Annotated in this window: 52 protein-coding genes and 4 tRNA genes; 22 read left to right on the top strand and 34 right to left on the bottom strand. The window is 59.7% G+C overall.

The window, feature by feature from the left end; translation table 11 throughout:
- Positions 1-248 precede the first annotated feature (248 nt).
- The gene (locus tag VC35_RS02630; RefSeq protein ID WP_007898912.1) at positions 249-473 is read right to left on the bottom strand and encodes a hypothetical protein; all 225 of its coding nucleotides are present in this window, start codon (positions 471-473) and stop codon (positions 249-251) included.
- Positions 474-1481: 1008 nt separating this feature from the next.
- Here VC35_RS02630 and VC35_RS02620 point away from each other — a divergent pair.
- Positions 1482-1805 (top strand): SEL1-like repeat protein, encoded by a 324-nt coding sequence (locus tag VC35_RS02620; RefSeq protein WP_080925238.1) that lies wholly within the window; start codon positions 1482-1484, stop codon positions 1803-1805.
- 175 nt (positions 1806-1980) lie between these two features.
- Complete coding sequence (locus VC35_RS02615) at positions 1981-3345, top strand: DNA recombination protein RmuC (RefSeq protein ID WP_162252406.1); 1365 nt, start codon at positions 1981-1983, stop codon at positions 3343-3345.
- 52 nt (positions 3346-3397) lie between these two features.
- Here the strand turns inward: VC35_RS02615 and VC35_RS02610 are convergent, their stop codons facing one another.
- Positions 3398-6868 carry a hybrid sensor histidine kinase/response regulator gene (locus tag VC35_RS02610; RefSeq protein WP_046037612.1) on the bottom strand — a complete coding sequence of 1157 codons (3471 nt, stop codon included), beginning with the start codon at positions 6866-6868 and terminating at the stop codon, positions 3398-3400.
- Between the two features lie 230 nt (positions 6869-7098).
- Positions 7099-7635, bottom strand: a complete 537-nt coding sequence (locus VC35_RS02605; protein ID WP_046037611.1) for a TetR/AcrR family transcriptional regulator — start codon at positions 7633-7635, stop codon at positions 7099-7101.
- Between the two features lie 148 nt (positions 7636-7783).
- Here VC35_RS02605 and VC35_RS02600 point away from each other — a divergent pair, with 148 nt between their 5' ends.
- The 4 genes from VC35_RS02600 (at position 7784) to VC35_RS02585 (ending at position 12561) form a co-directional block, all read left to right on the top strand.
- Positions 7784-8974: an MFS transporter gene (locus VC35_RS02600; protein ID WP_046037610.1), complete on the top strand. Its 1191-nt coding sequence runs from the start codon at positions 7784-7786 to the stop codon at positions 8972-8974.
- Between the two features lie 47 nt (positions 8975-9021).
- Positions 9022-9333 (top strand): cupin domain-containing protein, encoded by a 312-nt coding sequence (locus VC35_RS02595; protein WP_046037609.1) that lies wholly within the window; start codon positions 9022-9024, stop codon positions 9331-9333.
- A gap of 105 nt (positions 9334-9438) precedes the next feature.
- Complete coding sequence (locus tag VC35_RS02590; RefSeq protein ID WP_046037608.1) at positions 9439-10590, top strand: TDT family transporter; 1152 nt, start codon at positions 9439-9441, stop codon at positions 10588-10590.
- A 96-nt stretch (positions 10591-10686) separates the two neighbouring features.
- Positions 10687-12561 carry an MFS transporter gene (locus VC35_RS02585; protein ID WP_046037607.1) on the top strand — a complete coding sequence of 625 codons (1875 nt, stop codon included), beginning with the start codon at positions 10687-10689 and terminating at the stop codon, positions 12559-12561.
- A 137-nt stretch (positions 12562-12698) separates the two neighbouring features.
- Here VC35_RS02585 and sugE read toward each other — a convergent pair whose 3' ends face one another.
- From sugE to rdgC, 3 genes are all read right to left on the bottom strand, one after another.
- Positions 12699-13013: a quaternary ammonium compound efflux SMR transporter SugE gene (gene sugE, locus VC35_RS02580; protein ID WP_007977599.1), complete on the bottom strand. Its 315-nt coding sequence runs from the start codon at positions 13011-13013 to the stop codon at positions 12699-12701.
- A gap of 157 nt (positions 13014-13170) precedes the next feature.
- On the bottom strand, positions 13171-14136 hold the full coding sequence (locus VC35_RS02575) for a bile acid:sodium symporter family protein (RefSeq protein ID WP_046037606.1): 966 nt from the start codon (positions 14134-14136) through the stop codon (positions 13171-13173).
- 144 nt (positions 14137-14280) lie between these two features.
- On the bottom strand, positions 14281-15201 hold the full coding sequence (gene rdgC, locus VC35_RS02570) for a recombination-associated protein RdgC (RefSeq protein ID WP_007969735.1): 921 nt from the start codon (positions 15199-15201) through the stop codon (positions 14281-14283).
- 159 nt (positions 15202-15360) lie between these two features.
- Here rdgC and VC35_RS02565 point away from each other — a divergent pair.
- From VC35_RS02565 to VC35_RS02550, 4 genes are all read left to right on the top strand, one after another.
- Positions 15361-15436, top strand: a tRNA-Val gene (locus VC35_RS02565).
- Between the two features lie 19 nt (positions 15437-15455).
- Positions 15456-15532: transfer RNA gene (locus VC35_RS02560), tRNA-Asp, on the top strand.
- A 199-nt stretch (positions 15533-15731) separates the two neighbouring features.
- Positions 15732-15807 (top strand) — tRNA-Val (locus tag VC35_RS02555).
- Between the two features lie 19 nt (positions 15808-15826).
- Positions 15827-15903, top strand: a tRNA-Asp gene (locus VC35_RS02550).
- 128 nt (positions 15904-16031) lie between these two features.
- Here the strand turns inward: VC35_RS02550 and VC35_RS02545 are convergent.
- Positions 16032-17168 carry a catalase family protein gene (locus VC35_RS02545; RefSeq protein WP_046037605.1) on the bottom strand — a complete coding sequence of 379 codons (1137 nt, stop codon included), beginning with the start codon at positions 17166-17168 and terminating at the stop codon, positions 16032-16034.
- A 28-nt stretch (positions 17169-17196) separates the two neighbouring features.
- Positions 17197-18999, bottom strand: coding sequence for a di-heme-cytochrome C peroxidase (locus tag VC35_RS02540; RefSeq protein ID WP_046037604.1), 1803 nt, complete (start codon positions 18997-18999; stop codon positions 17197-17199).
- A gap of 268 nt (positions 19000-19267) precedes the next feature.
- Here VC35_RS02540 and VC35_RS02535 point away from each other — a divergent pair, with 268 nt between their 5' ends.
- The 5 genes from VC35_RS02535 (at position 19268) to VC35_RS02515 (ending at position 21965) form a co-directional block, all read left to right on the top strand.
- Entirely contained in the window at positions 19268-19984 is a 717-nt protein-coding gene (locus VC35_RS02535) for a BamJ family beta-barrel-assembly machinery protein (protein ID WP_046037603.1), read from the top strand.
- A gap of 293 nt (positions 19985-20277) precedes the next feature.
- The gene (locus VC35_RS02530; RefSeq protein WP_046037602.1) at positions 20278-20733 is read left to right on the top strand and encodes a YkvA family protein; all 456 of its coding nucleotides are present in this window, start codon (positions 20278-20280) and stop codon (positions 20731-20733) included.
- 114 nt (positions 20734-20847) lie between these two features.
- Entirely contained in the window at positions 20848-21189 is a 342-nt protein-coding gene (locus VC35_RS02525) for a helix-turn-helix domain-containing protein (protein WP_046037760.1), read from the top strand.
- Positions 21186-21557, top strand: coding sequence for a hypothetical protein (locus tag VC35_RS02520; protein ID WP_007898892.1), 372 nt, complete (start codon positions 21186-21188; stop codon positions 21555-21557). The genes VC35_RS02525 and VC35_RS02520 overlap by 4 nt, the downstream gene beginning before the upstream one ends.
- On the top strand, positions 21558-21965 hold the full coding sequence (locus VC35_RS02515; protein WP_046037601.1) for an SEL1-like repeat protein: 408 nt from the start codon (positions 21558-21560) through the stop codon (positions 21963-21965).
- A gap of 24 nt (positions 21966-21989) precedes the next feature.
- Here the strand turns inward: VC35_RS02515 and VC35_RS02510 are convergent, their stop codons facing one another.
- Positions 21990-23780, bottom strand: coding sequence for a bifunctional diguanylate cyclase/phosphodiesterase (locus tag VC35_RS02510; RefSeq protein ID WP_046037600.1), 1791 nt, complete (start codon positions 23778-23780; stop codon positions 21990-21992).
- A 145-nt stretch (positions 23781-23925) separates the two neighbouring features.
- On the bottom strand, positions 23926-26007 hold the full coding sequence (locus VC35_RS02505) for a carboxy terminal-processing peptidase (RefSeq protein WP_185754729.1): 2082 nt from the start codon (positions 26005-26007) through the stop codon (positions 23926-23928).
- Positions 26008-26145: 138 nt separating this feature from the next.
- Between VC35_RS02505 and VC35_RS02500 the strand changes: the two genes are divergently transcribed.
- Positions 26146-27108 (top strand): zinc-binding dehydrogenase, encoded by a 963-nt coding sequence (locus tag VC35_RS02500; RefSeq protein WP_046037598.1) that lies wholly within the window; start codon positions 26146-26148, stop codon positions 27106-27108.
- Between the two features lie 170 nt (positions 27109-27278).
- On the opposite strand, the gene VC35_RS02495 is transcribed toward VC35_RS02500, so the two are convergent.
- The 6 genes from VC35_RS02495 to VC35_RS02470 all read right to left on the bottom strand — a co-directional run bounded on the left by VC35_RS02495 (position 27279) and on the right by VC35_RS02470 (position 32710).
- Positions 27279-27932, bottom strand: a complete 654-nt coding sequence (locus VC35_RS02495; RefSeq protein WP_046037597.1) for an HAD family hydrolase — start codon at positions 27930-27932, stop codon at positions 27279-27281.
- A 112-nt stretch (positions 27933-28044) separates the two neighbouring features.
- Positions 28045-29034: an ABC transporter ATP-binding protein gene (locus tag VC35_RS02490; RefSeq protein WP_046037596.1), complete on the bottom strand. Its 990-nt coding sequence runs from the start codon at positions 29032-29034 to the stop codon at positions 28045-28047.
- Positions 29031-29831 carry an ABC transporter permease gene (locus VC35_RS02485; protein ID WP_046037595.1) on the bottom strand — a complete coding sequence of 267 codons (801 nt, stop codon included), beginning with the start codon at positions 29829-29831 and terminating at the stop codon, positions 29031-29033. Before VC35_RS02485 ends, VC35_RS02490 begins: the two co-directional genes overlap by 4 nt.
- Complete coding sequence (locus tag VC35_RS02480; RefSeq protein ID WP_046037594.1) at positions 29818-30663, bottom strand: ABC transporter permease; 846 nt, start codon at positions 30661-30663, stop codon at positions 29818-29820. The genes VC35_RS02485 and VC35_RS02480 overlap by 14 nt, the downstream gene beginning before the upstream one ends.
- The gene (locus VC35_RS02475) at positions 30660-31466 is read right to left on the bottom strand and encodes an alkaline phosphatase family protein (protein ID WP_046037593.1); all 807 of its coding nucleotides are present in this window, start codon (positions 31464-31466) and stop codon (positions 30660-30662) included. Before VC35_RS02475 ends, VC35_RS02480 begins: the two co-directional genes overlap by 4 nt.
- Positions 31467-31645: 179 nt before the next feature.
- A complete protein-coding gene (locus VC35_RS02470) occupies positions 31646-32710 on the bottom strand; it encodes an ABC transporter substrate-binding protein (protein WP_046037592.1) in 1065 nt (354 codons plus the stop codon).
- Positions 32711-33072: 362 nt separating this feature from the next.
- Here VC35_RS02470 and VC35_RS02465 point away from each other — a divergent pair, with 362 nt between their 5' ends.
- Both VC35_RS02465 and VC35_RS02460 read left to right on the top strand, forming a co-directional pair.
- Positions 33073-33786, top strand: coding sequence for a UTRA domain-containing protein (locus tag VC35_RS02465; RefSeq protein ID WP_046037591.1), 714 nt, complete (start codon positions 33073-33075; stop codon positions 33784-33786).
- A gap of 203 nt (positions 33787-33989) precedes the next feature.
- Entirely contained in the window at positions 33990-34532 is a 543-nt protein-coding gene (locus VC35_RS02460) for a hypothetical protein (RefSeq protein ID WP_046037590.1), read from the top strand.
- 45 nt (positions 34533-34577) lie between these two features.
- Here the strand turns inward: VC35_RS02460 and VC35_RS02455 are convergent, their stop codons facing one another.
- The 7 genes from VC35_RS02455 to minC form a co-directional block, all read right to left on the bottom strand.
- Positions 34578-36692 (bottom strand): mechanosensitive ion channel family protein, encoded by a 2115-nt coding sequence (locus VC35_RS02455; protein WP_259674419.1) that lies wholly within the window; start codon positions 36690-36692, stop codon positions 34578-34580.
- A gap of 126 nt (positions 36693-36818) precedes the next feature.
- Complete coding sequence (locus VC35_RS29415; RefSeq protein WP_008048365.1) at positions 36819-36995, bottom strand: hypothetical protein; 177 nt, start codon at positions 36993-36995, stop codon at positions 36819-36821.
- A 267-nt stretch (positions 36996-37262) separates the two neighbouring features.
- Positions 37263-38552: a M18 family aminopeptidase gene (locus tag VC35_RS02450; protein WP_008048366.1), complete on the bottom strand. Its 1290-nt coding sequence runs from the start codon at positions 38550-38552 to the stop codon at positions 37263-37265.
- Positions 38553-38738: 186 nt separating this feature from the next.
- On the bottom strand, positions 38739-39374 hold the full coding sequence (locus tag VC35_RS02445) for an RluA family pseudouridine synthase (protein WP_046037585.1): 636 nt from the start codon (positions 39372-39374) through the stop codon (positions 38739-38741).
- Between the two features lie 91 nt (positions 39375-39465).
- On the bottom strand, positions 39466-39720 hold the full coding sequence (gene minE / locus VC35_RS02440; RefSeq protein WP_007974947.1) for a cell division topological specificity factor MinE: 255 nt from the start codon (positions 39718-39720) through the stop codon (positions 39466-39468).
- Between the two features lie 3 nt (positions 39721-39723).
- The gene (gene minD, locus VC35_RS02435) at positions 39724-40536 is read right to left on the bottom strand and encodes a septum site-determining protein MinD (protein WP_007974946.1); all 813 of its coding nucleotides are present in this window, start codon (positions 40534-40536) and stop codon (positions 39724-39726) included.
- A gap of 202 nt (positions 40537-40738) precedes the next feature.
- Entirely contained in the window at positions 40739-41476 is a 738-nt protein-coding gene (gene minC, locus VC35_RS02430) for a septum site-determining protein MinC (protein ID WP_046037759.1), read from the bottom strand.
- 118 nt (positions 41477-41594) lie between these two features.
- On the opposite strand from minC, the gene VC35_RS02425 reads away from it, so the two are divergent.
- Both VC35_RS02425 and VC35_RS02420 read left to right on the top strand, forming a co-directional pair.
- Positions 41595-42527 (top strand): lipid A biosynthesis lauroyl acyltransferase, encoded by a 933-nt coding sequence (locus VC35_RS02425; protein WP_046037580.1) that lies wholly within the window; start codon positions 41595-41597, stop codon positions 42525-42527.
- Positions 42528-42561: 34 nt separating this feature from the next.
- On the top strand, positions 42562-43734 hold the full coding sequence (locus VC35_RS02420) for a patatin-like phospholipase family protein (protein ID WP_046037578.1): 1173 nt from the start codon (positions 42562-42564) through the stop codon (positions 43732-43734).
- A gap of 118 nt (positions 43735-43852) precedes the next feature.
- Here VC35_RS02420 and VC35_RS02415 read toward each other — a convergent pair whose 3' ends face one another.
- The 8 genes from VC35_RS02415 to puuE all read right to left on the bottom strand — a co-directional run bounded on the left by VC35_RS02415 (position 43853) and on the right by puuE (position 51932).
- Positions 43853-44638: an outer membrane protein OmpK gene (locus tag VC35_RS02415; RefSeq protein ID WP_046037576.1), complete on the bottom strand. Its 786-nt coding sequence runs from the start codon at positions 44636-44638 to the stop codon at positions 43853-43855.
- Between the two features lie 377 nt (positions 44639-45015).
- A complete protein-coding gene (locus tag VC35_RS02410; RefSeq protein WP_046037573.1) occupies positions 45016-45801 on the bottom strand; it encodes an outer membrane protein OmpK in 786 nt (261 codons plus the stop codon).
- 87 nt (positions 45802-45888) lie between these two features.
- Entirely contained in the window at positions 45889-47247 is a 1359-nt protein-coding gene (locus VC35_RS02405) for a nucleobase:cation symporter-2 family protein (protein WP_046037571.1), read from the bottom strand.
- Positions 47248-47411: 164 nt separating this feature from the next.
- Positions 47412-48713 (bottom strand): urate hydroxylase PuuD, encoded by a 1302-nt coding sequence (locus tag VC35_RS02400; RefSeq protein WP_046037569.1) that lies wholly within the window; start codon positions 48711-48713, stop codon positions 47412-47414.
- Positions 48714-48763: 50 nt separating this feature from the next.
- Complete coding sequence (locus tag VC35_RS02395) at positions 48764-49267, bottom strand: ureidoglycolate lyase (protein ID WP_007993087.1); 504 nt, start codon at positions 49265-49267, stop codon at positions 48764-48766.
- A gap of 142 nt (positions 49268-49409) precedes the next feature.
- Positions 49410-50405: an allantoicase gene (gene alc, locus VC35_RS02390; protein ID WP_046037564.1), complete on the bottom strand. Its 996-nt coding sequence runs from the start codon at positions 50403-50405 to the stop codon at positions 49410-49412.
- An 88-nt stretch (positions 50406-50493) separates the two neighbouring features.
- Complete coding sequence (gene uraD, locus VC35_RS02385) at positions 50494-51009, bottom strand: 2-oxo-4-hydroxy-4-carboxy-5-ureidoimidazoline decarboxylase (protein WP_046037561.1); 516 nt, start codon at positions 51007-51009, stop codon at positions 50494-50496.
- Positions 51006-51932, bottom strand: a complete 927-nt coding sequence (gene puuE / locus VC35_RS02380; protein WP_046037559.1) for an allantoinase PuuE — start codon at positions 51930-51932, stop codon at positions 51006-51008. The genes uraD and puuE overlap by 4 nt, the downstream gene beginning before the upstream one ends.
- 434 nt (positions 51933-52366) lie before the next feature.
- On the opposite strand from puuE, the gene uraH reads away from it, so the two are divergent.
- Entirely contained in the window at positions 52367-52720 is a 354-nt protein-coding gene (gene uraH / locus VC35_RS02375) for a hydroxyisourate hydrolase (RefSeq protein WP_007974925.1), read from the top strand.
- 192 nt (positions 52721-52912) lie between these two features.
- Here the strand turns inward: uraH and VC35_RS02370 are convergent, their stop codons facing one another.
- The 3 genes from VC35_RS02370 to VC35_RS02360 form a co-directional block, all read right to left on the bottom strand.
- Positions 52913-53539 carry a LysE family translocator gene (locus tag VC35_RS02370; RefSeq protein WP_046037555.1) on the bottom strand — a complete coding sequence of 209 codons (627 nt, stop codon included), beginning with the start codon at positions 53537-53539 and terminating at the stop codon, positions 52913-52915.
- A gap of 72 nt (positions 53540-53611) precedes the next feature.
- Complete coding sequence (locus VC35_RS02365; RefSeq protein ID WP_008048392.1) at positions 53612-54961, bottom strand: NCS2 family permease; 1350 nt, start codon at positions 54959-54961, stop codon at positions 53612-53614.
- Between the two features lie 345 nt (positions 54962-55306).
- Positions 55307-55753, bottom strand: a complete 447-nt coding sequence (locus VC35_RS02360) for a MarR family winged helix-turn-helix transcriptional regulator (protein ID WP_046037543.1) — start codon at positions 55751-55753, stop codon at positions 55307-55309.
- An 82-nt stretch (positions 55754-55835) separates the two neighbouring features.
- Here VC35_RS02360 and VC35_RS02355 point away from each other — a divergent pair, with 82 nt between their 5' ends.
- Positions 55836-57002 (top strand): aminotransferase-like domain-containing protein, encoded by a 1167-nt coding sequence (locus VC35_RS02355; protein ID WP_046037541.1) that lies wholly within the window; start codon positions 55836-55838, stop codon positions 57000-57002.
- The last annotated feature ends 43 nt before the right edge of the window (positions 57003-57045 follow it).

Here is a 57045-nt window from a genome sequence, read left to right as displayed (position 1 = left end):
GATACCTGAAAGGGGGCTTGGCAGCAGTGAATCGACTCAGGCTCGCCGCAAGCGGGTCAAGCCGCTTGAGTTGAAGTGTAGTGTCATATTCGCGCTGTAAAGGCCTGTTTTTAAAATATTTCCAGCGACCAGTTATAACCGTTATATCGGATCGTGCTTAGTCGTGATTCGAGGGGAAGGAAATATCGGGCAATAAAAAGCCCCGCTTTTCGGGCAGGGCTTTTGGGTTTTTCAGCCTTTCTGGCGTTTCAGGCAACCAGTGCCTGACGGGTACGCTCGATCACGGCCTGCAGCGGCTCGGCGCTGGAGTATTGATCGGGGTACAGGCGTTCGCTGTGACGAGCGATACCGTGTTCGTTGACCAGGGTGAAGCTGAAGCAGCCTTTGCGAGCGGCCATGATCAGACAGTTCATTGGTGCAAAAGCGTTGGTTAGGGTGCGAATGGCATCCTGAGTGTGGATTTGAGTAGACATTATTGGGTGTTCCTACAAATGACACGGATAAGAACCGTGCAACGTTAAAACGTTCCAGTAACGTCGATCACCATTGATCGAACGAAGAACCCGACTGGAACAAAGCAGCCAGTTTGAAGCGCTGATAAGTTGGCGCGCTTGGGCTGGCAGGTAGGTACTTAGGAGGGCAGGCAACACATCAAGGGCAAAGGTTCTGGGCCCGGGGTGAAGATCCTGATCAATTTGCAGGTTGGTTCGAGCAGAGTAGACAGGCGGAGCAACACCCTTTGCTTTCGATTCAAAGGTTGTGTTGGCGCAAGATTTACCTGGAAACCATCGAGGTGGTCGATCCCGCTTGTTCGGTGGAGGCTTCCGTTGGGAAGGCTGACCGGGGGGATTTGTTCGACCAGAATTGACTTTCAGCTTGGTACTAACGCCGCGGATACTAACGGATTGAACTGGCCAATGGAAGTGTGTTAGCGAAAAGAATTTCCCGGCAGGTGCCTGATCGGGCTGTTTTTCCTTCGTAGAGGTGCGTACAAAGCTACGCGGCCCTGGATTGATACGCCCTGTTTCGGGACACAAACCGACCACTGGTCATCGAAGTTTGTAGCAACGCAGCCGTCCAGGCACCGGGTTTGCCAAGGCTTATCCCCAGGCACGACAAAAATATGCGCCGAAAAAGGGCGTTGATATAACCATCGCAAAGGCACTTGTGCACATTAGTTGCGCGGTCTGTCACCCTGCTGTCATCTCACGTTCAAGCGTAATGGCTGCCTGTAACCAAAATTTAAGTCAATGAAAAACATCGCTTTTTTTTACTGGTGAAAAAATCGTCAGTTTGACTGCGAGCCCCATTCCACAGGGCTTTGAGCGGGTTCGAAGGCGGTTGTCCACTGAGTTATCCACAGCTTCTGTGGATTGTCCCGAGCGCTTGCTCTAGGACGGGCGTGCCGGGATATTTTCAGCTTTACCTGTAAGAAAAAGAGAGTAAAGTTGCGCGCCTTCTGATCTGCCCCACAGTGCTTTATGAAGTTTCGCTCAGCCTCTGTTTCCTCTTCCTCCACACCGCCCTCTGTTGCCCCTACCAAGCGCTTTTCCATGCGCGTGGCGGAGTGGCTGTTGGACAGTCCGCATCTGGGCGAAAACCGTAACGTCAAACACATCGCCGGACGTCTGCTCAAGCAACCGGCCCGTGAAGGCGTGGTGGCTGCGCAAAGCCGTCTTGGCCAGTTGATGTGCCGCGAATGCGGGAATGCCCGGGACCGCCGGATCGGTCAGGACCTGTTGCGTCAGGCCGCTCGGGCAGGAGATCACCGCGCTCAACAGGAACTGGGGCTGATCGAAGACTGAGCTGTCCAAGACCGGACCTCTTGGTTAACCTTCAGGCTTTATCCGAATGGCAGGAATGGCTATGGCAATGGACTTGACCAGCGTATTGCTGGGTCTGGCAGGGGCAGCGTTGCCGTTGCTGGTATTGGCCTGGCAGCTGCAGCGTCGGGCCAGCACCACGCAAGCGGATGTCGCGCTGCTGCAAGAACGCCTGGCCATGGCGCAACTGGCGCAGGACGGCTTGAATGCCCAGCTCGAATCCAGCCGCGATGAAGCGGCTGACCTGACCCAGGCCAACGCTGCCAAACAGGCTGATCTGGCTGCGCTGCGTCGTGAAGTCGAATTGCTGCAGATCGAGCGCGACGACGCCCGGGATGCGGCCCATGCATGGAATATCGAACGCGCCGGCAAAGAAGCCGAATTGCGCCGCCTGGATGCCCAGGCCGCGTCGCTCAACGCCGAATTGCGCGAGCAACAGGACAGTCATCAGCAGCGCCTCAACGACCTGCAAGGTTCGCGGGACGAGTTGCGCGCGCAGTTCGCCGAGCTGGCGGGGAAGATTTTCGATGAGCGCGAGCAGCGCTTTGCCGAAACCAGCCAACAGCGCCTGGGGCAGTTGCTCGATCCGCTCAAGGAACGTATCCAGTCCTTCGAAAAACGAGTCGAGGAAAGCTATCAGAACGAGGCCCGTGAGCGGTTCTCCCTGGCCAAGGAGCTGGAGCGCCTGCAACAGCTGAATTTGCGCCTGAGCGACGAAGCCACCAACCTGACCCGCGCCTTGAAAGGGCAGAAGACCCAGGGCAACTGGGGCGAGCTGATTCTTGAGCGCGTGCTCGAGCATGCGGGGCTGGAGAAAGGCCGCGAGTACCAGACCCAGGTCAATCTCAAGGGACCGGACGGCGAGCGTTTCCAGCCGGACGTGATCATTTATCTGCCGGGTGACAAGCAGGTGGTGGTCGATTCCAAGGTCAGCCTGACGGCCTATCAGCAATACGTCGCGGCTGAGGACGAGGCCATCGGCCAGATCGCCATCAAGCAGCACGTGCTGTCGTTGCGTAATCACGTCAAAGGCCTGGCCGGCAAGGACTACAAGCGCCTCGATGGCCTGCACAGCCTGGATTTCGTGTTGCTCTTCGTGCCGATCGAGGCGGCGTTTTCGGCCGCGTTGCAGGCTGAGCCGACGCTGTTCCAGGAGGCATTCGATCGCAACATCGTGATCGTCAGTCCCACCACCTTGCTGGCGACCCTGCGTGTGATCGACAGCCTGTGGAAGCAGGAGCGCCAGAGTCAGAATGCCCGGGAAATCGCCGAGCGGGCCGGGTGGCTGTACGACAAGTTCGTGCTGTTCATTCAGGATCTGGACGAAGTCGGCAATCGCCTGCAGCAACTGGACAAGGCCTACAGTTCGGCACGCAACAAGCTGACAGAGGGGCGCGGCAACCTGGTCAGTCGCAGTGAACAACTCAAGCTGCTGGGCGCGCGGGCGAGCAAGAGCCTGCCGGCGGACTTGCTGGAGCGGGCGATGACTGATGTGGATGGGTTGGTCGAGTTGCCGGAATAGCCCCGGTCGACTGCTGATTACTGTGGCGAGGGGGCAAGCGTTAGCTGCCGCGCTACAACGGTATGTACCGGCTCAACAACGCCCGCAACGCCGCCGGTTTCACCGGTTTGGCCAGGTAATCCAGCCCCGCGGCATGCACCAGGTCGACCGTCTCTGGCCGGCCATCGGCGCTGATCACCACCCCCGGAACCGGCTCGCCCATTTGCGTGCGCAACCACGCCATCAAATCGGTTCCGGTCTCGCCGTGATCGAGGTGGTAATCCACCAGCGCCAATTGCGGGCGCATGCCTTCGTCAAGCAACGCGGCGCATTCCTCGCGATTGCGCGCGGTCCAGACCTGGCAACCCCAGCGGCTGAGCAGGCTGTTCATGCCGATCAGGATGCTGTCTTCATTGTCGATACACAGCACCTGTGCGCCATTGAGCAATTTGCCATTGAGTTCGGCGACCTTGACCGGCGCAGCGGTCTGCGCCCGGGCCAGCGGCACGCTGACGCTGAACACGCTACCGCGTCCCGGCCAGGAGCGTACGCGCAAGGTATGACCGAGCACGCGACATAGCCCGTCGGCAATCGCCAGCCCCAGGCCGAGGCCTTTTTCGGCTCGTGTCTGGTGGCTGTCGAGGCGCTTGAACTCTTCGAAAATCACCTGCAGTTTATCTTCCGGAATACCTGGCCCACGGTCCCAGACTTCCAGGCACAGTTGGTCCTGGTGTCGGCGAACCCCCAGCAGCACCGGCCCTTTGCCGTAGCGGAAAGCGTTGGTCAGGAAGTTCTGCAGGATCCGCCGCAACAGTTTGATGTCGCTGTCGACCCGCAACGTGCTTGCGCGAACCCGGAACTCCAGTTTTTGTTCTCGCGCCAACACCTTGAACTCTGTACCGAGGGTGTCGAACAGTTCGTTGAGGGCGAATGGCTGGCGATTAGGGTTGATCTTGCCGTTTTCCAGGCGGGAAATGTCCAGCAGGTCGCTGATCAAGTCCTCGGCCGAGCGCAGCGAGCTGTCCAGGTGCCCGACCAGTTTCTGCGCTTCGCCGGACAACCCATCGTCTTGATGGGAGAGGGCGGCGGAGAACAGCCGTGCCGCATTCAACGGTTGCATCAAGTCATGGCTGACGGCTGCGAGGAAACGGGTCTTCGACTGGTTGGCCGCCTCGGCGGTGCCCTTGGCTTCGGTCAGGGCAACGTTGAGCTGCGACAATTCGTGGGTCCGTTCGGTGACCCGTCGCTCCAGGCCTTCGTTGGCTTCGGTCAGCGCCTGCTCTGCTTCGCGGAACGCGGTGATGTCGGTGAAACTCATGACGAAGCCGCCGCCCGGCATCGGGTTGCCGATCAGCTCGATCACCCGACCATTGGGGAACAGGCGCTCGGAGGTATGCGCGCGGCCCTGACGCATCCAGTGCAGGCGACGCGCGACGTGCACTTCGGCTTCGCCGGGGCCACACAGTCCGCGCTCGGCATTGTGGCGAATAATGTCGGCGATGGGCCGGCCGACGCTGATCAGGCCGTCCGGGTAGTTGAACAGCTCCAGGTATCGGCGGTTCCAGGCCACCAGCTTCAGCGACTGGTCGACGACGCTGATGCCCTGGGTGATGTTCTCGATGGCGCCTTGCAGCAAGGCACGGTTGAATTGCAGTACCTCCGAGGCTTCGTCGGCGATGCGCACGACGTCCTCCAGTTGCATCTCCCGGCCTTCAATGGCGGCCTTTACCACCGCGCGGGTCGAGGAAGCACCGAGCACGCCGGCCAGCAAGCGTTCGGTATGGGCGATCCATTCACTGTCGGCGTTCTGGTTCGGGTTGAAGCCCTTGCCCTGGCGATAGGCAAAGCGGATAAAGCTTTGACGGGCACGTTCTTCGCCGACGAAGCGTGCCGCCAGTTGCAGCAGGTCGTCGATCTGCACTGAAAGCATCGAGCGTGCGCTGGGGCGAGCGCTGATTTCCTGGCCGATGAAGCGGCCCGCCTGCCAGTGCTCGGAAACCCGGGTGCGCGACAGCACCGAGACCCAGGCGAACAGCGTGAAGTTGCCTGCCAGCGACAGCACCACGCCCTGGGTCAGCGGGGTGATCGGCAGGTTCAGTGGATTGCTGTGCAGCCAGGCCAGCCCCGGGAACGTGCTCAAGGACACACCGAGGCTAAGGGCGGCAATCGGCAGGATCAAGGTGTAGAACCACAGGAAGGTGCCTGCGGCGAGGCCAGCGAAAACACCGCGGCGGTTGGCCTGTTTCCAGTACAGCGCACCGAGCATGGCGGGGGCCAACTGGGTTACGGCGGCGAAGGCGATCTGGCCAATGGTCGCCAGGCTGGCGGTCGAGCCCAGCAGGCGATAACTGACGTAGGCCAGCAGCAGAATGACCACGATACTGACGCGGCGCACCGACAGCATCCACTGGCGGAACACTTCGAACGGGCGCTCGGCGTTGTTGCGACGCAGCAGCCAGGGCAGCAGCATATCGTTGGACACCATGGTCGACAGCGCCACGCTGGCCACGATCACCATGCCGGTGGCCGCCGATGCGCCACCGATAAATGCCAGCAGGGCCAACGCCGGATGCGCCTGGGCCAGGGGCAGGCTGATGACGAACGAGTCCGGCAACACCGAGCTGGGCAGCATCATCTGGCCGGCCAGGGCGATCGGCACGACAAACAAAGCGGCGAGGGCGAGGTAGGCCGGGAATACCCACTTGGCCAGGCGCAGATCCTGAGGGTCGATGTTCTCGACAACGGTCACGTGGAACTGCCGTGGCAGGCAAATGATCGCCATCATCGCCACACCGGTCTGCACCACCATCGACGGCCAGTTGATGGTTTCCTTCCAGTACTGTTCGAGTCGCGGCGCCAACATGGCCTGGTCAAAGAGGTCGTCGAAACCGTCGTACAGGCCGTAGGTCACGAAGGCGCCGACGGCGAGAAACGCGAACAGCTTCACCAATGATTCGAAGGCGATGGCCAGCACCATGCCGCGGTGGTGCTCCGTGGCGTCGAGGTTGCGGGTACCGAAGACTATGGTGAACAGCGCCAGCACCAGCGACACGATCAGCGCGGTGTCCTGGGCACGGGTGCCCATGGCGTCGGCGCCGGCACCGATCAGCAGGTTCACACCGAGCACGATGCCTTTGAGCTGCAGCGCAATGTATGGCAACACACCAACCAGGCAAATCAGCGCCACTACCACCGCCAGCGACTGGGATTTGCCATAGCGCGCGGCGATGAAGTCGGCGATCGAGGTGATGTTTTCCTGTTTGCTGATCATCACCATTTTTTGCAGGACCCACGGCGCGCCGACCAGCAACAGGATCGGCCCGAGGTAGATCGGCAGGAACGACCAGAGCTGTTCGGCGGCCTGGCCCACCGCGCCGAAAAAGGTCCAGCTGGTGCAATAGACCGCCAGCGACAGGCTGTACACCCAGGCCCGCACACGCGGCGGCAAGGGCGCGCTGCGACGGTCGCCATAGAAGGCGATGGCGAACATGATGGCCATATAGGCCAGGGCGACGACGGCAATCAGCCCGGTGGACAGCGACATGGGGACTCCAGACAAAAGGCTCCCGGGCCTCCCGCCCGGACAAACAGTCTCGCACGACCGCCAGCGTTAGTCAGTGTCGACCAAGGTCGTGGCGTGGTGGGGTGTCGCAGGAGGATTTGCAGTGCCTGAACCGGCCCCATCGCGAGCAAGCTCGCTCCCACATTTGCCCTTTGTTCGCCGTCCCCTGTGGGAGCGAGCTTGGTCCGGGCGGCGTTCCGACGATGGGGGCCTCACTGACTGAATGCGATCTCGATCAACCGATGCAACTCTTCGACCTCAAGCGGTGCCTCGGAAAACAGGATGCGAAACACCGTTGGCGCGGCGATCAGATTGATCAGGTGATCGACACCGGGCTTGGGCTCATTTGGATAGCGATCCAGAATCGTCTGAAGTTGCCCGCCAATAATGGTCGCGCAATAACTCGGCTTCAGCGCCGCCTGCACGTCGCACAGCATGTTGCGGCCGGGCTCGGAGCTCATCTCGTCCAGGTACTGCTCGGCCCACGCCCGCACGTCACCGTGAAGGCTGCCGGTATTGGCCGGCTCGTTGTCGGGCTGCATGCGGGCGAGGGCGACGTCGGCCAGCAGCGCCGACACATCGCCCCAGCGTCGATAGATGGTGGACGGGGTGACACCCGCGCGCGCCGCAATTTGCGGCACCGTCACGCTGGCGCGGTCCTGTTCCTCGAGGAGTTGGCGCACGGCCGAATGAATCGACTCTTGTACCCGGGCGCTACGGCCACCGGGGCGTAATGTGGGAGCTGTCATCTTGTGTTTCCTGTATTGCACCGGGTCTTGCGGCTGGCACCCGGTCCTGAAAGTCATGTTTCGGACCTTAACACAAAGAATTTGCTTTAAGAGGGATCCAGTAGCACACTCCGCAAAAGCGAAAAGTTAGCTTTTGCGGAGTGTGCCCATGTCCAGTTCTCATTCAAACCGAGCCAGCCTGTGGTTTCTGGCCGTTACCTTGCTCAGTTTCCTGGCGGCCTCCACTGCGCCGACGCCGCTGTATCACCTGTATCAGGAACAGATGCAGTTTTCGGCAGCGACCCTGACCCTGATTTTCGGCGTGTACGCCCTCAGCCTGTTGGCGGCGTTGCTGACGGTCGGCTCGCTGTCGGATTACCTGGGGCGCAAACCGGTGATCTTTACGGCGGTGCTGCTGAACATCCTGGCGATGTTGCTGTTTATCTACGCCGACAGCGTTGCGTGGCTGATCAGTGCCCGGGTCCTGCAAGGGTTTGCCACCGGCATGGCAACCGCCGTGTTGAGTGCAACCTTGCTGGACACCGATCGCCAGCAAGGCCCACTGGTCAATAGCGTCGCGCCCTTGCTCGGCATGGCCCTGGGTGGAATGGGCTGCGGTTTGCTGGCCGAGTTTGCCCCGGCGCCGTTGCACCTGACCTATTGGCTGTTACTTGTTCTGTTCGCGATGCAGGCCGTATTTGTCTGGCGTTTGCCGGAGAGCGTCACGCGCCAGTCCGGAGCTTGGGCATCATTGCGACCCACCCTGCATGTGCCTGTCCAGGCGCGCGCAACGTTGTGGCGGGTGTTGCCGCTCAACACGGCGACCTGGGCGCTGGGCGGATTCTACGCGTCGCTGGCACCTTCACTGGTGCGTACGGCGACCGGTTCAACCTCGAACCTGATTGGCGGGGCGACCGTCGCCGCATTGACGGTGACCGGCGCCCTGATGATTTACACCCTGCGCAATCAGGCGGCGACCAAGGCGCTGCAACTGGGCGCCAGTTCGTTGCCGGCGGGAGTTGTCCTGATTCTACTGGGTGTGCACAGCGCCAGCTTGCCGCTGTTTTTCCTCGGCACGCTGGTCGCCGGTTGTGGCTTCGGCGCCGGTTTCCTCGGGGCGGTACGCAGTCTGGTGCCGCTGGCCTTGCCCCATGAGCGCGCCGGGTTGATGTCGGCGTATTACGCGCTGAGTTATCTGGCGTTCTGCCTGCCGGCGCTGCTGGCCGGCAACCTGGCGCGGACCTTTGGTCTGGTGGCAACGACCGATGGTTATTGTGCGGTGCTGATGGTGCTGGCCCTCAGTGCAATGGCGGGTTTACTGCGATCACGTTCGGTCAGGGCCTGCGAGGCCAACCGGTAAAATTGAGTTAGCCTTGGCCCCTCTCAGCTCACTCGAAGGATCGGACCATGAAAATCATCCGCAGCAAATCGTTCACTGGCGAGCGTGCCTGGGCCGCGCTGGACATCGCCAGCATGAACGGCATCACCACGCGGCTGCACTGGACCGATCAGCCCTACAAGTGGCACGTCAACGATGGCGAGGAAGTGTTCGTGGTGCTCGATGGCCAGGTGCAGATGCGTTATCGCGAAGATGGGGTGGAGCGGGAAGCTTTGCTGGAGGTCGGTGACATTTTTTATGCCTCGGTTGGCACTGAGCATGTGGCGCATCCGGTAGGGCCGGCTCGGATATTGGTGGTCGAATCGGAAGGAAGTGTCTGATCGCATATAGGTAATATCGATAAGATATAGAGATATTACCCGTTATATAGATATTCTATTCAGATCTAACATGGGCTCTACCTCACGAGAGGACAGGAGTTCGCCATGACATGCGCCAATAGCATCAAGCCCGGAATCAAACCTTTCAGTCACTTGCAACATCCCCGCGAGGTGATCCGCCAGTTCACCCCCAACTGGTTCGCGGCCACCATGGGCACCGGCGTGCTGGCGTTGGCACTGGCGCAATTGCCGGTCGCCATGCCTGCCTTGCACGCCTTTGCCGAAGCCCTCTGGCTGTTCAATATCGCTCTGTTCCTGCTGTTTACGGCGGTATACACGGCGCGTTGGGTACTGTTTTTCGACGAAGCGCGGCGGATTTTCGGCCACTCCACGGTTTCGATGTTTTTCGGCACCATCCCCATGGGCCTGGCGACCATCATCAATGGCTTCCTGGTGTTTGGCCTGCCGCGCTGGGGCGAAGGTGTGATTCACGTCGCCGAGGTGCTGTGGTGGCTGGATGTGGCCATGTCGCTGGCCTGCGGCGTGCTGATTCCCTACATGATGTTCACCCGTCAGGAGCACAGCATCGACCAGATGACAGCGGTCTGGCTGTTGCCGGTGGTCGCGGCAGAAGTGGCGGCCGCCAGCGGGGGGCTGTTGGCGCCGCACTTGGCCGACGCTCATTCGCAACTGGTGGTGCTGGTGACCAGCTACGTGCTCTGGGCGTTTTCCCTGCCGGTGGCCTTCAGCATCCTGACCATTCTGTTGCTGCGCATGGCTCTGCATAAGTTGCCTCACGAAAACATGGCCGCCTCGAGCTGGCTGGCCCTTGGCCCGATCGGCACCGGTGCGTTGGGCATGCTGGTACTGGGCGGCGATGCACCGCTGATTTTCGCGGCCAACGGTATGCCGGGAGTCGGAGAGATTGCTGCAGGACTGGGTCTGGTAGCCGGCATCACCCTGTGGGGTTTCGGCTTGTGGTGGATGCTGATGGCGTTGCTGATCACTGCGCGCTACCTGCGTGCCGGCATTCCCTTCAATCTCGGCTGGTGGGGCTTCACTTTCCCGCTGGGCGTCTATTCTCTGGCGACGTTGAAGCTGGCCAGTACCTTGAACCTGACGTTCTTCAGTGTGTTTGGCTGCGTGCTGGTGGCGTTGCTGGTGGTGATGTGGCTGATCGTCGGCAAGCGCACGGTGCTGGGCGCCTGGCGCGGTGAGCTGTTTGTCTCGCCGTGCATTGCCGGATTGAAGAAATAACCGGCAAAGATTAGGTAAGGTGTGGCCTGGATCGACTTTTGATAATCCAATAAGAATCCAGGCCACTTGCTACCTAACATCAGGGACACATGGAAGATGAGTCACCCCTCACAGTTCACCTTGCTGCGCACCCGGCGCTTCCTGCCGTTCTTCGTCACCCAGTCCCTCGGGGCGTTCAACGACAACGTGTTCAAACAGTCGTTGATCCTCGCCATTTTGTACAAGCTGACCATCGAAGGTGACCGCTCGATCTGGGTCAACCTGTGTGCGCTGCTGTTTATCCTGCCGTTTTTCCTGTTCTCGGCCCTGGCCGGGCAATTCGGGGAAAAGTTCGCCAAGGACGCGTTGATCCGCCTGATCAAGCTTGGGGAAATTGCCATCATGGCGGTCGGCGCGGTCGGCTTCATGTTCGATCACTTGTCGTTGATGCTGGTGGCGTTGTTCGCCATGGGCACCCACTCGGCGCTGTTCGGGCCGGTGAAGTACTCGATCCTGCCACAAGCCCTGCATGAAGATGAGCTGGTAGGCGGCAACGGCCTGGTGGAAATGGGCACCTTCCTGGCGATCCTTGCCGGCACCATTGGCGCCGGGGTCATGATGTCTTCGGCGCATTACGCGCCGGTGGTGTCCATGGCGATCATCGGCACTGCCGTGCTCGGCTACCTGGCCAGTCGCAGCATTCCCCGTGCGGCGGCCGCCACGCCGCAAATGCGCCTGAACTGGAACATCTTCAGCCAGTCCTGGGCCACGTTGAAACTGGGCCTGGGGCAAACGCCGGCAGTGTCACGCTCGATTGTCGGTAACTCGTGGTTCTGGTTTGTCGGGGCGATTTACCTGACGCAGATCCCGGCCTATGCCAAGGAATGGATGCACGGCGACGAAACCGTGGTGACGCTGATTCTGACGGTGTTCTCGGTCGGTATCGCATTGGGTTCGCTGCTGTGCGAGAAGCTCTCGGGGCGCAAAGTAGAGATTGGCCTGGTGCCGTTCGGATCGTTCGGCCTGACCGTTTTCGGTCTGCTGCTGTGGTGGCATTCTGGTGGAATCCCGGACAGCGCCACCGGCCATGGCTGGATCGAGATCCTCGGTTTTGGCCACGCCTGGCTGGTGTTGTTCGATATCCTCGGCCTGGGCGTCTTCGGCGGTTTCTACATCGTGCCGCTGTACGCGCTGATCCAGTCTCGTACCGCGGAGAACGAACGGGCGCGGGTGATTGCCGCCAACAACATCCTCAATGCGTTGTTCATGGTGGTGTCGGCGATTGTCTCGATCGTCTTGCTGAGTGTGGCCAAGCTGTCGATCCCGCAGCTGTTCCTGGTGGTGTCGTTGCTGAACATCGGCGTCAACGCCTACATCTTCAAGATCGTCCCCGAGTTCACCATGCGTTTCATGATCTGGCTGCTCAGCCACTCCATGTACCGCGTCGAGCATCGCAATCTGGATTTGATCCCCGATGAAGGCGCGGCGTTGCTGGTGTGCAATCACGTGTCATTCGTCGACGCCTTGCTGATTGGCGGCGCGGTACGTCGGCCGATTCGCTTTGTCATGTACTACAAAATCTACAACCTGCCGGTGCTGAACTTCATCTTCCGTACCGCGGGGACGATTCCGATAGCTGGGCGCCAGGAAGATATCCAGATATATGAACAAGCCTTCACGCGAATTGCCCGGTATCTGAAGGACGGTGAGCTGGTGTGCATCTTCCCCGAGGGTAAATTGACCGCCGATGGCGAGATCAATGAGTTCAGGGGCGGGTTGACGCGGATTCTCGAAGAGACGCCGGTGCCGGTGATTCCGCTGGCCTTGCAGGGGTTGTGGGGGAGTTTCTTCAGCCGCGATCCGGGTAAGGGGCTGTTTCATCGCCTGTGGTCGCGGGTGACATTGGTTGCAGGGCCGGCGGTGGCGGTTGAAGTGGCGGAGCCGGCGAAGTTGCAGGCGTTGGTGGGGGAGTTGCGCGGGGCTGTCAGATAGCGGTTGTTTGCGCGAGCCGCTTCGCGAGCAGGCTCGCTCCTACAGGTTTTGTGTTGTGCCACACAGTAGGCACGCCTTCAATCCCTGTGGGAGCGAGCTTGTCTCCGGGCGGCGATCCGACGATGGCGGTCTGAAAGTTAAGCGCTGACCTTCAGGCCAACAAGCCCGGAAATGATCAACGCCACACTCGCCAACCGCACCAGCGCCATGGATTCGCCAAACAGGATGATCCCGGCGATCACCGTGCCAACGGCGCCGACCCCGGTCCAGATCGCATAGGCCGTACCCAGCGGCAATTCCTTCATTGCAAGGCCGAGCAAGCCAAGGCTGATAGCCATGGCTGCAACGGTCAACACAGTGGGGAGCGGGCGGGTGAAGCCGTCGGTGTACTTGAGGCCGACGGCCCAGCCGACTTCGAACAGGCCGGCGAAAAACAGAATGATCCAGGACATGAATACCTCCATCGTCTGACGGGGTCGTCCCCTGATTAATGACTCGATCGAGCCGCGAGGTCGTCCTCGCGTTGCGCAATATAGTGCCCAGCATTAACCCAGGGATCAAGTTTTCAGATCAAGATCGCGGATCAAGATCGCGGATCAAGATCGCGAGTCAGTCACTGACCTGTTGCGCCGCCATTTCCCGATCCTGTTTCTCGCTCATGCGGCGGAAATACGTGGAGAGCAATGCTCCGGAAATGTTGTGCCAGACACTGAACAACGCACTTGGCACCGCCGCCAGCGGCGAGAAGTGCGCACTCGCCAACGCGGCACCCAATCCGGAGTTCTGCATGCCGACTTCCAGGGCCAGGGACTTGCGCTGGGCCAGTGGCAGCTTGAACAGGCGCCCGGTGAAGTATCCCAGCAGGTAGCCGAAGCTGTTGTGCAGCATGACCACGGCCATGATCAACAGGCCGGACTCGGCAATCTTCGCCTGGCTGGCGGCGACGACTGCCGTGACGATGATCACGATGCTGACCACCGACACCAGCGGCAACACGTCCACGGCGTGGCGAACCTTGTCGCCGAACACCCGTTGGGCAACCACCCCCAGCACGATTGGCAACAGCACTACTTGCAGGATCGACCAGAACAACTCCATGAACGACACCGGCAACCAGGCCGAGGCCAGCAGCCAGATCAGGGCTGGAGTCAGCAGCGGGGCGAGGAGGGTGGTGACGGCGGCGATGGCCACCGACAGCGCCAGGTCGCCACGGGCCAGCCAGGTCATCACGTTCGACGAGGTGCCGCTCGGGCAGCAGCCGACCAGAATCACGCCGACGGCGATTTCCGGCGGCAAGTGGAACGCTTGGCAGAGCAACCACGCCACGCCGGGCATGATCACGAAATGTGCAACCACGCCCAGGGCCACGCGCCATGGATGGCGAGCGACTTCGGCGAAGTCTTCGAGTTTGAGGGTCAGGCCCATGCCGAACATCACCAGCCCCAGCAGGGGCACGATGGCGCCTTTGAGGCCGAGGAACCATGCGGGCTGCAGAAACGCCACGACAGCGAAAATCAGTACCCAGTAAGCGAAGGTATTGCCGACAAAACGACTCAATGCAGCCAGTGCGCGCATGGTCCGATCCTTGTTTTTAGACACGCTACATAAAACTGTGGGAGCGAGCTTGCTCGCAATGAGGGACTACCATTCAACAGGGATGTTGACTGACATTCCGCTATCGCGAGCAAGCTCGCTCCCACAGGGTATTCATCGACTGATTCAGATCCCCTGCGGAGTCTCTTCGCCACCCAGCGCTTCAACCAGCGCCGGCAGGAAGTCGCCAAAGGTCAGCATCATCAGGGTGAAGCTGGCGTCCAGCTGGCCCAGGGCTTCGTCGCCGCCGTCCTGTTCCGCCTGGTCTTGCAGCAGGTCTTCGAACTTCAGGCGCTTGACCACCATTTTGTCGTCGAGGACGAACGACAGTTTGTCCTGCCAGGCCAGGGACAGTTGAGTGACCACTTTGCCGGTGCTCAGGTGCAACTGGATTTCTTCGCTGGTCAGGTCCTGGCGCTTGCAACGCACGATGCCGCCGTCTTCGTGGGTGTCGCGCAGTTCGCATTCGTCCAATACAAAGAAATCGTCCGCGGCTTTCTGGGTGGTGACCCACTCGGTCATGGTCGCGGTCGGGGACATCTTCACGGTCAGTGGACGCACCGGCAGGGTGCCGATCACTTCACGCAATGTGGACAGCAAGTCTTCGGCGCGTTTCGGGCTGGCCGAGTTGACCAGGATCAGGCCCTGTTTCGGCGCGATGGCGGCGAAGGTCGACGAGCGGCGAATAAAGGCGCGGGGCAGGAAGGCCTGGATGATTTCATCCTTGATCTGATCGCGTTCCTTCTTATAGACCTTGCGCATTTGCTCGGCTTCGATCTCTTCGACCTTTTCCTTGACCGCGTCACGCACGACGCTGCCCGGCAAAATACGTTCTTCCTTGCGCGCGGACACCAGCAGGAAGTCACCGCTGACGTGCACCAGTGGCGCATCTTCGCCTTTGCCGAACGGCGCGACGAAACCGTAGGTGGTCAACTCCTGGCTTGCACATGGGCGCGCCAGTTTGGTGGCCAGTGCAGTTTCCAACGCCTCGGCATCAACAGGCAGATCTTGGGTCAGGCGATAGATAAGCAGGTTTTTGAACCACATGGGGTGAGTCTCTCCTTTATACAAAGGGGGGCATTATTGTCTTCGCCGTGCCATAGGCCAACCTTTCTCTAAGCCTTTGGAAGGGCTGAGAAAATTATTTTAAAAAGTGCTTGCCAGAGGTTGGGTCGCTCCGTAGAATGCGCGCCACACCGAAGCGAAGGGTGATTAGCTCAGCTGGGAGAGCGTCTGCCTTACAAGCAGAATGTCGGCGGTTCGATCCCGTCATCACCCACCATTCGTTTTCAGTGTTACGCGCAGCGGTAGTTCAGTCGGTTAGAATACCGGCCTGTCACGCCGGGGGTCGCGGGTTCGAGTCCCGTCCGCTGCGCCATATTCGGTAACCTGGAACACTGAACGCCAGGTCACCACGGAAAAGCCCGCTTAGGCGGGTTTTTTTCTGCCTCAAGTTTGACTGTTGTTCCTGTGGGTTGCATCGTTTCACCGGTTTTTAGATTTTTTTGAAAAAAACTTCAAATAAATCAACACTTTATAAAAACCTGTGGCATAATGTGCCCCGCAACGAAGGTAAAGGGTGATTAGCTCAGCTGGGAGAGCGTCTGCCTTACAAGCAGAATGTCGGCGGTTCGATCCCGTCATCACCCACCACTTACTTTCAACGCTACGCGCAGCGGTAGTTCAGTCGGTTAGAATACCGGCCTGTCACGCCGGGGGTCGCGGGTTCGAGTCCCGTCCGCTGCGCCATATTCGGTAACCTGGAACACTGAACGCCAGGTCACCACAGAAAGCCCGCCTAGTGCGGGCTTTTTGCTGTCTGGCGTTTGGCCAGTCCATAAAGCGATCCGAGGATCGCTTTTTTTGTGCCTGCCCGATTATTGCTCGGCGTTGCGCCTGTGGCGGTAGTCGCTGACGGCTTCATACACTGCCTTGCGCAGGCGATTGATCCCGCCGATGGGGCGGTGCGCCTCGATGCCGAACCAGGGATTGAACGACTGGTTGTCGCATTGCAGGTTCAGCGCCGGTGTATCGAAGTCCTGCGCCGGCACATTGATCCGCGCCACCGTCTCGAAGGGCGCATCGCTCTCGCGCCACTCAATGCTGGTGTCTTCGATCGGCATGTACTTGTTGGCGTCCTGTCGCTGGATCTGCAAGGCGAAACACGCAGGCACCCGGTCGGTCGACAGCTGTTGGTTCAGCGCATTGCGCAGAAAGTTCGGCAGCTTGCGATTCTGTTCCGGCAGGTTGTAGGCCGGGCAGCTCTCCGGATCAGGCATGACCCGGAACTTCGCATTGGCTTCACCGAATTTGTAGGGTGAAACCGAAAAGTACGTCGTCTGGGTCGGGCTCGACGGGGCAGGGGCCAGTGTCGCCAGGGCAATGAACAGGTGGCGAACCTGCCAGGCGCGTGGATCCCAACCAGGGAAGAAGGCCATTACCTTTTTACCGTCGGCCTGGGCGGCGACGTTCTGACGATACTCGGCGACATTACTGACAAAGAAATTCGGGTGGCTGAACATCACAAAGTCCTGTTCGCCTCGCCCCTGCTGGTCGCTCAACAGTTGCTTGCCCGGTACATCGAACAGTTTGATCGCCATGCCCCGGGCGTCACGGATGCTGTCGAACTGCGGGTAGGCATTGCCGTTGGACAGGCGCATCGTCGCTTGCCAGGTTTTGCCCGGTTCACTGAATACGCCCTGGCGCAGTTCGTCTGGCAGTTCCGGCAGCACCTGAACCTCGGCCTTCACACAGCCGTGGGCCTTGGCATGGGCGTCGCGCAGGTAGCGGGTGCTTTCACGGTGCTGATCGACGATGCGCACAGCGGTCTGGATGATGTCCCGGGTCATCGCGGCTTCGTCGTCCGCAATCAACTCCTGCGCCGAGACCGGCCCGCGATGCTGCCAGGCAAACCAGGCGCTGGCCAGGGCCCAGCCCAGCACGCCGAGACCCAGTAGCCACAGCAACAGCCTGGCGAGAAAGGCGCCCAGGCGCAGCCAGAGTGTTATCAGCATGGAAAAGTCCCCCTGACTGAAGCTGTAATCATGGCAATTGTGCTTCCAGCGGGCCGCCCAGCACTTTCAGGTATTCCAGCAGTGCCCAGCGCTCTTGCGGCTGTAACCCGCGGCCGATCACGCCATTGCCGAGTTTGCCGGCGCGGAATTCATGGCCACTGTTGTGGTTGCCGGTGATTCGCGTGTCGAACAGAAAACCGTTGGTAAAGGCTTCGGTGCGGTAACCCAAGTGTCCCGGGTCATATTCGAAGGTGCCTTTATAGAAGGTGGTCGCACGCTCATCCTGAGGCGACAGCAATTGATAAATGCTCGGGATCGAACCGTTGTGCAGGAACGGCGCTGTCGCCCATACACCCGCCAATGGCCTGGCCTTGTAGGAACGTAATTCGCGCACACCGATCGGCAGGCCGAAACCGTCCATTTCAGGACGCTCGGCAGGGGTGACGTTGGCGTCTTGATACGCGCGGTCCCGGACAAATGCGGTGACGTAGGCCAGCCCCTTGGCCACGGACATCTTGCTCAGGTCCATCGGTTCTTCGGGTTTTGGCTCGACATCGAGTTTTTCCAGTTCCGCCTGCTTCCATTGCAGCGCTGTCAGGTCGAAGCGATGGTCGGCGATGTTGTTGGCCGCGCCGGGATCGGTGCCGATGTAATCCACCGGGAGCATTTTCAGGTGCTGGACGTATCGCCCTTCGCCCTGGCTGGTGCGCGGTACATGACAACCGGCGCAGTTTTCGGCGAACAAGGCGCGGCCCTTGGCTGCCAGGGGCTTGTCGACCGCGCCCAACAGGTCTTCCGGCCAGGCCGGAGGCGAAAGTCGTTGCAGGGTTTGTTCGATCAGGTGCAGATCGCGCACGCGGACACTGGAGGGATAGCGGGCATCACCCGTCAGCGGCTGGCCGTTCTTGTCGAAGAAGTTCAGCGTGGCGCCGACGCCCAACGCCTCGCCGATGTTGCGGGCCATGGGTTGCTTCGCCGAGCCGTTCCACTGCACCCATTCGAAGGTCCACATGTCCCACAACTGCGGATAATCGACCGGGGCATTGGCCACGCGGTAGTTGTCGGGGGAAATCGCATCACCGAAGCTGGCGTTGGCGATGCGCCCGAAGGCGTCTGTGCGCCCCGGGCCTTCCTCGGTCGGATAGAGCCCGCGATGGGTGTCGTTCCAGGCCACTTTGAGGAAGGTATCCAGTGAAGATTTGAAATCTATGCGCAACTGATGGTGGCGCGTCTCGTAGTCCTGGCCGAGCACATTGCGTGCAAAGCGCTCGAATTTCCACGGGTTGTAGTAAGTGGAGGCGAGGCTGGCCACCAGAGCCTGTCCGAAACTGCCCCCTTTGAGCGTAGGAACACTGGACGGCAGCACATGCTGTGCCGAGCCGCCGTCGATACGCACGGCCTGACCGTTGAAACGCAGTTCACCGGTGTGGCAGGCCGCGCAGGTGATATCCAGAAACACATCCGGGCTCCCCGCATTCTGGTGTCGGGTAAAGCCTGCGGGGAGGTTGCCGGGGTTGTTCGGTGTCGGCTTCTGGCCGGGGTCCACCAGGAAACCGAAGCGGGCGAGGTATTCGGGGGCGGCGAAGCGTTGTTGCGAGAAGGGCAGTTCGAGGGTGGTGAACCAGTCGTAGTGCAAGCCTTTGACCTGAGTGCCCTGGGGTGTGAAGTAATAGGTCTCGCGATCGGCGGCGCTCCATTGCTCCAGGTAATGCACCTGTTGCGCAGGCGACCAGGCGGGCAATTTCGGGTTGGCGACGTAGTAAAGAACCACGGCCATGACCAGTCCCAGCAGTACTGCGACGAGAGCCAGCAAGCGAAAGAAGAGGCGCAAGATAAACGTCCTTGTCGAATTATCATGCAGTTATGCCCGAGTACCCAGGGTGCGGCAAGAGGCCATTACGCCAGATGCTGTAGTTCCGGAATCCGCCTGCGTCGGCGCAAAGTGAAAGAAGCTTCATCAGCCGAATTGTGAAAAGCGTTTAAACACCTGAACTTATCAATTGATTCCGGCTCTCATGCCGGTAGCCATTGGTCGTGGCGGCCTGATAAGCTCGCGGCTTTACTCGATTGCCCTTTAGGCGCATGAACAAGGAAATAGCATGAAACAGCATCGGTTGGCGGCGGCGGTAGCCCTGGTTGGCCTGGTACTCGCGGGTTGTGATTCGCAGACCAGCGTAGAGCTGAAAACTCCGGCGCAAAAAGCTTCCTACGGCATTGGCCTGAACATGGGCAAGAGCCTGGCTCAGGAAGGCATGGATGACCTGGATTCCAAGGCTGTAGCCCAGGGCATCGAAGACGCCGTCGGCAAGAAAGAGCAGAAGCTCAAAGACGAAGAGTTGGTCGAGGCGTTCGCCGCACTGCAAAAGCGTGCCGAAGAGCGCATGGCCAAGATGAGCGAAGAGTCGGCCGCTGCCGGCAAGAAATTCCTCGAAGAAAACGCCAAGAAAGCCGGCGTGACCACCACCGCTTCGGGCTTGCAGTACGAAGTCGTGCAGAAAGCCGATGGCCCTCAGCCAAAGCCGACTGACGTAGTGACCGTTCACTACACCGGCAAGCTGACCAACGGCACCGTATTCGACAGTTCCGTCGAGCGCGGCAGCCCGATCGATCTGCCGGTCAGCGGTGTGATCCCGGGTTGGGTCGAAGGCCTGCAACTGATGCACGTTGGCGAGAAGTACAAGCTGTACATCCCTGCTGACCTGGCTTACGGCGCTCAAAGCCCGAGCCCGGCGATTCCAGCCAACTCGGTGCTGGTATTCGACCTGGAACTGCTGGCCATCAAGGATCCGGCAAAAGAAGACGCCGCTGCCAAGTAACCAGCGCCTGCTTCGATAACAACGCCTCGCTCATGCGGGGCGTTGTTGCATCTGGCGTTCGGCACGGGTAAACAAAACGAACAGACGCTCTAGGCCGGAGTCTTAGGCATAGTAGCGTCGGCGGTAGACGCACAAGACCGCCAAGTCAATGAAATTATGGGTTTTTTTTTGATGAGTAAAAAACGCCCGATCTGAACGCAGGCCTTGTAAAACGGGGCTTGCAGCGGTGAAAAGTAGCTCTGTTCACAAGGTTATCCACAATTTGTGTGGATAACATTTCAACGGGAGGAATGATGAAAGCACCCTGGAGTTTCGCTCGTTTCCTGCCACTGGCCGGTCGCCTGCTGGCACGGGGTCGATTGCCGACCCTGTTGTTCGCGGTCGCCAGTAAAGGCGCAAGCCAGGGCAACCGGTTGGGCAAGATCAAGGACGACTTGAAGCTGTTGCAGGCACTCTGCCTGGCTTACTGGCGTGGTGAGTATCGCGCCATAAGCCCCAAGGCGCTGGTTTCGGTGGTCGCGGGCCTGATGTACTTCCTCAGCCCGGTGGATGCGATCCCGGATTTCATTCCAGTGTTTGGCATGTTCGATGACATCGCGGTACTTGCGTGGCTGATGAAAGTACTCGACGACGAGCTCAATGCTTTCCGCGCCTGGCGCAAACGGCAGGTGCCGGAGAAACTCGCGGTGGTCGAGCGTCTGCCTGCTACCCCCGAGCAACTTCAGCTTCAAGGCCCGAAAAAACACTGAGTCGATTTTGACCTGTTCACAGATTGATGTCCCGCGCGACCTTGGCCGCTGTTAGGATTACACTTCTAGGGAAAAGTGCTGACTCGCTAAGTGTTGTTGTCCTACGGGGTAGTAATGGATATTCAGATAATTACACGCGAAGGCGAGCCCGAATATGCGGTTCTGCCATGGGCTCAGTATCAGGCGTTACTGAAAGCAGCGGGTATCAAGGAGCAAGCGTCGCCTCAAGCCACGAAGCCTCAGGCGACAACACCAGACGCGATTCTTCCGGGTCTGGATCAACTACGCAGTTTGCGCGAGGGGAAGGGCATCGCCATCGAGGCGCTGGCCCGCACGGTAGGCATCAGCCCGTCTTACCTGGCCATGATCGAAAGTGGCGAGCGTCTGCCCGACGCTGCGATTCGCCGTAGCCTGGCCTGGGAGTTGACGGTGCCAGGGTGGAGGGATGAATCGTGAGCGTACGCATCAGTCGTCAACACTGGGACGGATTGCTGGGCGAACTGGATCAGGCGCGTCGACAGCGCCATCTGTTGACGTATAGGGCATTGCTCGAACGTTTGCAGCTGCCGACCCCGGCCATGCAGACCCTGACAGCGGCCCTTGAGCATCTGGCGGCCCTGGACGCCAGGGCGGAGCAGCCATTGCGCAGTTCACTGGTGATCAGTCAGGGCGCCAGCCGCCTGCCGCGCACCGGATTCTTTGAATGTGTCGAGCGTCTCGGGCGTTTTTCCGGGCCGTCGGACGGCGTTGCCGCCGCGTCCTGGCATGCTTCGGAAGTGGTGCGGGTGTTCGAGTACGAATACCCGGAATCGGCCGAGGCCTGAGTGTTCTTGCAACTCAAGGCGCGGGCCGGTTACTGGCTCGCGCGCCGATTGTTTCACTGGTCATGGTTTGTCCGTCAGCCACGAGGCTGGCGCTGGCTCGAAGGCCAGTTCGCACGCATGGCCAACCTGGGCAATGTCGGCGCCCAGAGCTTCTATGGGCATATCCTGGCGTTTCGCGGCGTCGGCCTCGGTGCTCGTGAGGAGGGCGTGCGTTTGTTGCGCCTGGCGGCGTTGGCGGGCGATGGCAAGGCGGCGTATCAAGTGGGCGTGATTACCCTGGCCGGGACGGCGAGCAAGGCACCGGATCCGGTCGAAGCGGCACGGTTCTGGGAGATCGCGGCGAAGGCCGGCCATCCGTTGGCGCCGATCAAACTTGAAGAGCTGAAGTCTTCCTCGGCGCCTCGTTGATTGGAGTGAAGTCGGAAAGCTCCCTTATCGTTGCCCGGAAACGAGCACCTCATCAACAGTCGAAACCACCAGGCTATCAATCACATGCACGCTATAGCCTTGCACATTCTTCGCATGGTGCTTGGCCTGTGATGCCATCTCGGCCAACTGGCTCGCATCGAGTTGCTCACAGGCCTGTGGGTGCAGATGCACCACGCCGATCGACAACGACAACAACGCAAACTCCTGGCGCTGACCCTGGCGATTGGGTGCGATGAAGCAGCCGGCTTCCAGGTGTTCGCTGCGGTAGAAACGCCGGCACTGGCTCTGGAAGTCGTCGAGCAACTGGTTCAACCGTTTGCGCCAGTCTTCCGGGCCAAGCACCAGCAGGAAATCATCGCCGCCGATGTGGCCGACGAAGTCTCGGGACGGGTCGACACGGTCGTTCAGGCATTGCGCCAGGCACAGCAGGACTTCGTCGCCGCGACCATAGCCGTAGATGTCGTTGAAGGGTTTGAAGCTATCAATGTCCACGTAACAGATCACCGATTCTCGTCGCTGTTGCAGCAGCCGCGTCAGGCATTGCTGGATCGGCACGTTGCCCGGAAGCAAGGTCAGTGGGTTGGCGTAGCGGGCCTGCTGGATCTTCAGCTCAGTGATCAGCTTGAGCACGTCGATCACCCGGCCCAATCCCAGATAACCGCCGTTGAGGGTGATGATGAAGTCTTCTTCGATGCGCTGGCGGGCACGGCTGGTGATCAGGCGGCTGACCTGTTGCAGCGACTGGCTCAGCTCGACGGCGAGGAAGTCATCGTTCATCAGGCGGCTGATGGGCTTGCGGGCGAACAGGTCGGTGGCAAAAGGCTTGAGCAGGGCGTCGGAGAGCGAATGACGATGGACGATGCCGCAGGGCTGACCCTGTTCATCCAGGACTGCCAGCGAGTTCAGGTTGGCCTGGCGGCGAAAGGCTTCGAGCACCGTGGCGGTCGGGGTGTCCCGGTTCACCGCGGGTAGTTCGTTGAGCAGGGCGCTGAGGTCGCTGCCGTCTTCGCTCAGTACAACGGCGGTGCTGTTCTGTCGGGGCATCAAAGCCCGGGCATCCCGTGGCGGGTGTTCCTGGGGGCGGCAAAGCAGATAGCCCTGCACCAGGTCCACGCCCATTTCGGTCAGCACCGTGAGTTCTTCGGCCAGCTCGATACCTTCGGCGATGACTTGCGCCCGCGAGGCCTTGGCGATTTGCAGGATCGAGCCGACGAACTCGCGCTTGAGCGCATCCTGATGAATGCCATCAATGAAATGCCGGTCGATTTTCACGTAATCGGGCCGCAACTCGGACCACAAGCGCAAACTCGAATATCCCGCTCCCAGATCATCCAGCGCAATCGAAAACCCCATCGCCCGATAGTGATGCAGGGCGGTTTGCAGCAGCTGGAAATCGTCTGTTGGCGTCTGTTCCGTGAGCTCGATGACCACCTGGCTCGGCGGGATGCCGAAGTCCTGCAGCAATTGCAGGGTGCGCCCCGGTTGATGGGCCGCTTCGAGCAGGGACTCCGGGGACACGTTAAGGAACAACATGCCAGGCAGTTGTTGCTCATTGAAGCGTCGGCAAGCGCTTTCGCGGCAGGCAATTTCCAGCTCGCTCAGGCGACCGGCCTGGCGGGCGACGGCGAACAGGGCGACAGGGGAGTGCAGAGGGCTGTTGGAGGGGCCGCGACTGAGGGCTTCGTAACCGAGGATGCGTCGTTCAGAGAGGCTGATGATCGGTTGGAACAGACTGTGTAAACCGCTTTGACTCAGGATCGAGCTCAAGGCACTCAGCTGTTCGGTTGTGGTCATGGCGATCTCTGGCAATAAAAAAAGGACCGGGCGTGCCCTTGGTAAAAAGAGCACGCCCGGTCCTTTATTTCACGACAGAATGATGACTGTTTGATGACGCTACAGGGGCGTCAGCATTAAATTGCCATCAGTTGTTTGCACAAACTCAGTGCTTGGCCACTGCCGTGTTGAGTTTCAGGTAGTCCAGCAGAATCCGCCCTGTTTCGCTGAGGTAGGCGTCGTCTTCCGGTTTGGTCTTGTCTTCCTCGGCCGCAATGGCGTCCTCGTCTTCTTTCTTCAGCTCTTTGAGCGGTTCTTCGCCCTTGGCCTTGCGACGGATGTTTTCCATGGCCAGCTGTTTGGCTTCGATGTCAGCGTGCTGGGCACGACGGTCGAATTCATTGAGGCTGACGGTTTTCTCGGCCATCAGTTTCTGCGCCAGGGCCAGTTTGTCGCGGATGAACACGAACTCCGCGTCTTTGGCCGTACGCACGTCATGCTCGGACTGGAGCTGCGAAATGTACGGCTTGAACGGGTCGACCGAAGGCTTGATTGCCGCCTTGATGGTGTCCCACGGCATGGCTTCCGGCAGGGCGCTTTCACCGATTTCCTTGGTGTCGATGATCGACGGGTAATCGATGTCCGGCAAGACGCCCTGATGCTGGGTGCTCTGCCCGGAAACCCGGTAGAACTTGGCCAGGGTCAGTTTCAGTTCGCCATGGTTGAGCGGCTGAATGGTCTGCACGGTGCCTTTGCCGAAGGTCTGGCCGCCGATGATCAGTGCGCGATGGTAGTCCTGCATGGCGCCGGCAAAAATCTCCGAAGCCGAGGCGGACAGGCGGTTGACCAGCAACGCCATCGGGCCCTTGTAGAACGCGCCCGGGTTTTCATCTTCCAGGACATCGACCCGGCCATCGGCGTTACGCACGAGCACGGTCGGACCTTTGTCGATGAACAGGCTTGTCAGTTCGGTAGCCTCTTGCAAGGAGCCGCCGCCGTTGTTGCGCAAGTCGATGACCACGCCGTCGACTTTATCTTTCTGCAACTCGGTCAGCAGCTTCTTGACGTCGCGGGTGGTGCTCTTGTAATCCGGGTCGCCGGCACGGAAGGCCTTGAAGTCCAGATAGAACGCCGGGATCTCGATGACGCCGAGCTTGTAGTCCTTGCCGTCCTGCTTGAGGTTCAAGACCGATTTCTTCACGGCCTGATCTTCGAGCTTCACCGCTTCACGGGTGATCGGCACGATCTTGGTGGTCTGGTCGTTCGGGGCATTGCTGGCCGGGATGACTTCCAGGCGCACCACGGTGCCCTTCGGACCACGGATCAGCTTGACCACTTCGTCCAGGCGCCAGCCCACGACGTCGACCATTTCCTTGTTGCCCTGGGCAACACCGATGATCTTGTCGGCCGGTGCGACCTGCTTGGTCTTGTCCGCCGGCCCCGCCGGCACCAGGCGCACGACTTTCACCTGGTCGTTATCGCTCTGCAACACGGCACCGATGCCCTCGAGGGACAGGCTCATGTTGATGTCGAAGTTCTCCGCGTTATCCGGCGACAGATAGTTGGTGTGCGGGTCGTAGGACATGGCGAAGGTGTTGATGTACGCCTGGAAGATGTCTTCCGAGCGGGTCTGGTCCAGGCGCGCCAACTGATTCTTGTAGCGCTTGGTCAGGGTTTCCTGGATCTGCTTGGAATCCTTGCCGGCGATCTTCTGACGCAGGACTTCGTCCTTGACGCGTTTGCGCCACAGGTCGTCGAGTTCTGCGGTGGATTTGAGCCAAGGGGCGTCCTTGCGATCGATCAGCAAGGTTTCCTTGGTGGTGAAGTCGATCTTGTCGACACCCTTGTTCAACTCGGCAAGGGCGAAGTCCAGACGCGCCTTGACGCGGTCCAGGTAGCGCTTGTAGATGGTGAACCCGGCGTTCAGGTCGCCGCTCTTGAGGAAATCGTCGAACTGCGTCTTCCACTTGTCGAATTCGGCAATGTCGCTGGCCATGAAGTAGCTGCGCGACGGATCCAGCAGCTTGAGGTAGCTGTCGTAGATGATTACCGAGCGTGCGTCATCGAGTGGCGGCTTGCTGTAGTGGTGGCGCTTGAGCAACTCCACGACGTTCAGGCTGGCGATCACTTCGTCACGATCGGGTTGAAGCTTGTCCCAGCTATTGGCTGCGAATGTATTGCCCGACATCGGCAGCAAGCCGATACCGATGAACAAGGCGAGGGCAGTGCTGGGGAACAGATGCTTCATGCTGATTCGACGCGGGGACAATTGATAACGCATATTAGGCCGTCTTTGAAGTCGCCGGCTCTTTGGGAGCCGGTCGCATAATGCAAAAAGCCCGGCGCTATAGCTTCGGGCTCAGTCCAGACTCACTATGGAGGCACTGTGAAAGCATTGCAAGGCGTTGACGGTCAAGTGGTGTGGGTTGATGAGCCGAGTCCTACATGCGATGTAGGGCAAGTTCGCATCCGAGTGTCGGCAGCGGGTCTCAATCGCGCCGATTTATTGCAGAAAGCCGGTCTTTACCCGCCACCACCGGGGGCCAGTCAAGTGCTTGGTCTAGAGTGCTCGGGGGTCATCAGCGAGGTTGGCGCCGGGTCCTCCTGGCAGGTTGGCGATCGGGTGTGCGCCTTGCTGGCCGGGGGCGGGATGGCCGAAGAGGTGGTAGTCGACGGGCGGCATGTGCTGGCGGTTCCCGACGGAGTGTCACTGGTCGAGGCGGCGGCATTGCCTGAAGTTTATGCAACAGTCTGGTTGAATTTGTTTCAACTGGCTGCGCTCAAACCGGGTCAGAAAGTGCTTCTGCATGCCGGGGCAAGTGGAATTGGTTCAGCGGCCATTCAGCTGTGCAAGGCCTTTGGTAACCCCTGTTGGGTCAGCGTCGGCTCCGCCGGCCGGTTGGCGTACTGCGAAGCGCTGGGCGCCCAAGGCGGGGTGGTGCGTAACGGTGACCTGGAGAGCCTGCAGGATCTGGGGCCGTTCGACGTGATTCTCGACCCGGTGGGCGGCAATTACGCGGCGTTGAACCTCAAGTTGCTGGCGCAGGACGGCCGTTGGGTGTTGATCGGTCTGATGGGCGGCCGTGAGGCCAAACTCGACCTGGCCCAGGTGCTGGCCAAGCGCGTGCAGTTGCTGGGCTCGACCCTACGCAGCCGGGATGATCAGTTCAAGGCGGATCTGTTCAGTGATTTGAGCCAGCACGTGTGGCCGTTGTTCGCCGAGGGGCGATTGAGCCCGCAACTGGCCAGGACATTCCCGATCAAGGATGCCGAGGCGGCGTTTGCCGAGCTGGCGAGTAATACCGTGGCGGGGAAGGTGGTGTTGGTGATTGATGAAAGCCTGAGCTGACAACACTGAACCTGTGGGAGCCATTGTGGCGAGGGAGCTTGCTCCCGCTCGGTTGCGAAGCAGCCGCAAAACCTGAAAACCGGTTTTGCCTGACTAGCCACAGTGACTGATTTTAGGGCCGCTTCGCGGCCCAGCGGGAGCAAGCTCCCTCGCCACAGGGGAGATCCGCACTATTTCCAGTCGTGGATCAGCCAGCCCGCCTTTTCAGCCTGCTCGCGCAACACCGGATCCGGGTTGACCACATGTGGAAAATCCACCTTCAGCAACAGCGGCAGGTCATTGCGTGAGTCGGAATAGAAGCTCGCGCCTTCGAGGTTTTCCTCCTCTGCATCCAGCCACTCCAGCAAGCGGGTGATCTTGCCTTCGCGGTAGGTCAGGGTGCCAACGGTATGGCCGGTGTAAGCGCCATGGGCCACTTCCAGTTCGATGCCGAGAATCTCGTCGATGCCCAGGCGCTCGGCGATGGGGGCGACCAGATGGGTGCCCGAGGCCGAGATCACCAGTATCCGGTCGCCGGCCTTGCGGTGCGCCGCGATGGCTTTGGTGGCGTCACTGAAAATGATCGGCTCGATGTAGTCCTCCACCCACGGACCAACCAGGTGCGCGACTTCTTCAGGCGTACGACCAATCAACGGTTCCAGGCTGAAGGCCATGTAGTCCTCCATGGCCAGATGGCCCCTGCCGTAGGCATCCATCAACTCCTTGTCGCGACGCAGGAACGATTCGCCATCGACCCAGCCGAGGCGGACCATTTGCTCGCTCCACAGTGAGGCGCAGTCGCCGTGGATCAGGGTTTCGTCCAGATCAAAAATTGCCAGGGCCATCGGGTTCTCTCTGAGAACAGCTGCAAGCTTCAAGCTGCAAGCTGCAAGAATTGGATTTAGGTGGTCAGCAGTCTACAACTTGAAGCTTGCAGCTTGAAACTTGCAGCTGCCTTCAAGCTACCTCACACAGGGCCGTCGGATCGATGGAAAGCGCCAGGCGCTGACCATCGGGATGCAGGTCGGCCGCCGAGCGGTTCAGCACATCCACCACCAATTCCACGCCCCGGGCTTCGACCCGGTAGCGAATCACGTTGCCCAGCAGGCTGTGGCTGCGTATCTGTGCGTCCAGTTCGCCGTTAAGGCTCAGTTCGATGGCTTCCGGGCGAATGGCGATGCGCTTGCTGATCGGACGCTGCAACAGCTTCGAAGCGCTGTCGGCATCCAGCAGGTTGTAGTTGCCGATGAAACCGGCGGCGAACACATCCACCGGTGCGGTGTAGAGGGTTTCGGCGTCGCCGCTTTGTACGATTTTTCCCTGATTCATCAGGAAAATCCGGTCAGACATGGTCAGGGCTTCTTCCTGATCGTGTGTGACGAAAATCGTGGTCAGGCCCAGTTCGCGCTGGATCTGACGAATCTGTTCACGCAGATGCTTGCGAATCCGCGCGTCGAGGGCCGACAACGGCTCATCCAGCAACAACAGGCGTGGCCGGGTCACCAGGGAGCGGGCGAGGGCGACGCGCTGGCACTGGCCTCCCGAAAGCTGATGCGGGTAGCGCGCGGCAAAATCATTGAGTTCCACCAGTTTCAGCACTTCGGCGACGCGTTTGCGGCTGTCGTCGGCATTGACCTTTTGCATGCGCAGGCCGAAGGCGACGTTTTGCTCTACGGTCATGTTGGGGAACAGCGCATAGCTCTGGAACACCATGCCGATCCCGCGTTTCTGCGGGCTCACCGGCACGATGTCCTGGCCGTCGAGCAGGATCTTGCCGCCATCCACCGAGGTCAGGCCGGCGATGCAGCGCAGCAGGGTGGATTTGCCGCAACCGGACGGGCCGAGCAGGGTGACGAATTCACCTTTCTGGATTTCGCAATTGATGTCGCTGAATACCGTGGTGCCCGCGAAGCTTTTCTGAAGATGTTGGACGCTGACATAGCTCATTCGCTTTTGTCCCTGTTCAAGATATTGGCAATCCAGGTCAGAACCAGCACAAAGAAGAAGTAGGAAATCACCAACGCACTGGTGAAATGGCCGCTGCTGTTGCGCATGTTGTTGAGATAGACCTGCAGGGTTTCGTAGCGGGTACCGACCAGAATGTTGGCGAACACGAACTCACCGAACAGGAACGAGAACGACAGCAGCAACGCCACCATCAGTCCTTTGCGCAGGTTCGGCAGTACCACCAGGAAGGCGGCTTGCCAGGTGCTGGCGCCGAGCAACTGGGCGGCGTCCATCAGGTCGCGCAGGTTGATCGCCTGCAGGTTGTTGGTGATCGCCCGGTACATGAACGGCAGCGCCACGGTGAAGTAGCAACCGATCAGGATCCACGGCGTCCCGACCATGGCGAACGGTCCGGAACCGTAGAGCTGCAACAGCCCCACCGACGACACCACCGGCGGCACGGCGAAGGGCAGCAGGATCAGGATGTTCATCAGCGCGTCGAGTTTCGGGAAGTGGTAATGCACCACGAACAGCAGCGGCAGAATCAGCACCACCGAAAGAATCAGCGAGCCAACGCAGACCAGCAGCGATTGCCCGAACGCATTCAGGAAGCGCGGATCGCTCCACAGCTGGATGTACCACTTGAGGGTGAAACCGCTGGGCAGGACGGTCGCCGACCAACTGCTGGCGATCGAGTAGATCAGCGTGCCGGCCAGCGGCAACAGCAGGATGGCAAACAGCAGGTACACCACGACGCGGTGATAGACACCGGTGGGCCCCAGTTCAGCGCGAGACATGGTAGCTCCTCTTCAACAGCAACTGATGCACGATGGTCACCAGGGTCATCAAGGCCACCAGCACCACGGCCAGGGCGCTGGCCAGGTTCGGGTCCAGGGAAATGTCACCGGACACCATCGCCGCGATGCGGATCGTCAGCACGTTGAAGTTGCCGGTGGTCAAGGCGTACACCGTGGCGTAGGCACCGAGGGCGTTGGCCAGCAGGATCACAAAGGTGCCCAACAGTGCCGGCGTCAACACCGGCAAGCCGATGTGTCGCCAGTACTGCCAGCCGTCGGCGCCGAGTAGCGCAGCGGACTCGCGCCAGTCTTCGCGCAGCGCATCGAACGCTGGGTACAGCAGCAGCACGCCGAGGGGAATCTGGAAGTAGGTGTAGAGAATGATCAGCCCGGTTTTCGAGTACAGGTTGAAGTCCTGAATGATTCCGGCCTGCTTGAGCATGATGGTGAAGCTGCCGTTGAAGCCGAGCAATATGATGAACGCGAAGGCCAGGGGCACACCGGCGAAGTTGCTGGTCATGTTGGCGAAGGCGTTGACGAAGTTGCGCAGTTTCGAATCGACCCGACGCAGGGAGTAGGCGCCCAGTATCGCGATGACGATCCCGAACACGCTGGACCAGAAGCTGATCTCAAGGCTGTACTGGATGGCCTGCAGGTAAAACTTCGAGCTGAAGATTTTGCTGAAATTGGCGAGGCCCCAGCCGAACTCTTCCGACTGCAGGCTGTTGATCATCACCCAGGTCAGCGGTGCGATCTCGAACACGATGAAGAACAGCGCGAACGGGACCAGGCATAAGACTGCCAGCCATTTGCTGCGGGTCATGGAACTCATTTCAACAGCTCCCGGCAGACCGGTTTGTCGTGGGGCACGCCGAGCAGCTGGCAGACGGTGCCGCAGATCTCGGTCTGTTTCGGGGCGGCACTGGCGTCGAGGCTGAACGCGTCACCGAGAACGAACAGCGGCACTTCACGTTCTTCCGGCAGCAGGCCGTTGTGGGAGCGGTCGTTGTTCATGCCGTGGTCGGCGGTGACCAGCACCTGATAGCCGGCATCGAGCCAGCCTTGCAGGTAGTCGGCCAGGATGATGTCGGCCGAGCGGGCGCTGTTGCGGTACTGCGGGGTGTCGAGGCCGTGCTTGTGCCCAGCGTCGTCGATGTTCATCGGGTGGATCAGCAAAAAGTTCGGCGTGTGGCGCAGGCGCAGGTTTTCGGCGTCGGCGAACAGGTGCGAATCCGGGTAGTGATCGCTCCAGTAGAAATGCCCGTGCTGGATCGGCAGTTGCGGGTCATTGGTGTGACGATCCCGGGCCGCCACGAAGGGCGAACGGTTGTACAGTTCGCTGACCCAGTGATAAGCCGCCGCCGCAGTCACGAGACCGGCGTCGGTGGCGTAGTGATAGATGCTGCGCTGGTTGGACAGGCGCGAAACGTTGTTGTGGACAATACCGCTGTCGATGGGCGGAACGCCGGTCAGGATACATTCGTACAGCGGGCGGGACAGGGCTGGCAACTCGCACTCCAGTTTGTAGAGTGCGGCACGTCCTGCACCGGCATAAGCCTGCAGATGCCCCATAGCGTGGCGGGCGACCTCGTAGTTGAGGCCGTCGAGCACGACAAGGATGACGTTGTGCTTCATAGGGGCGATGACTCCGTGAAACAGATGATTCAAGTACGCAATCAATCCCTTGTGGGAGCGAGCCTGCTCGCGAAGGCTGAGGAACAGTCACATCGTTGTCGACTGTCAGTCCGCCATCGCGAGCAGGCTCGCTCCCACATTTGGATCTCCATCAGATCCCGAAATGGGGATCTAGCCGGTTACTGCATATTGATGATGACTTCTTCCTGCCACTTCTGAGGAAGGGCCTTGGAGGTCTTTTCCCAGGCATCCGCGTCCTTGATCGGCGTGACCTTCTTGTACTGCTCGTTAGGCAGCAGCTTGGCCTGCACCTCGGCTGGCAGGGTCAGGTGTTCGGCACGGATCGGACGGGCATTGCCCTTGGCCAGGTTGATCTGGCCGGCGTCGCTGAAGATGTATTCCCGGGCCAGCTTGGCGGCGTTCGGGTTTTTCGCATACTTGTTGATGATGGTGGTGTAGCCGGAGATCACCGAGCCATCGGACGGGATCAGCACCACGTAGTCATCCGGGTTGGCCATCTTGGCCTTGTAGCTCAGGCCGTTGAAGTCCCAGACCACGCCGACTTCGATTTCGCCTTTTTCCATGGTGGCGATCGTCGGGTTGGACATCGACAGGCGACCTTGCTTGGCGATGTCGGCGAACAGATCCAGGGCAGGCTTGAGGTTTTTCTCGTCGCCACCGTTGGCCAGTGCCGCAGCCAGCACGCCGTTGGCGGCCTGGGCCGCGGTGCTCACGTCACCGATGGAAACCTTGTATTTACCGCCCTTGAGGTCAGCCCACTTGGTTGGGGCGTCGGAACCGTGCAGCAACTTCTTGTTGACGATGAAAGCGATGGTGCCGGTGTAGGCCAGTGCCCAGTTGCCGTCCTTGTCCTTGGCCCAGGCTGGAACCTGATCCCAGGTCGAAGGCTTGTAGGGCTGGACCACGCCTTGCTTGACCGCGATCGGGCCGAACGCTGCACCCACGTCGCCGATGTCGGCGCTGGCGTTGTCTTTTTCCGCGGCGAACTTGGCGATCTCCTGGGCGGAGCTCATGTCGGTGTCGATGTGCTTGAGGCCGTACTTGTCGCTCAGGTCTTTCCAGGTGCCGGCCCAGTTGGCCCAGTCATTGGGCATACCGACGCTGTTGACGGCGCCTTCCGCTTTTGCAGCGGCTTCCAGGGTTTTCAGATCATCGGCCGCCATGGCGGCGGTACACATTGCGATGGTCGAGCCTAACAGTGATGCCAGGAAAAGCTTTTTCATTCCGAAGCTCCTTGGGTCGTGTTCAACGCTACGATTGCGGTTCGTGTTGGTCTAGGTCAGCAATACCTGAGCCAATTTAAGGGGGCTGGATGACACTTTGATGTCGTTCGTCGCCCGGAATGACTTTTTGTTCAGCGGTATCGCGACTGGCCTGCTAAGCGTAGACCATGGTCAAGGCCCCGGAGGGCAGGGACTTGGCCGATGAATTGCAGGTTGTTGAGGCCAGAGAATGGCGACCGTTGGGCGGCTTTGTCACATCTCGGTCATCTGCGCTGCCTACGCTTGCAGACTATTGAATGAGCCGGTTTACGCTGTGGTTCTGCCCTGAAATGGTGCTGGTCTAGTCCAGAAAGGAAACGTTGATGCGTGAAGAGGCAACAAAAGCGGTAACAGCCATCGGCCAGGTGCTTCAGGAGCAGATCGACCACGGACTGTTGACCCCCGGCAGCAAATTGCCGGCCGAGCGCAAGCTCAGTGAATTGTTCGGCACCACGCGGATCACTTTGCGTGAGGCGCTGTTGCAGTTGGAATCACACGGGCAGATTTATCGTGAGGAGCGTCGTGGCTGGTTCGTCTCGCCGCCACGCCTGGCCTACAACCTCATGCAACGCAGCCACTTTCACGCGATGGTCAGCGCCCAGGGGCGGGTGCCGTCCACCGAGGTGATTTCGGCGCGATTGCAACCGGCATCGGCGGCGGTGTGTGCCTGGTTGCAATTGCCGGCGCTGTCGAGCGTGATCCAGATCTGCCGCTCACGGCGAATTGATGGGCGGCTGGTGCTGTATGTAGAGCACTATCTCAACCCGCAGTACTTTCCGGGGATTCTCGATTTCGATTTGAATCAGTCGATCACCGAGTTGTATGCGCGGCATTACGACCTGCACTACGGGCGGGTGCGCTTCGAGATTGTGCCCACGGCGTTGTCGGTGGAAGCGGCGGCGGCGTTGAAAGTTTCGGTGGGCAGCCCGGGCCTGCAGATTGCCCGGGTCAACTATGACCAGCATGAACGCTTGATCGACTGTGATCTGGAGTTCTGGCGGCATGATGCGATTCATGTGGGGGTTGATGTAAGTTGATTTTAGTTTAAGTAATAAATGGTTTTTCTTGGTGGTAAGTCGTTGGTTGTTATGTTTGTGCTTAGAGATTTTTCCTGTGTGATATACATATAGTGATAATTATTGGTTTTATATTGGCTGGCGTCTTTTTAGGGTCGCTGTATATTTGCTGTGGGTGTGCCGGTCGGCGCACTAATGGAGTTGTTAGAGAATAAGGATATAGTATGTATAACAGTACAGGGTTGTCGTTTATCGCGACTATGAAAATCCACGGGCGATCGGTGATTGTAGAGTCTGAACGTCTTCTGACACGTTCCTTGCCATCGGTTCCAACCAAGTTGCATTTTCAGTTTTTTTCCGGTCACTACATGATTTCGGTGGTGGATGGGGAATATGCCGGAAAAGATATTGATTCGCCGGACTCGGGATATCTTCAGGTGTCGGACAGTTCAAATGTTTTTGATTTGATGAGTGCCGAAAGTCGTGTCGTGACGTTGAATGATTTTTCTGAAGATGTACAATATATATACCTGCGCACTATTGATTGGTATCGGGTGCAGCAGGAATTCGCCGGTGAAGATGCATTTGATGATCAAGATGTGGAATATAATTTTATTCTAGCGGTGCCGAGGTTAGACAAGAAAGGCAACGGCACCTATTTGGCGATGGAGGAAGGGGCTTGGAGATACCGCCGCCTCGATGCTCCTGATACAACCATCTATGCGCCAATTGAGTTAACGATTGAAAAACGAGGTGTTGCACGATAATTATCGCAGCAACAGCAGCCCTGGTTTCAGGGCTGCTACTCACTGTTATTGCTGTTGTTCGCCCGTGTTTATGCCTGGGGTAACCACCTGCACACTCATCCGCGGCATAGCCAGATCCATCCCGGCTTCATCCATGTGCCGTTTGAGTGACAGGTTGAACGCTCGCGACACTTCCCACTGCTTGATCGGCGCGGTCTTGAAACGGGCGCGAAGGATGGCGTTGCCCGACTCGAAACTTTCCACCCCCTGGAACTCCAGCGGCGACCAGATATTGCGTCGCTGCAGCGGATCGGTGCGCATTTTCTGGCCGACTTCGCGCATCAGTTTGATGGCGTTGTCGATGTCCATGTTGGCCGGCACCGCTACCCGGAAGATCGCGTAGCCGAATTCCCGGGAGTAGTTCTTGATGCTTTTGATTTCACTGAACGGAATGGTGTGGACGATGCCGTCGATGTCCCGCAGGCGCACGGTGCGGATGGTCAGGCCTTCGACTGTGCCGAGGTGGCCGCCGACATCCACGTAGTCGTCGATGGCCAGGGAGTCTTCGATGATGATGAACAACCCGGTAATCAGGTCGGCTACCAGCGATTGTGCACCAAAACCGATGGCCAGACCGATCACACCGGCACCGGCCAGCAAGGGCGTGACGTTCATGCCCATGTTCGCCAGGGCGACAATCAGCGCGACGATAAAAATCGCTATGAACAGCACATTGCGGATCAGCGGCATCATCGTCTGCGCGCGGGCGTTGGCCAGGCCTTTGCGCGAGCGGGTCAGAGCATGATGCACGGCCGTGTCGCTGAGAATCCAGATCAGCCAGGCGAACAGCAGCGTGCCGGCGAGGCTGAACAGTTTGACGCTGACTTCGTGGCCATCACCTTCGGTAAAGCGGATCAACGACATGCCCCAGACTCGCAGACCGAGTTCGATGAAAGCCAGCCACACCAACAGATGGACGATGGTGTAGAAGAAGTTTTTCAGCCGTTCCGAATACACGGCGTAACGCCGTATGCCTTGCTGGGGTTTGAGGGCGTGGCGGCGTACCAGGCCGTTGATGACCATGCACAGCACCAGCAAGACGGTACAGATCAGCGACTGGCGCAGGGCGGTGCTGGTGTCGCCAGCAGAAATGAACGTTGCGAAGAGCGAGATGGCCACCAGCACCAGCGCCGGCACGTACCAGAAGGTGCCGAGAATCGACAGGGTGTCGTTGAGGGCGCGGCGGGTCAGGCGACGGGACAGCGGCTGATTGCGGATCAGGTGGGCGATCGGCCGGCGGAAGCGCAGGATGAAGCGCCCCGTGGAGAGCGCGGCCAGGACATTGGCAACGGTCGCGGCGGTGTGGGCCAGATGGCTGCCGAGGCTGTTGACCAGTTGCGGATCGCTCAGGGCTTCGCCAAACGCGGCGAAGCTGCCGATCAGCCACAGCGGCCGAAACGCCTGGTGCCGCAGGATGTACAAGGCGCGGTGACGGTGTGGGCCGTCGAGCAGGGAAAAGGCAATCACGCAGATGGCCGAGAAGCAGGTGCCGACCACCAGTGCATAGGCCAGCACCATCGCCAGGCTCTTGCCCAGGGACGAGGGCAGGGCGTAGCTCATGTAGACCGTGATCACCAGGGCGATCAGCCATGGTCCGAGTTTGCGCAGCGCAAAACGCAACATGTCCAGGGCCCGGGGATGCTGCGGTAGTTCTTCGGTCAGGCCGAAACGCATCCGCACGCGGTGGCTGATCCAGATCAGGGTGGCGGCCAGCAGGCTCCAGACCATCAGGATCATGGCGAAGGCGAACAGCATGGGCAGCCATTCATTGGCCGGCAGCGCCAGCGCCACCAGTTCTTCCCTGGCCTGATCGAACTCACTGGACCAGCGTGTGAGGGGACTGTCGTCGCCGGAAAACTTCTTCTCGAAATTGGCCAGGGTTCCGCCAATCAGGCCCAGCACACCTTCTTCGGTAATCGGCTGGGCCTGTTTGGTGGTGTCACGGAGTTTTTTCAGGTCGGCCAGCAGCTTGCTGCGTTGCTGGTCGTTTTCCAGTGACTTGATCACTTCGTCCAGGGATTGCCCCAGCGGTACCTGTGCTTCGGGCTGCGCCTTGGCCTGGTTGTTGAGCAGGCCTGGCAGGCCGGCCGCCTGGGCAGGCGCTACTGATAGCAGCGTCATCAGGCAGACAAGGACAATACACGGGAGGGCAAAAAGACGAGCGAACACTAGGCGGTCAACCTCGCAGGGAGCGGATCGACCGAGTGTACGAGCCCATCAAAATCAATGCGAGCCAAGGGCGATGAATTATTCGTTGAGTTTGGCGAGGATCTTGATCACCACGGTCGCGAGAATGGTCAGCATGCCGATCCACATGGCAAACACGCCGGCATTTTTATCGCGAAAGTTGAAGCCGACGGCCAGCAGGAGCATCCCGGCAAGAATCGGAATCAGCATGGCGTGGAAGGTAGACATCGAAATCATGGAGACAGCCTTGTCGAAGGGATACTTGAAGTCTAGGCCGCTTTTGATGCGGCCGGTGTGATATGTATCAGAAGTGAGTCATGGATGCTGCATGGTCAGCGAGCTTTTGTGGCGAGGGGGCTTGTCGGAGCGCCGCACCGCCCCGTTCGACCGCGAAGCGGTCGCAAATCCTGCCAATGTAGTCTGTCTGACAGAAATGCTTGGGGCTGCTGCGCAGCCCAACGGGGGCAAGCCCCCTCGCCACATGAGTCCCTCATTGCATCAGATTTACGGCAACTCGCGGCACGTGTAGAACGCGCTCAATACCTTGACCAGATGCGCCAGGTCATGGCTGCCGCACAGTTCGCGGATCGAGTGCATGGCGAACGTCGGCAGGCCGATGTCCACGGTGCGCACGCCCAGGTGGCTGGCGGTGATCGGGCCGATGGTCGAACCACAGCCCATGTCGCTGCGCACCACGAAGCTTTGCACCGGCACTTCTTCAGCCATGCACAGGTGACGGAAGAACCCGGCGGTTTCGCTGTTGGTGGCGTAGCGCTGGTTGCTGTTGACCTTGATCACCGGGCCGGCGTTGAGTTTCGGACCGTGGTTGGCGTCGTGTTTGTCGGCGTAGTTCGGATGCACGCCGTGGGCGTTGTCAGCCGAAACCAGCAGGGATTTCTGAATGGTGCGTACGAATTCATCACCTTCAGGCAGCAGGCGACGCAAGGTTTGCTCAAGCATCGGGCCGTCGGCACCGCAGGCCGAGCAGGAACCGACTTCTTCGTGGTCGTTGCAGACCAGCACGCAGGTTTCGTCGGTGTCGGCGGTTAGCAGCGCTTGCAGGCCGGCGTAGCACGACAGCAGGTTGTCCAGACGCGCACCGGCGATGAAGTCGCCATGCAGGCCAATGACCGCAGCGCTTTGGGTGTCGTAGAAGCTCAACTCGTAATCGAGCACCACGTCAGCGTTCAGGCCGTGTTCGCGGGCCAGTTGATCGGTGAGCACCGCGCGGAAGTCCACGCGCTCGTCACCGGCAAACTGCGCGAGGATCGGCGGCAGTTCGGTCTGGGCGTTGATGGCCCAGCCCATGTTGGCTTCACGGTTGAGGTGAATCGCCAGGTTCGGAATGATCGCAACGGGAGCCTTGAAGTCGATCAACTGGCTTTCGACCTTGCCGTCGCGACGGAAGGTTACGCGGCCGGCCAGGGACAGGTCACGGTCGAACCATGGCGCCAGTAGAGCGCCGCCATAGACTTCGACACCCAGTTGCCAGAAACCCTGGCGTTGCAGCTCCGGTTGCGGCTTGACCCGCAGGCACGGGCTGTCGGTGTGGGCGCCGACCAGGCGAATGCCACCGTGCAACGGTGAATGGCGGCCCATCTTGATCGCGACAATCGAAGAGTCATTACGGGTGACGTAGTATCGACCGTTGGCTTCGGTGTTCCACGGCTCACGCTCGTCGAGACGTTGATAGCCCGCCGCTTCCAGGCGCTGAACAAGGCTGGCGGTGGCATGGAACGGGGTAGGGGAGGCCTTGAGGAAATCGATCAGGCCTTGGTTCAACTCTTCGCGCATAAAGTAGCTCCAGACAGCAGTGGCGCCAGTTTAACGTATTGGCTTGGTAAATGGCGTCGCACTGAATGGTGTACAGAGTCCCTGTGGGAGCGAGCTTGCTCGCGATAGCGGAGTATCAGCCAGCACTAATGCTGGATGTGCCGGCCAGATCGCGAGCAAGCTCGCTCCCACAGGATTGAAGTACGTCTAAAACGGTGCCGGGCACTCGAAGCGCAGGCGCTCGCCACTTTGCGGGTGGGTGAAGCTGAGCATGCTCGCGTGCAGGCACAGGCGCGGCCAGGCCGCCAAAGCCTGTTCATGGGCATAAAGCCCGTCACCCAGCAGCGGATGGCCAATCGAGAGCATGTGCACGCGCAACTGGTGGGAGCGGCCGGTGATCGGTGTCAGTTCGACGCGGCACCAGTCGCCACAACGTTCGAGCACTCGCCAGAAGGTCAGCGCATGTTTGCCGAATTCATGGTCGACCACGTGGCGCGGCTTGGTCGGCGGGTCGTAGCGCAAGGGCAGGTCGATGCTGCCGCTGTCCAGTTCCGGCTGACCCCAGCACAGGGCTGTGTAGGCCTTTTCGGTTTCGCGGTCGTGAAATTGCCTAGACAGCTCGCGATGGGTGTCCGGGTCGCGGGCTAGCAGGATGATGCCGGAAGTCTCCCAGTCCAGCCGGTGGACAATTCGCGCTTCCGGGTAGCCGTTTTCCTGCAGGCGGGTAATCAGGCAGTCCTTGTTGTCATCGGCCCGGCCAGGGACAGAGAGCAACAGGGTCGGTTTGTTCACCACCAGTACGGCGGCATCCTGATGGATGATGTGGATGTTGGACAACGGCATTAAAACAGCCTCGTAACAAACGCCAACGGCGGCTCAGGTCCCTTCCGGTTGCAGAAGGGACCTGAGCCGCCGTGGCTCCTGGCGGATCGACTCAGCGATCTGGCAGGGTGATATTGAGTTCCAGAATCGAGCAACTGCCCTGGCTTTCCAGTGCGACATGCACGTCATCGGACCCGATATTGACGTACTTGCGGATCACCTCGACCAGTTCCTTCTGCAAGGCCGGCAGGTAGTCCGGGGTACTGCGTTGGCCGCGTTCGTGCGCCACGATGATCTGTAGACGCTCTTTCGCTACCGACGCGGTGCTTTGCTTTTTGTTGGCACGAAAGAAGTCAAAAAGGTTCATTGCTTAGTTGCCTCCAAACAGGCGCTCGAAGAATCCCTTCTTCTGTACATCGAGGAATCGATGATCCACGGTCTTGCCCAGCAGGCGATCTACGGTATCGCTGTAGGCCTGGCCGGCATCGCTCTGGTCGTCGAGAATCACCGGAACACCCTGGTTGGATGCCTTGAGCACCGCCTGGGATTCAGGGATCACGCCGAGCAGGGTCACCGAAAGGATCTCCTTGACGTCTTCTACGCCGAGCATTTCGCCTTTGCTCACACGTTCCGGGTGATAACGGGTAATCAGCAGGTGTTCCTTGATCGGGTCTTCGCCGCGTTCGGCACGACGGGACTTGCTGGCCAGCAGGCCGAGCATGCGATCGGAGTCACGTACCGAGGAGACTTCCGGGTTGGTCACGACGATCGCTTCATCGGCGAAGTACATGGCCAGGTGGGCGCCTTTCTCGATGCCTGCCGGGGAGTCGCAGACCACGAACTCAAAGTCTTCCTTGAGTTGCATCAGGACTTTTTCCACGCCTTCGACGGTCAGCGCGTCTTTATCTCGGGTCTGGCTGGCGGCCAGCACGTAGAGGTTTTCCAGGCGCTTGTCTTTGATCAGGGCCTGTTGCAGGTTGGCTTCGCCGTTCACCACGTTGACGAAGTCATACACCACGCGGCGCTCGCAACCCATGATCAGGTCGAGGTTACGCAAGCCCACGTCGAAGTCGACGATCACTGTTTTGTGGCCGCGCAGAGCGAGGCCGGTACCGATAGCGGCGCTGGTGGTGGTCTTACCCACACCACCCTTGCCGGATGTAACCACGAGAATCTTGGCCAAGGTGTTTCACCCCTAAGGAAAAAGGACTTTTCAGTCCCTGAAAAACATCTCCTGAAAAACTACTGCAGTCGGACAGCCTTGGCTGGAATCCGGTTTAGAGCGGCGCTTACCCCCGGTAAACACTGCTTTCGGCCTTTTTCCTACTTCGTTTGAGCCGTTTTCGCTACGTTTTAGAGATGCTTGGAAAATGCGGCAGTATCCGTTAAAGCCGAATGATGTTCAACACGTCGCCGGACAGGCTGACCTGCACACCCGAACCCCATAGAGGGTCGCGGCGCAGATCTTCGGAAACCTTGTAATGCCCGGCGATGGAAATCAGTTCAGCACTCATTTGCTGACAGAAAATCCGCGCCTTGGTGTCGCCCTTGACGCCGGCCAACACGCGACCACGCATCGGGCCGTATACATGGATGTTGCCATCGGCGAGAAGTTCCGCCCCCGGGCTGACCGAGGAGATCACCACCAGATCGCAGCCCTGGGCATAAATCTGCTGGCCACCGCGTACCGGCGAGGTGATGATTTTCGTCGGCTTGATGGTCGGCTCGGGTGGTTTTTCCGGTTTTTTCTTCGGTTCGCCTTCGGTCAGGTCCAGTGGACGCTCCCGGGCGCCGGACGGTGGCAGCACCGGCAGGTCGACCGCGATGGCGGCGGCAATGTCTTCGATGCGGCTGGCGCGGATCGCCAGGGTACGCAGGCCATGCTGGCGGCAGACGCGCATCAGCCCGGGCAGATCGACCGCGCCTTCATTGGCCGGGAGTTTGTCCAGGGCCAGTACCAGTGGCGCGTTGCTGAAGAAGTTTGGCGCCTGGGCGACCTTGGCGGCCAGTTGCCGATCAAGGCTTTCGAGGTCGTTACGGGCCAGTTCCAGCACCGTAATGGCCAGCATGCTGCCCTTCAACTGGAACACGGGATCTTGGTCTAGCGGTTCGGTTTGGCTCATGGTCGGCATACAACGACTTGTCACTAAAAGTGCCGAGACTTATAACGAGAACGCCCGCGGGCCGCAAGCCGGGTCGAACGATGTAGAATGCGCGGCCATTGTCATTCCGGAAGCATTAATGGACCGCCCGCGTTTTCGAAAAGCATTTCTATCTCCACGTTTCTGGCCGCTGTGGTGTGGCCTGGGGCTGTTGTGGCTGATCGTCCAGTTGCCGTATCCGGCACTGCTGTGGGTCGGTCGTGTCCTGGGTTCTTTGATGTATCGGGTCGCCGGCGACAGACGGCGCATTGCCAAGCGCAATCTGGAGCTGTGTTTTCCGGAAAAAACCGCCGCCGAACGCAAACGCCTGCTCAAGGAGAACTTCGCCTCCACCGGCATCGCTTTCTTTGAGATGGCGATGAGCTGGTGGTGGTCGCGCAAGCGCCTGGCGAGTCTCGCTCATATCGAAGGGCTGGAGCATTTGCAGCAGGCCCAGCGTGAGGGCAAGGGCGTGATCCTGATGGCCCTGCACTTCACGACGCTGGAAATCGGCGCGGCGTTGCTCGGTCAGCAGCACACCATCGACGGCATGTACCGTGAGCACAAGAATCCGCTGTTCGACTACATCCAGCGCCAGGGCCGCGAGCGGCACAACCTCGATTCGCTGGCGGTGGAACGCGAAGACGTGCGCGGCATGCTCAAACTGCTGCGTTCGGGCCGGGCGATCTGGTACGCACCGGATCAGGACTACGGCGCCAAGCAAAGCATCTTCGTGCCGCTGTTCGGCATTCAGGCCGCGACCGTCACCGCCACGAGCAAGTTTGCTCGGCTGGGCAAGGCATTGGTGGTGCCGTTCACCCAGGAGCGTTTGGCGGACGGCAGCGGCTATCGCCTGGTGATCCATGCGCCGCTCGAAGGCTTCCCCGGCGAAACCGAAGAAGAGGACTGCCTGCGCATCAACCAATGGATCGAAAGCGTTCTGCGCGAGCATCCCGAGCAATACCTGTGGGCTCACCGCCGCTTCAAGAGCCGTCCACCGGGCGAGCCCAAGCTGTACACCAAGCGCGGTTGAGTAACCGTTTTCCCAAGCACCATGGAGTGTTGCGATGAGTCCAGTTGAACCGGTAACAGGGTTGATTCTTTCCGGTGGCGGGGCTCGGGCGGCCTATCAGGTTGGGGTGCTGGCGGCGATTGCCGAATTGTTGCCGCCGGGGGCACGCAATCCGTTTCCGGTGATCGTCGGCACCTCGGCGGGCGCGATCAACGCCGTCAGCCTCGCCAGCGGTGCGATGGATTTTCGTAACGCCATCGAACGCCTGACGGCCTTCTGGCAGGGCTTTCGCAGTCATCTGGTATTGCGCAGCGACTGGCCCGGGGTGATCCGCCAGGCCAGCCGCTTCGTCAGCCACAGTTTGCTCGGCATCGGCAGGCACATGCCGGTGGCGCTGCTCAACAGTTCTCCGCTGCGGGATCTGCTCAACGACAAGCTGCATATGGGCGGCATCGCCGAAGCGATCGCACAGCAACAGTTGCATGCGGTGGCGGTCACCGCATTCGGTTATGAGTCCGGCCAGGCAGTCACCTTCTATCAGGGCGGCGGCAAGATCGATGCCTGGTTGCGCCATCGACGCATCGGCGTTCCCACCCAACTGTCGGTTGAACATCTACTCGCCAGTTCGGCGATTCCGCTGCTATTTGCCCCGGTGAAAATCGGCGAAGAGTATTTCGGTGATGGCGCGGTGCGTCAGTCGGCGCCGATCAGCCCTGCGTTGCATCTGGGCGCCAGTCGGGTGCTGGTGGTGGGCGTCAGCGGCAACCCCCGTGGAGTCGACCCGCAACAACCCTTGCCGCGCAGCTATACCGGTCAGCAGCCGACTCTGGCGCAGATCGGTGGGCACATGCTCAACAGTACGTTCATTGACAGCCTGGAAAGCGACATCGAGTTGTTGCAGCGCCTGAACCAGTTCAGTCACCTGATGCCCGACGGTACACCCATCCGTGCTTTGGGCGTGGCGCCGGTGGACGTATTGGTGATTTCACCGAGCCAGCCGATCGACGAGATTGCCGCGCGCCATCGCCAGGAATTGCCGGCGGCATTGCGCCTGTTTCTGCGCGGGCCGGGTGCGACCAAGACCAGCGGGGCGGGGGTGCTGAGTTATCTGCTGTTCGAGGCGGGGTATTGCAGCGAATTGATCGAACTGGGGCGACGGGATGCGTTGGCCAAGCGCGGGGAGTTGTGCCGGTTTCTGGGGTTGGCAGAGCCTGTGCTTTCGGTTTGAGACTTGTGGTGAGGCTTTCGCGAGCAGGCTCGCTCCCACAGGGATTTTCGTCGTATACAAAGTTTGTGTTCGACAAGATTCCACTGTGGGAGCGAGCCTGCTCGCGAAGCTTCTTAAATCAGAAGTGAACCTTGACCAGGAAGCTGGTCACGCTCTGATCGGTCTTGAAGCCCTGGCTGTCTTCGATACCGTACTTGTTTTTCCAGTAGTCATACTCGACACCGACGTACAGCTGCTTGGCACCCAGATTCAACGCCTTGCCCAGGTCGTATTTGACCTGCGGATTGAAGTGCAGGTTGGCGTGGTATTCGCCTTTTTTGTTCACGTCGTTGTCGACGACCCAGTCCATGAAGCCGTCGATCAGCACGTCCGAGCCGCCCACCGGGATGGTGTAGGACCAGACTGGCGTGACCTGCCAGATGTTGTCGCCCGGGCGGTCGCCTTCGGTGTGGCGGTTGTAGAAGTTCAACTGGAAGTAGTCGAAGCCCGGGATGGCCAGGTCAAAACCAGGGCCGATCAGGTAGGACTCGGTATCGTCTTCACCGAACTCGTAGGTCATGGCCAGCAGGACGTCCTTGATCGGGCCGAACTCGAACTTCTGGTCGAAGATCTTGTTGAACGACAGGCGCGGACTGAGCTCGCCGTAGTGGCTGTTCTTGCCCGCGAAGGCGTCTTCCTTGCCGTTGTAGAAGATCTTGTCGATGAAAAAGAAGTTGTCGCCGTATTTCCAACCGTCGGCGTGTTCAAAGGTCACCGTCTGCTGGATGCGCGGGTTGACCTGGAAGTCCTTGCCATAGAGGTAGCTCAGGCTGTTGTTCTGCCATTGCAGCAAGTCGCCGGCCATGGCCTGACCCCCCGCCAGCAATGATCCCGCCAGCATCAGGCTAGTGCACGTACGTTTCATTCGGTTGCTCCCAAAAAGTAGGTGGTTCCACGTTGTTTTTTTAAAGTCGGCGCTCTGGTGTGGCGCCTGTTTCTGTAGCGGTAAAAAATCATCCATTCGGTCAGCTTTAGTGCTGTTAGCAAGAGCTGAGCCAAGGCTTTCAAAAAGCAAAAAAACTCCCGTTCGGCGGCTCAAGAGCGGTCGATTGAGAGGGGTTTTGGAGTGCCTTGGTGCCTGCCAGTGCCGGGATAAGTTGGCTTTCTGGTCAGGTTTTACATCCGGGCTTTTTTTTAAACCGGATTCGGGCGGCCGCGGAGAATACTGACTCCTCGGCCAGGTCTCAAGTGCTCCGCAACGGCGCACCGACGACAGGTTTGAGGCACTGTTGCGGGGCAGCATTAGAAGTGCACCTTTACCAGCAGGCTGGCGGTGTTTTCATTGGTATTGAAACGGGAGCTGTCCTGGACGCCGTATTTGTCCTTCCAGTAGCTGTATTCGGTGCCGACATACACCTGTTTCTCGCGCCAGCCCAGGGCTTTGCCCAGGTCGTATTTGATCTGCGGGTTGAAGTGCAGGTTGGCGTGATAGGTGCCGCGGGCGTTCTGGTCGTTATCCACCACCCAGTCGATGTAGCCGTCGATCAACAGGTTCGAGTTGCCCAGTGGCAGGGTGTAGGACCAGGCCGGACTGATTTGCCAGACATCATCGCCAGGGCGCGAACCTTCGGTCTGGCGGTAATAGAAGTTCAGGGTGAAAAAGTTGAAGCCCGGTACCGCGAGGTCGAAACCGGGGCCAATCAGGTAGGCCTCGGTGTCGTCTTCGCCGTTCTCGTAGGTCATGGCCAGCAGCACGTCCTTGATCGGGCCGAATTCGAAACGGCGGTCGAGGATTTTGCCGAAGGAGAGGCGTGGGCTGAATTCGCCGTAATAGGCGTGAGCCCCTTTGTTGCGGTCTTGCTCGCCGTTGTACCAGGTGCTGTCGATGAACATGAAGTTGTCGCCGTACTTCCAGCGGTCGGCGTGTTCGAAGGTGATCGTCTGCTGGATCGCCGGGTTGATCGCGAAGTTCTTGCCGTACAGGTAGCTCAGGCTGTTGGTCTGCCACAGCAGTAGATCGCCGGCCATGGCTTGACTCGCGGCCAGCAGGCCACCACTCAACAACACGTTGGTTTGTGTCCGAATCATCTGTTGCTCCCTCTTGTTTTTATTTTTGAGGCGCAGGTTGTGGCCAGGGGGCTGGCCACAGGCAGGCCCCCTTGGTTATCCGTCAGATCAATGAGTGTGAGCGTGGCAGTCGTTAATGGCCGCGCGTTCGGCGCCACCAAGGATGTTGAACAGCAGGTTCAGCGTCAGCGCGCTGAGGGTGGCCATGGCGATGCCACTGTGGGTGATCGGGCTTATCCACACGGGCAGGTGGGCGAAAAACTCCGGGCGTACAACCGGGATCAGGCCCATGCCGATGCTCACCGCCACCAGCAACTGGTTGCGACGGTCACCGATGTCGGCTTCCTGGAGAATCTTGATCCCGGTGGCGGCGACCATGCCGAACATCGCAATCGCTGCGCCGCCCAGTACTGCCGGAGGAATCGACGCTACCAGGAATGCGGCCTTTGGCAGCAGGCTCAGGACGATCAGCAAACCGCCGGCAACGATGGTCACCGAACGACAGCGCACGCCGGTCATCTGCACCAGGCCGATGTTCTGGGCGAAGGATGAGTGGGTGAAGGTGTTGAAGAATCCGGCGAAGAACGAGGCGCCGGCATCGCACAACAAGCCGCGACGCAGCATCCGTGGGCAGACTTCCTGGCCGGTGATCTTGCCCAGCGCCAGAAACATTCCGGTGGACTCGACGAAAATGATCACCACCACCAGGCACATCGACAGGATCGGCGCGAGTTCGAATTTCGGCATGCCGAAGTGCAGCGGCGTGACGAATTGCAGCCATGGCGCCTGAGCCATGCCACTGAGGTCGACCATGCCGAGCAGGCCGCAGAGTACATAGCCCAGGCACATGCCGATCAGCACGGAAATATTGACCCAGAAGCCGCGCATGAAACGGTGCACCAGCAAGATGGTGCCCAGTACCAGTGCGGCGATGGTCAGGTAGATCGGTGAACCGAATTGAGCGGCGCTGGTACCGCCACCGGCCCAGTTGACGGCCACGGGGAACAGCGACAAACCGATCGAGGTGATGACCGTACCGGTCACCAGCGGCGGGAAGAAGCGCACGACCTTGGACATGAACGGGGCGATGATCATGCCAAAGAACCCGGCGGCAATGGTCGCGCCGAAGATCCCTTGCAGGCCGATACCGGGCATGCCGGCCATGGCGACCATGCTGCCGACGGCGGCGAAACTGGCGCCCATCATCACCGGCATGCGAATGCCCATGGGGCCGATGCCGAGGGACTGGACGATGGTGGCGATACCCGCAACCAGCAGGTCGGCGTTGATCAGGAAGGCGATTTCTTCACGACTCAGGCCAGCGGCCTGTCCGATGATCAGCGGTACCGCGATGGCACCACCGTACATCAGCAGAACATGTTGCAAACCGACCAGGATCAGTTGCAAGAGGGGCAAACGCTGAATGGCGGGTGCGTCGGGGATGCGCGCTTCGGATAGCTCGGACATGCAACACCTCGGATCTTTTTATTCTTGTGATTTACAGCTGCAGTGCTACTGGCAGCTGTATTCGAATCAGGTGGGCCGCTTTGCGGCCATTCGCGGGCAAGCCCGCTCCCACACAGGCCATGCAAAACCTGTGGGAGCGAGCCTGCTTGCGAAGCTTTTAACGATTAATTGGTCTGGGCTCCCTGCACAATCCAGGCACCGATCAGGTCACGTTCCTGCTGGGTCATCTGCGTGATATTGCCCAGTGGCATGATCTGGCTGGTGACGGCTTGCGCCTGAATCCGCGGTGCGTTCTGACGGATCTGTTCGGGGGTGTCAAACATCACACCGGCAGGGGCCGCACTGAACAGCGGGCTGGTCGGCTTGGCCGAGTGGCAAACCGCGCAACGTTCCTGAATCACGCTGTGCACTTTGTCAAAGCCAGGGCCGGCGTTGGACGCTTGCGCCGGTGCGGCGGCAGGCGCTTCTGCAGGTTTGGCTTCAGCCGGTTTCAAACCACCGCCCACTGCTGTTTCCGGCAGCGGCTGGTATTCGATCTTGGCGGGTGCCTTGGCCACTTCCGGGCTGTTCAACGGCGCAGGGCCGGTGACGTAAGCCAGGCTGATCATGCCGACGGCTGCCACAGGCAGGGTCCAGGCAAACTTGTGGCTGTCGTGACGGGTGTTGAAGTAGTGACGCACCAACACTGCCAGTACCGCGATCCCGGCCAGGATCAACCAGTTGTACTGGCTGCCGTAGGTGCTCGGGAAGTGGTTGCTGATCATGATGAACAGCACTGGCAAGGTGAAGTAGTTGTTGTGACGTGAACGCAGCAGGCCTTTGGCCGGCAATGCCGGATCGGGCGTGCGGTTCTCGGCAATCGCCGCTACCAGTGCGCGTTGCGCCGGCATGATGATGCGGAACACGTTGCCGACCATGATGGTGCCGATGATCGCGCCAACGTGCAGGTACGCACCCCGACCGCTGAACACCTTGCTGAAGCCGTAGGCCGCGCCGATGATCAGGACGAACAGGATTCCGCCGAGCAGGGCAGGGCGTTTGCCCAGGGCCGAGTCGCACAGGAAGGAGTAGATGAACCAGCCGATGAACAGCGAGCCGATACCGATGGCTACGCCTTCAGGACCGCTCAGGGAGCTGCCCGGAGCCAGCAGGTAGAGCGTCGGGTTGGAGTAGAACACCACGCACAGCAGCGCGATACCCGACATCCACGTGAAGTAGGCTTCCCATTTGAACCAGTGCAGGTTGTCCGGCATGGTCGGTGGAGCCAGTTTGTATTTTTCCAGGTGGTAGATACCGCCACCGTGGATTGCCCACAAATCGCCAGCCAGACCGTTTTTCGGGTTGACCCGGTTGAGGTTGTTTTCCAGCCATACGAAATAGAACGACGCACCGATCCAGGCCACGCCAGTAATCATGTGAACCCAGCGCACGCTCAGGTTCAGCCATTCCAACAGATGTGCTTCCACAGTCTTTACCTCTCGCCTGTCACTCTGTTGTCGAGTGATCAGACCTTCTCTTATTGGTGGGGGGCGAGGATCAAACGCTCATCCTCTTTGAAAAAATGCTCATCGCAGTTATTGCCTGTGCCACTGCGATCAACCACCAGGAAGTCATCCCGCTTTTCGATCGTCAGCACCGGGTGGTGCCAAACGCCGCGATGGTAATTAATGCCCTGCCTGCCGTTGGTGACGAAGGCGCGGACCAAGCCTGATACAGGTTCATCGCCAAGTGGCGCGACCACGATCAGAAAGGGGTTGCCGAGCAGCGGAATGAAAGCCTGGCTGCCCAGCGGATGACGCTCCAGCATGCTGACGGTCAGCGGCATGTCCTGCGCGTCGGCGCGGAAGATGCTGATGATCGCGTTGTCCTCTGGCTTTGCGGTTTCGACCACAGCCAGTTTATGGAAGCGCATGGTCGAACCGTTGTTGATCATGAAGTGATCGCTGCCGTCGGTTTCGATCACGTCACCGAAAGGGGCGAAGGCTTCTTTGGTCAGCGGTTCAATCGTTAATGTGCGCATGCTGTTCTTATCCGAATTCTGTGTTGTTGGTACTACAGTTGTGGCGAGGGAGCTTGCTCCCGCTGGACTGCGCAGCAGTCCCGTTCTTTGGGGCCGCTTCGCGACCCAGCGGGAGCAAGCTCCCTCGCCACAGGTTCAGCGCTTACTTAGCGACCTTGCCCAGTACACGCAGGCGGCTCACACCACCATCCGGGAACACGTTCAGGCGGATGTGGGTGATCGGGCCCAGTGCCTTGATCTGCTCGGCGAAGGTGTGTTCGGCGTGCATTTCCAGCTTCTGGCTTGGCAGCAGTTCGCGCCAGAACAGCGATTGGGTTTCGATCTGGCTGTCGGTACCGCCCTTCACGAAGGCGCCCTGGATCGAGCAGCTGTCCGGGTAGTTACCCTTGAAGTGCAGGGTGTCGACGATGACTTTCTCGACTTCGCCGGCATGGCCCAGCGCGACGATGACCCAGTCATTGCCCGGGGTACGACGACGTGCGGTTTCCCAGCCATCGCCCATGTTGATGCCACGGCCCGGGTTGAGGATGTTGCTCATGCGACCGAAGTGTTCATCGGAGCAGGCGAGGGCGCGGCCACCGTTGAGGGCAGCGGCCAGGTCGACTTGCTCGTTGTCGCCGGTAGCCGACCAGTCACGGAACGGCACGCCGTACACGCGCAGACGGGCCACGCCGCCATCCGGGTAGATGTTGAAGCGCAGGTGGCTGAAGGCCTGGTCGTTGCTGATTTCGTGGTAGTGGTGGCTGTTGCCTTGCAGCTCGACGGCGGACAGCACTTCAACCCACTGGGTGTTTTCGTTCGGCTCGCCTTCGGCCAGGAAGCAGGCTTCCAGGGACGCCGACGGCGGGAAGTTGCCGGTGAAGAATGAAGTGTCGATGTCGACGCCCTTGATCGAACCCGGCACGCCCAGGCGGATCACGGCGCTGTCGAAGCCTTCGAAGCGCTTGCGGCGCGATTCCCAGCCGTCCATCCACTTGCCGTTGTCATCGAACACGCCCTCCTTCCATACGGCCGGGGTCGGTTGGAACAGACGGTTGGCGTCTGCGAACCAGTCATCGGTGACCGAGATGATTTTGGTGCCCAGGCGGGCATCGGCCAGGTTGACGAACTTCTCGAAAGGTACGGCGTAAGCTTTCATTCTTCTTGTCTGCCTTTAAATAAGTGGCTTGGGATGCTTGCAGGGCCCTAGGTGTTTTCTGCGTTTAAGAACACTCGGGTCAGGCTTGCTATAGGGTCAGTAATCGGAACAGGGCGATCTTGTTGATCTCCGCCAGCGCGCATTTGAATTCGGTATCGACCGGGTTGTGGATGCGCGTTTCGAACGCTGCGAGGATCTGATGCCGGTTGCTGCCTTTTACCGCCATGATGAAGGGAAACTTGAACTTGGCCTTGTAGGCGTCGTTCAGCTCGGTGAAGCGCTGGAACTCTTCGGCCGTGCATTGGTGAATACCCGCGCCAGACTGTTCTTCAGTGCTGGCCGCGGTAAGCTGGCCCTGGACGGCCGCACGGCCTGCCAGGTCCGGGTGAGCGTTGATCAGTGCAAGCTGGCTTGCATGATCGGCGCTCAACAGGATGTCGCTCATGCGCTGGTGCAAGGTCTCGATCTGGTCGATCGAAGCGTCCTGGCCCAGGTCGTAGGCCTTCTCGGCTACCCATGGCGAATGTTCGTAGATGTCGGCGAAAGCGGCGACGAAGGCGTCGCGGCCGAGGGCCGAAGGTTTGACGGTTTGAAAGGTGCTCATTTGCCAGCCCCTGTGTACGGGTGGGTTTCGTGCCAGTGGCGTGCGATGTCGACGCGACGGCTGAACCACACCTGTTCATGACTTTTAGCGTATTCGATAAAGCGCTTGAGCGATGCCAGGCGCGCCGGACGGCCGATCAAGCGGCAGTGCAGGCCGATCGACAGCATTTTCGGTGCCTCGGCGCCTTCGGCGTAGAGCACATCGAACGCGTCTTTCAGGTATTCGAAGAAGTCGTCGCCCTTGTTGAAGCCCTGGACCTGAGTGAAGCGCATGTCGTTGGTGTCCAGGGTGTACGGGATCACCAGGTGCGGCTTGCCGGTCGGGTTGTTCGGTTCCCAGTAGGGCAGGTCGTCGTCGTAGGTGTCGCAGTCGTAGAGGAAACAACCTTCTTCCATCACCAGGCGACGGGTGTTCGGGCCGGTGCGGCCGGTGTACCAGCCCAGCGGGCGTTCGCCTGTGATTTCGGTGAGGATGCGGATCGCTTCGAGCATGTGCTCGCGTTCCTGGGTTTCATCCATGTACTGGTAGTCGATCCAGCGATAGCCGTGGCTGCAGATCTCGTGGCCGGCATCGACCATGGCGCGGATCACGTCCGGGTGACGCTGGGCGGCCATGGCCACGGCGAAGATGGTCAGCGGGATGTCGAATTCCTTGAACAGTTTCAGGATCCGCCACACGCCGGCACGGCTGCCATACTCGTAGAGGGATTCCATGCTCATGTTGCGCGCGCCTTGCAGCGGCTGGGCAGAAACCATTTCCGAGAGGAACGCTTCGGATTCTTTGTCGCCGTGCAGGATGTTGCGTTCGCCGCCTTCTTCGTAATTGAGTACGAACGACAGGGCGATTCGGGCATTGCCCGGCCAGTGTGGGTGAGGAGGGTTACTGCCGTAACCGACCAGGTCGCGTGGGTAGTCAGCGCTCACTGCAGGCTTCCTTCTTATTCGATGATGACGGTTGGTGTGACGCAGCTGAAAATTGGATGGCAGGCTTGCGTCACAGCGATGGGCTGATTGTATACAACTTTATATTCACTTTGTAAGCCTGATTTTTCGCATTTTTCACCGACTGTCATCTTTTACTGCTATTGGCGTGAGCCTGCAAGAAATCTGCCTGACTGGTCAATTATTGATTGAGGGGCTCATAGGTTGTGCGGTTCGGCGGGAAATCGACGGTAAATATGCAGATGGCAGGGGTAATGCGAAAAATGTCGTTTTTATTGTGTACAATTTTTTTGAAAAGTGTCTTAATCGGTCGCTCGCCGCAGCTTTTCGTGCTCCGAATCGGTGCGGTCTCCTTTTCAACTGACTTCGGGAGGCGCGAAGTCTGACTGCTCCACGCAGGCAGGCGCGCAGAATCAATGGGACGTTTGACTACACACGTTTTGGACGCAGCACACGGTTGCCCGGGCAGCTCGATCAAGGTCGAGTTGTACCGCGTTGAAGGTTCGCACCTGGAATTGGTCGCCAGCGCGATAACCAACAGCGATGGCCGTGTCGATGCACCGCTGCTGCAAGGCGATGACTACCGCACCGGGGTCTATCAGGTTCAGTTTCATGCCGGCGATTACTACCGCGCCCGTGGCGTCAAGCTGCCGGAGCCGGCCTTCCTGGATGTCGTGGTGCTGCGTTTTGGCATCTCCGCCGAGCAGGATCACTACCATGTGCCGTTGTTGATTTCGCCTTACAGCTACTCCACCTATCGCGGCAGCTGATCCCCCAAACAGCAGCTGCACCCTGGAAGCGACTGCGCATATAGCTTCTTTGGTCTTTCGCCCGCTCACACTGCGGGCTTTTTTTCGTCTGGAGAAATGTGGCGCCTGTGCCGACGCCATCGCGAGCAGGCTCACTCCTACAGGAGTGCGCGTTCCAATGTAGGAGTGAGCCTGCTCGCGATGCTTTTGCTTTTAGCGGCTCAGCAGGGACGCTGCACCCGCGCCACTGAACAACCCTGCACTGATCCGGTTAAACCAGCTCTGGCCCTTGCCGCTGCGCAGATACCGCGCCGCACCATGGGCGCCGAGGCCATAGGCCAATTTGCACAGCAGGTCGAGCACGGTCCAGGTCGCGATCATCACCAGAAGTTGTGGCAGGAACGGCTGTTCGGCACTCAGGAACTGCGGCAGGAAAGCGGCGAAGAACAGGATGTCCTTCGGGTTGCTGGCGCCCAGCATGAACGCACGCCCGAACAGTGCACGAAAGCGAGGCACCGGAGCGGCTTGTGGCACTTCAGCGCCATGGGAAGGCAGGCGCGATTGCTGCCAGCTCTGCCAGGCGAGGTAGAACAGGTAAAGGGCGCCAAGAATCTTCAGGGCGCTGAACAGCTGTTCCGACGCCAGCAACAACGCACCCAGGCCCAGTGCCGAAGCACTCAGCAGGCAGATCGATGCGGACACTCCGCCGAGGAAGGCCGGGTAAGAGCGGCGCAGGCCGTAATTCAGACTGTTGCTGATCATCAGCAACGACAGCGGCCCCGGGATCAGGATCACTATCAGCGCAGCGCCGCTGAACAGCAGCCAGGTTTCCAGACTCATCACTTTCCTCCATTTGCACAAAAGCCCCACCCGACGGGGTGAGGCTGTTTTCAAGCAGGTCCCGCGTAAGGCTTACAGGAAGATGAACTTGGCGATGAAGATCGCGCAGAGCACCCACAGGCTCACGGAAATTTCCTTGTACTTGCCAGTACCGGCCTTCAGCGCCACGTAGGTGATGAAGCCCAACGCGATGCCGTCAGCGACCGAGAAGGTCAGCGGCATCATGATTGCGGTGACAATCGCCGGGATGCTGTCGGTCGCTTCGTCCCATTCGATGTGGGCCATGCCGCCCATCATCAGCATCGCTACATAAATCAGTGCACCTGCGGTTGCATAGGCAGGAATCATCCCGGCCAGCGGTGCAAAGAACATGGCTGCAATAAATAGCACACCTACGGTCACTGCGGTAAGACCAGTCCGACCACCCGCTGCAACACCGGCAGCACTTTCCACGTAGCTGGTGACTGGCGGAACGCCGACGACCGCACCGAATACGCTGGAAGCACTGTCGGCTTTCATGGCGCGGGAGAGGTTTTCGATGCGGCCGTCAGCACCGACCAGGTTGGCGCGCTGGGCAACACCCATCAAGGTACCGGCGGTGTCGAACATATGTACGAAGAGGAACGCCAGCACCACGCTGATCATGCTGACGTTGAACACGCCGGCGACGTTCATGGCCATGAAGGTAGGGGCGAGGCTCGGTGGAGCCGACATGATGCCCTCGTAGTGCACCAGGCCCAGACCCCAGCCAGCGAGAGTCACGGTGATGATGCTGATGAGGATCGCGCCGAACACCTTGTGATAGCTGAGGATGGAGATCATCAGGAAGCACACGGCGGCGAGCAGCGGGCCGGGTTCGCGCAGGGAGCCGAGCTTGATCAGGGTCGCCGGGCTATCGACGACGATACCCGCGGTTTTCAGGCCGATCAGCCCCAGGAACAGACCCACGCCGGCGCCCATGGCGAAGCGCAGGCTGACCGGGATGCTGTTGAGCAGCCATTCGCGGATCCGCGAGAAGGTCAGGATCATGAACAACACACCGGACACAAACACCGCGCCGAGGGCGGTTTCCCAGTTGTAGCCCATGGTGCCGACCACGGTGTAGGTGAAGAAGGCGTTCAGCCCCATGCCCGGCGCCAGGCCGACCGGCCAGTTGGCGTACAGGCCCATCAACAGGCAACCGAGTGCCGCGGCGATGCAGGTGGCGACGAATGCCGCACCGTGATCGATCCCGGCGTCGGCCATGATGTTGGGGTTGACGAAAATGATGTAAGCCATGGTGATGAAGGTTGTCAGACCGGCAATCAGCTCGGTCTTCACCGTGGTGCCGTGCAAGCTGAGTTTGAACAGACGTTCCAGCAAGCCATTGCGTAATGGCGGCGAGAGATCCAGCGTCGATGCTTCGGATTTACGGCTTTCCACAGCGAATACTCCTCAAGAGTTTTATTGTTATTTCCAGGGCAGGACCCATGAGGGTGGCAGCGGCCCTTTGAGGTACTTGCGAATTTGTTGACCGCTTGGTCAGGAACTCGCACGAAGTGGATTATGCTTTTGTATACAAAGAAAGCAAATAATGTTTTTGGTTTTGTTGACGATTTTTTTGGCGATAGGAATATATCGCCGGTTTAGACGCCTTCGCGAGCAGGCTCGCTCCCACAGGAAGCGGCGGATCTGCGCATATTTTTTGACCGAATCGAAACCTGTGGGAGTGGGCTTGCTCGCGAAGAGGCCGGATCAGTCAGCATCAAAATCAGCAGGCAGAATGATTCAGTCGGTATGCGCCTGGCTTTCCCCCAACGCCAGATTCACCGCCAGCCACCCATTCACCGCCGTCTCTCCGGCCTCGGCAAATACCCGCTCCAGCAATTTCACCTGCTCGCGCCGCAGCATCTGTTCAAACCGCGCACCTTCGGCGGTCAACTCCAGCAGGCGCTTACGCTTGTCGGTTTCGGACGCGACGCTGTCGACCAGATGCATCTCCAACAATTGCCGCAGCGGCATGTTCAGTGCCTGCTTGCTCACACCGAGCAACGCCAGCAGTTCCTTTACGCTCAGGTTCGGATAGCGGGCGATGAAAAACACGATGCGCTGATGCACCCGACTCAGGCCTCGACGTTCGAGCATTTCATCGGCCTTGGCGGTGAAGGCCTGGTAGCCGAAGAAAAACGCTTCCATGGCCTGTTGCTGGGAAAGCGGGTTTTTAAGGTCAAGCATATTGACGTATCCGTTCGGGGAGGCGTAATTTCGGTCAACAAGTTTGACTCATTTTCCACATGCCTCGCTACCGGTGATCCCCATGGCTTTTTCCGAACGTGTCTCACGCCTTAAAAGCTCTTTGATCCGTGAAATCCTCGCCGCGGCCCAGCGCCCGCAAATGATGTCGTTTGCCGGCGGCCTGCCGGCCGAAGCCATGCTGCCAAAAGTCGATTGGGCCGAGATGCCGGTTTCCATGGGCCAATACGGCATGAGCGAAGGCGAACCGGCGCTGCGTGAAGCACTGGCCGCCGAGGCGCGAGCGTTGGGAGTGGCGTGTGAGGCAAGCCAAGTGCTGGTGGTCAGCGGCTCACAGCAGACCCTCGACCTGGCAGCCAAGCTGTACATCGACAAGGGCACCGAAGTCCTGCTCGAAGCGCCGACTTATCTGGCGGCGTTGCAGATTTTCCAGCTGTTCGGCGCCGATTGCCTGACCGTGCCGCTGGAGGCCGACGGCCCGAACCTGACGGAGCTACGCGCTCGTCTGGAGCAACACCGTCCGGCCTTTATCTACCTGATCCCGACCTTCCAGAATCCATCGGCGGTGCGTTACAGCGAAGCCAAACGCGACGCGGTGGCGGCGTTGCTCGATGAGTTCGGTGTGACACTGATTGAAGACGAGCCTTACCGCGAACTGACCTTCGACGGTGGCAGCGCCACGCCGATTGTCAGCCGCTTGAAGAAGGCCAGTTGGATCTATACCGGGACCGTGTCGAAAACCCTGCTGCCGGGGTTGCGTGTCGGCTACCTGATTGCCAGTCCGGACCTGTTTCCCCATCTGTTGAAACTCAAGCAATCGGCGGATTTGCACACCAATCGTGTCGGTCAATGGCAGGCACTGCAATGGATCGGCACCGAGAAATATCAGCAGCACCGTAGTGAGTTGCGCGATTTTTATCGGGGGCGCCGGGATGCGTTCCAGGCTGCGCTGGAAATTCACTTCTCGGATCTGGCGGACTGGAACGTGCCGCAGGGCGGGCTGTTTTTCTGGTTGAAACTCAAGCAGCCGCAGGACACCCGCACCTTGCTCAATGCCGCTTTGGCCAACGACGTGGCGTTCATGCCGGGCGAACCGTTCTTCCCCGAGCCGGATAACCATCCAGGGTATCTGCGGTTGAACTTCAGCCACATTGATCCGGCGCGGCTGGATGAAGGGCTCAAACGGTTGGCGGCGGTGGTGCGACAGGCACAGGCGGCGCAAGCAGCCTGAAAACAAATAAACCGGCGCATGGGCCTAATGCCGATCAGTTAAG

Source organism: Pseudomonas fluorescens, from assembly GCF_000967965.1.
Lineage (GTDB): Bacteria > Pseudomonadota > Gammaproteobacteria > Pseudomonadales > Pseudomonadaceae > Aquipseudomonas > Aquipseudomonas grandcourensis.
Note: the sequence above shows the minus strand (reverse complement) of the source record. Positions and strands in the feature narration are given on the sequence as shown.

Bases quoted from the DNA above. Each gene is read 5' to 3' on its own strand.
- VC35_RS02395 (WP_007993087.1), bottom strand. From the start codon at position 49,267: ATGCGCACATTAACGATTGAACCGCTGACCAAAGAAGCCTTCGCCCCT.
- VC35_RS02360 (WP_046037543.1), bottom strand. From the start codon at position 55,753: ATGCTTGACCTTAAAAACCCGCTTTCCCAGCAACAGGCCATGGAAGCG.
- VC35_RS02600 (WP_046037610.1), top strand. From the start codon at position 7,784: ATGTCCAGTTCTCATTCAAACCGAGCCAGCCTGTGGTTTCTGGCCGTT.
- VC35_RS02605 (WP_046037611.1), bottom strand. From the start codon at position 7,635: ATGACAGCTCCCACATTACGCCCCGGTGGCCGTAGCGCCCGGGTACAA.
- rdgC (WP_007969735.1), bottom strand. From the start codon at position 15,201: ATGTGGTTCAAAAACCTGCTTATCTATCGCCTGACCCAAGATCTGCCT.
- VC35_RS02470 (WP_046037592.1), bottom strand. From the start codon at position 32,710: ATGAAAAAGCTTTTCCTGGCATCACTGTTAGGCTCGACCATCGCAATG.
- VC35_RS02355 (WP_046037541.1), top strand. From the start codon at position 55,836: ATGGCTTTTTCCGAACGTGTCTCACGCCTTAAAAGCTCTTTGATCCGT.
- VC35_RS02505 (WP_185754729.1), bottom strand. From the start codon at position 26,007: ATGAAGCATCTGTTCCCCAGCACTGCCCTCGCCTTGTTCATCGGTATC.
- minE (WP_007974947.1), bottom strand. From the start codon at position 39,720: ATGAACCTTTTTGACTTCTTTCGTGCCAACAAAAAGCAAAGCACCGCG.
- VC35_RS02595 (WP_046037609.1), top strand. From the start codon at position 9,022: ATGAAAATCATCCGCAGCAAATCGTTCACTGGCGAGCGTGCCTGGGCC.
- VC35_RS02465 (WP_046037591.1), top strand. From the start codon at position 33,073: ATGCGTGAAGAGGCAACAAAAGCGGTAACAGCCATCGGCCAGGTGCTT.
- VC35_RS29415 (WP_008048365.1), bottom strand. From the start codon at position 36,995: ATGATTTCGATGTCTACCTTCCACGCCATGCTGATTCCGATTCTTGCC.
- VC35_RS02455 (WP_259674419.1), bottom strand. From the start codon at position 36,692: ATGACGCTGCTATCAGTAGCGCCTGCCCAGGCGGCCGGCCTGCCAGGC.
- VC35_RS02495 (WP_046037597.1), bottom strand. From the start codon at position 27,932: ATGGCCCTGGCAATTTTTGATCTGGACGAAACCCTGATCCACGGCGAC.
- VC35_RS02425 (WP_046037580.1), top strand. From the start codon at position 41,595: ATGGACCGCCCGCGTTTTCGAAAAGCATTTCTATCTCCACGTTTCTGG.
- VC35_RS02480 (WP_046037594.1), bottom strand. From the start codon at position 30,663: ATGAGTTCCATGACCCGCAGCAAATGGCTGGCAGTCTTATGCCTGGTC.
- VC35_RS02410 (WP_046037573.1), bottom strand. From the start codon at position 45,801: ATGATTCGGACACAAACCAACGTGTTGTTGAGTGGTGGCCTGCTGGCC.
- VC35_RS02525 (WP_046037760.1), top strand. From the start codon at position 20,848: ATGGATATTCAGATAATTACACGCGAAGGCGAGCCCGAATATGCGGTT.
- VC35_RS02545 (WP_046037605.1), bottom strand. From the start codon at position 17,168: ATGCTGATAACACTCTGGCTGCGCCTGGGCGCCTTTCTCGCCAGGCTG.
- VC35_RS02445 (WP_046037585.1), bottom strand. From the start codon at position 39,374: ATGCCGTTGTCCAACATCCACATCATCCATCAGGATGCCGCCGTACTG.
- alc (WP_046037564.1), bottom strand. From the start codon at position 50,405: ATGAAAGCTTACGCCGTACCTTTCGAGAAGTTCGTCAACCTGGCCGAT.
- VC35_RS02475 (WP_046037593.1), bottom strand. From the start codon at position 31,466: ATGAAGCACAACGTCATCCTTGTCGTGCTCGACGGCCTCAACTACGAG.
- VC35_RS02415 (WP_046037576.1), bottom strand. From the start codon at position 44,638: ATGAAACGTACGTGCACTAGCCTGATGCTGGCGGGATCATTGCTGGCG.
- VC35_RS02585 (WP_046037607.1), top strand. From the start codon at position 10,687: ATGAGTCACCCCTCACAGTTCACCTTGCTGCGCACCCGGCGCTTCCTG.
- VC35_RS02485 (WP_046037595.1), bottom strand. From the start codon at position 29,831: ATGTCTCGCGCTGAACTGGGGCCCACCGGTGTCTATCACCGCGTCGTG.
- VC35_RS02510 (WP_046037600.1), bottom strand. From the start codon at position 23,780: ATGACCACAACCGAACAGCTGAGTGCCTTGAGCTCGATCCTGAGTCAA.
- VC35_RS02620 (WP_080925238.1), top strand. From the start codon at position 1,482: ATGAAGTTTCGCTCAGCCTCTGTTTCCTCTTCCTCCACACCGCCCTCT.
- VC35_RS02490 (WP_046037596.1), bottom strand. From the start codon at position 29,034: ATGAGCTATGTCAGCGTCCAACATCTTCAGAAAAGCTTCGCGGGCACC.
- minC (WP_046037759.1), bottom strand. From the start codon at position 41,476: ATGAGCCAAACCGAACCGCTAGACCAAGATCCCGTGTTCCAGTTGAAG.
- sugE (WP_007977599.1), bottom strand. From the start codon at position 13,013: ATGTCCTGGATCATTCTGTTTTTCGCCGGCCTGTTCGAAGTCGGCTGG.
- VC35_RS02450 (WP_008048366.1), bottom strand. From the start codon at position 38,552: ATGCGCGAAGAGTTGAACCAAGGCCTGATCGATTTCCTCAAGGCCTCC.
- VC35_RS02630 (WP_007898912.1), bottom strand. From the start codon at position 473: ATGTCTACTCAAATCCACACTCAGGATGCCATTCGCACCCTAACCAAC.
- uraH (WP_007974925.1), top strand. From the start codon at position 52,367: ATGGGACGTTTGACTACACACGTTTTGGACGCAGCACACGGTTGCCCG.
- uraD (WP_046037561.1), bottom strand. From the start codon at position 51,009: ATGAGCACCTTTCAAACCGTCAAACCTTCGGCCCTCGGCCGCGACGCC.
- VC35_RS02460 (WP_046037590.1), top strand. From the start codon at position 33,990: ATGTATAACAGTACAGGGTTGTCGTTTATCGCGACTATGAAAATCCAC.
- VC35_RS02370 (WP_046037555.1), bottom strand. From the start codon at position 53,539: ATGAGTCTGGAAACCTGGCTGCTGTTCAGCGGCGCTGCGCTGATAGTG.
- VC35_RS02590 (WP_046037608.1), top strand. From the start codon at position 9,439: ATGACATGCGCCAATAGCATCAAGCCCGGAATCAAACCTTTCAGTCAC.
- VC35_RS02405 (WP_046037571.1), bottom strand. From the start codon at position 47,247: ATGTCCGAGCTATCCGAAGCGCGCATCCCCGACGCACCCGCCATTCAG.
- VC35_RS02610 (WP_046037612.1), bottom strand. From the start codon at position 6,868: ATGTCGCTGTCCACCGGGCTGATTGCCGTCGTCGCCCTGGCCTATATG.
- VC35_RS02535 (WP_046037603.1), top strand. From the start codon at position 19,268: ATGAAACAGCATCGGTTGGCGGCGGCGGTAGCCCTGGTTGGCCTGGTA.
- VC35_RS02575 (WP_046037606.1), bottom strand. From the start codon at position 14,136: ATGCGCGCACTGGCTGCATTGAGTCGTTTTGTCGGCAATACCTTCGCT.
- VC35_RS02530 (WP_046037602.1), top strand. From the start codon at position 20,278: ATGAAAGCACCCTGGAGTTTCGCTCGTTTCCTGCCACTGGCCGGTCGC.
- VC35_RS02420 (WP_046037578.1), top strand. From the start codon at position 42,562: ATGAGTCCAGTTGAACCGGTAACAGGGTTGATTCTTTCCGGTGGCGGG.